The 57,671-nt window shown below is 42.5% G+C and carries 53 protein-coding genes and 2 pseudogenes; 33 read left to right on the forward strand and 22 right to left on the reverse strand.

The features are described 5' to 3' along the window. Positions 1-224, forward strand: a 224-nt coding sequence (locus CWO08_RS21310) for an integrase core domain-containing protein (RefSeq protein ID WP_146161772.1), incomplete at its 5' end; no start/stop codon positions are given. Between the two features lie 344 nt (positions 225-568). Here CWO08_RS21310 and CWO08_RS21315 read toward each other — a convergent pair. Further along, entirely contained in the window at positions 569-2,161 is a 1,593-nt protein-coding gene (locus tag CWO08_RS21315; protein ID WP_108021044.1) for a S8 family peptidase, read from the reverse strand. A 477-nt stretch (positions 2,162-2,638) separates the two neighbouring features. Here CWO08_RS21315 and CWO08_RS21320 point away from each other — a divergent pair, with 477 nt between their 5' ends. After that, entirely contained in the window at positions 2,639-3,040 is a 402-nt protein-coding gene (locus CWO08_RS21320; RefSeq protein ID WP_108021045.1) for an ACT domain-containing protein, read from the forward strand. 99 nt (positions 3,041-3,139) lie between these two features. On the opposite strand, the gene CWO08_RS21325 is transcribed toward CWO08_RS21320, so the two are convergent. Continuing rightward, a complete protein-coding gene (locus tag CWO08_RS21325) occupies positions 3,140-5,026 on the reverse strand; it encodes a methyl-accepting chemotaxis protein (RefSeq protein WP_108021046.1) in 1,887 nt (628 codons plus the stop codon). Positions 5,027-5,369: 343 nt separating this feature from the next. After that, complete coding sequence (locus CWO08_RS21330; protein WP_108021047.1) at positions 5,370-6,086, reverse strand: DUF1826 domain-containing protein; 717 nt, start codon at positions 6,084-6,086, stop codon at positions 5,370-5,372. A gap of 232 nt (positions 6,087-6,318) precedes the next feature. On the opposite strand from CWO08_RS21330, the gene CWO08_RS21335 reads away from it, so the two are divergent. The 7 genes from CWO08_RS21335 (at position 6,319) to CWO08_RS21360 (ending at position 12,088) form a co-directional block, all read left to right on the forward strand. Then, the gene (locus CWO08_RS21335; RefSeq protein WP_108021048.1) at positions 6,319-6,891 is read left to right on the forward strand and encodes a YceI family protein; all 573 of its coding nucleotides are present in this window, start codon (positions 6,319-6,321) and stop codon (positions 6,889-6,891) included. Between the two features lie 390 nt (positions 6,892-7,281). Next, on the forward strand, positions 7,282-8,478 hold the full coding sequence (locus tag CWO08_RS21340; protein WP_108021049.1) for a YbfB/YjiJ family MFS transporter: 1,197 nt from the start codon (positions 7,282-7,284) through the stop codon (positions 8,476-8,478). Positions 8,479-8,522: 44 nt separating this feature from the next. Further along, positions 8,523-9,179 (forward strand): glutathione S-transferase family protein, encoded by a 657-nt coding sequence (locus CWO08_RS21345; RefSeq protein ID WP_108021050.1) that lies wholly within the window; start codon positions 8,523-8,525, stop codon positions 9,177-9,179. Positions 9,180-9,350: 171 nt separating this feature from the next. Continuing rightward, on the forward strand, positions 9,351-10,046 hold the full coding sequence (locus CWO08_RS21350; protein ID WP_102431775.1) for a VC0807 family protein: 696 nt from the start codon (positions 9,351-9,353) through the stop codon (positions 10,044-10,046). Between the two features lie 356 nt (positions 10,047-10,402). Further along, on the forward strand, positions 10,403-10,678 hold the full coding sequence (locus CWO08_RS21355) for an HU family DNA-binding protein (protein WP_048658484.1): 276 nt from the start codon (positions 10,403-10,405) through the stop codon (positions 10,676-10,678). 26 nt (positions 10,679-10,704) lie between these two features. Beyond that, positions 10,705-10,848 carry a hypothetical protein gene (locus tag CWO08_RS24065; RefSeq protein ID WP_017059112.1) on the forward strand — a complete coding sequence of 48 codons (144 nt, stop codon included), beginning with the start codon at positions 10,705-10,707 and terminating at the stop codon, positions 10,846-10,848. Between the two features lie 325 nt (positions 10,849-11,173). Next, complete coding sequence (locus CWO08_RS21360; RefSeq protein WP_146161773.1) at positions 11,174-12,088, forward strand: VirK/YbjX family protein; 915 nt, start codon at positions 11,174-11,176, stop codon at positions 12,086-12,088. 53 nt (positions 12,089-12,141) lie between these two features. On the opposite strand, the gene CWO08_RS21365 is transcribed toward CWO08_RS21360, so the two are convergent. The 3 genes from CWO08_RS21365 to pnuC all read right to left on the reverse strand — a co-directional run bounded on the left by CWO08_RS21365 (position 12,142) and on the right by pnuC (position 14,420). Then, positions 12,142-12,822, reverse strand: a complete 681-nt coding sequence (locus CWO08_RS21365) for a Crp/Fnr family transcriptional regulator (protein ID WP_108021052.1) — start codon at positions 12,820-12,822, stop codon at positions 12,142-12,144. A 126-nt stretch (positions 12,823-12,948) separates the two neighbouring features. Further along, a complete protein-coding gene (locus CWO08_RS21370; protein WP_108021053.1) occupies positions 12,949-13,677 on the reverse strand; it encodes a nucleoside phosphorylase in 729 nt (242 codons plus the stop codon). Positions 13,678-13,685: 8 nt separating this feature from the next. Further along, entirely contained in the window at positions 13,686-14,420 is a 735-nt protein-coding gene (pnuC, locus tag CWO08_RS21375) for a nicotinamide riboside transporter PnuC (protein ID WP_017065475.1), read from the reverse strand. Positions 14,421-14,785: 365 nt separating this feature from the next. Between pnuC and CWO08_RS21380 the strand changes: the two genes are divergently transcribed. After that, positions 14,786-14,983 carry a hypothetical protein gene (locus CWO08_RS21380; RefSeq protein WP_108021054.1) on the forward strand — a complete coding sequence of 66 codons (198 nt, stop codon included), beginning with the start codon at positions 14,786-14,788 and terminating at the stop codon, positions 14,981-14,983. A gap of 49 nt (positions 14,984-15,032) precedes the next feature. On the opposite strand, the gene CWO08_RS21385 is transcribed toward CWO08_RS21380, so the two are convergent. Together CWO08_RS21385 and CWO08_RS21390 are read right to left on the reverse strand one after the other, a co-directional pair. After that, positions 15,033-16,124, reverse strand: coding sequence for a transporter substrate-binding domain-containing protein (locus CWO08_RS21385; RefSeq protein ID WP_102479453.1), 1,092 nt, complete (start codon positions 16,122-16,124; stop codon positions 15,033-15,035). A 184-nt stretch (positions 16,125-16,308) separates the two neighbouring features. Next, positions 16,309-16,776: a PaaI family thioesterase gene (locus tag CWO08_RS21390; protein WP_102479454.1), complete on the reverse strand. Its 468-nt coding sequence runs from the start codon at positions 16,774-16,776 to the stop codon at positions 16,309-16,311. A 44-nt stretch (positions 16,777-16,820) separates the two neighbouring features. Between CWO08_RS21390 and CWO08_RS21395 the strand changes: the two genes are divergently transcribed. Next, on the forward strand, positions 16,821-17,099 hold the full coding sequence (locus CWO08_RS21395; protein WP_102431413.1) for a DUF134 domain-containing protein: 279 nt from the start codon (positions 16,821-16,823) through the stop codon (positions 17,097-17,099). A gap of 52 nt (positions 17,100-17,151) precedes the next feature. On the opposite strand, the gene nqrM is transcribed toward CWO08_RS21395, so the two are convergent. Next, positions 17,152-17,349, reverse strand: a complete 198-nt coding sequence (nqrM, locus tag CWO08_RS21400; protein WP_017109749.1) for a (Na+)-NQR maturation NqrM — start codon at positions 17,347-17,349, stop codon at positions 17,152-17,154. Further along, entirely contained in the window at positions 17,346-17,792 is a 447-nt protein-coding gene (locus CWO08_RS21405) for a NifB/NifX family molybdenum-iron cluster-binding protein (protein WP_102431412.1), read from the reverse strand. Before CWO08_RS21405 ends, nqrM begins: the two co-directional genes overlap by 4 nt. 240 nt (positions 17,793-18,032) lie before the next feature. On the opposite strand from CWO08_RS21405, the pseudogene CWO08_RS21410 reads away from it, so the two are divergent. Continuing rightward, a pseudogene (locus CWO08_RS21410) lies at positions 18,033-18,455 on the forward strand (heme-binding protein); the annotation flags it as partial. An 88-nt stretch (positions 18,456-18,543) separates the two neighbouring features. Here CWO08_RS21410 and CWO08_RS21415 read toward each other — a convergent pair. Next, on the reverse strand, positions 18,544-19,833 hold the full coding sequence (locus CWO08_RS21415; RefSeq protein ID WP_108021056.1) for a sphingomyelin phosphodiesterase: 1,290 nt from the start codon (positions 19,831-19,833) through the stop codon (positions 18,544-18,546). Between the two features lie 370 nt (positions 19,834-20,203). On the opposite strand from CWO08_RS21415, the gene CWO08_RS21420 reads away from it, so the two are divergent. The 7 genes from CWO08_RS21420 to CWO08_RS21455 all read left to right on the forward strand — a co-directional run bounded on the left by CWO08_RS21420 (position 20,204) and on the right by CWO08_RS21455 (position 29,204). Then, complete coding sequence (locus CWO08_RS21420; protein WP_146161774.1) at positions 20,204-20,926, forward strand: DUF1007 family protein; 723 nt, start codon at positions 20,204-20,206, stop codon at positions 20,924-20,926. Between the two features lie 75 nt (positions 20,927-21,001). After that, positions 21,002-22,099, forward strand: coding sequence for a nickel/cobalt transporter (locus CWO08_RS21425; protein ID WP_102431409.1), 1,098 nt, complete (start codon positions 21,002-21,004; stop codon positions 22,097-22,099). Between the two features lie 293 nt (positions 22,100-22,392). Continuing rightward, entirely contained in the window at positions 22,393-22,887 is a 495-nt protein-coding gene (locus CWO08_RS21430) for a YcxB family protein (RefSeq protein ID WP_102431408.1), read from the forward strand. Positions 22,888-23,499: 612 nt separating this feature from the next. Beyond that, positions 23,500-25,020, forward strand: coding sequence for an EAL domain-containing protein (locus tag CWO08_RS21435; protein ID WP_102479456.1), 1,521 nt, complete (start codon positions 23,500-23,502; stop codon positions 25,018-25,020). 250 nt (positions 25,021-25,270) lie between these two features. Beyond that, a complete protein-coding gene (locus CWO08_RS21440) occupies positions 25,271-25,474 on the forward strand; it encodes a 3-methyl-2-oxobutanoate hydroxymethyltransferase (protein WP_219909164.1) in 204 nt (67 codons plus the stop codon). Positions 25,475-26,589: 1,115 nt separating this feature from the next. Further along, positions 26,590-28,161, forward strand: coding sequence for a hypothetical protein (locus CWO08_RS21445; RefSeq protein ID WP_258185411.1), 1,572 nt, complete (start codon positions 26,590-26,592; stop codon positions 28,159-28,161). Between the two features lie 320 nt (positions 28,162-28,481). Then, positions 28,482-29,204, forward strand: a complete 723-nt coding sequence (locus tag CWO08_RS21455) for a metallophosphoesterase (RefSeq protein WP_108021058.1) — start codon at positions 28,482-28,484, stop codon at positions 29,202-29,204. Between the two features lie 29 nt (positions 29,205-29,233). On the opposite strand, the gene CWO08_RS21460 is transcribed toward CWO08_RS21455, so the two are convergent. Beyond that, entirely contained in the window at positions 29,234-30,160 is a 927-nt protein-coding gene (locus CWO08_RS21460) for a hypothetical protein (RefSeq protein WP_108021075.1), read from the reverse strand. Positions 30,161-30,547: 387 nt separating this feature from the next. On the opposite strand from CWO08_RS21460, the gene CWO08_RS21465 reads away from it, so the two are divergent. Both CWO08_RS21465 and CWO08_RS21470 read left to right on the forward strand, forming a co-directional pair. After that, positions 30,548-30,985 carry a hypothetical protein gene (locus CWO08_RS21465; RefSeq protein ID WP_108021059.1) on the forward strand — a complete coding sequence of 146 codons (438 nt, stop codon included), beginning with the start codon at positions 30,548-30,550 and terminating at the stop codon, positions 30,983-30,985. Position 30,986: 1 nt separating this feature from the next. Further along, positions 30,987-31,163, forward strand: a complete 177-nt coding sequence (locus CWO08_RS21470) for a DUF1289 domain-containing protein (protein ID WP_020477243.1) — start codon at positions 30,987-30,989, stop codon at positions 31,161-31,163. Between the two features lie 8 nt (positions 31,164-31,171). Here CWO08_RS21470 and rcnR read toward each other — a convergent pair whose 3' ends face one another. Together rcnR and CWO08_RS21480 are read right to left on the reverse strand one after the other, a co-directional pair. Continuing rightward, positions 31,172-31,447, reverse strand: a complete 276-nt coding sequence (gene rcnR / locus CWO08_RS21475) for a Ni(II)/Co(II)-binding transcriptional repressor RcnR (protein WP_008223718.1) — start codon at positions 31,445-31,447, stop codon at positions 31,172-31,174. Positions 31,448-31,578: 131 nt separating this feature from the next. Beyond that, positions 31,579-32,469, reverse strand: a complete 891-nt coding sequence (locus CWO08_RS21480; RefSeq protein ID WP_108021060.1) for a LysR family transcriptional regulator — start codon at positions 32,467-32,469, stop codon at positions 31,579-31,581. A gap of 116 nt (positions 32,470-32,585) precedes the next feature. Here CWO08_RS21480 and accD point away from each other — a divergent pair, with 116 nt between their 5' ends. Next, positions 32,586-33,449, forward strand: a complete 864-nt coding sequence (accD, locus tag CWO08_RS21485; RefSeq protein ID WP_108021061.1) for an acetyl-CoA carboxylase, carboxyltransferase subunit beta — start codon at positions 32,586-32,588, stop codon at positions 33,447-33,449. A gap of 154 nt (positions 33,450-33,603) precedes the next feature. On the opposite strand, the gene CWO08_RS21490 is transcribed toward accD, so the two are convergent. Together CWO08_RS21490 and CWO08_RS21495 are read right to left on the reverse strand one after the other, a co-directional pair. Further along, positions 33,604-37,035, reverse strand: coding sequence for a hypothetical protein (locus CWO08_RS21490; RefSeq protein ID WP_108021062.1), 3,432 nt, complete (start codon positions 37,033-37,035; stop codon positions 33,604-33,606). A gap of 455 nt (positions 37,036-37,490) precedes the next feature. After that, positions 37,491-40,010, reverse strand: a complete 2,520-nt coding sequence (locus CWO08_RS21495; RefSeq protein WP_108021063.1) for an FG-GAP-like repeat-containing protein — start codon at positions 40,008-40,010, stop codon at positions 37,491-37,493. Between the two features lie 634 nt (positions 40,011-40,644). Here CWO08_RS21495 and CWO08_RS21500 point away from each other — a divergent pair. From CWO08_RS21500 to CWO08_RS21515, 4 genes are all read left to right on the forward strand, one after another. Beyond that, positions 40,645-41,739, forward strand: coding sequence for a methyl-accepting chemotaxis protein (locus CWO08_RS21500; RefSeq protein ID WP_102431294.1), 1,095 nt, complete (start codon positions 40,645-40,647; stop codon positions 41,737-41,739). 176 nt (positions 41,740-41,915) lie between these two features. Then, positions 41,916-43,958 (forward strand): FUSC family protein, encoded by a 2,043-nt coding sequence (locus tag CWO08_RS21505; RefSeq protein WP_108021064.1) that lies wholly within the window; start codon positions 41,916-41,918, stop codon positions 43,956-43,958. Between the two features lie 193 nt (positions 43,959-44,151). Then, the gene (locus CWO08_RS21510; RefSeq protein ID WP_108021065.1) at positions 44,152-45,228 is read left to right on the forward strand and encodes an acyltransferase; all 1,077 of its coding nucleotides are present in this window, start codon (positions 44,152-44,154) and stop codon (positions 45,226-45,228) included. A 239-nt stretch (positions 45,229-45,467) separates the two neighbouring features. Beyond that, positions 45,468-45,713 carry a hypothetical protein gene (locus tag CWO08_RS21515; RefSeq protein WP_108021066.1) on the forward strand — a complete coding sequence of 82 codons (246 nt, stop codon included), beginning with the start codon at positions 45,468-45,470 and terminating at the stop codon, positions 45,711-45,713. A gap of 58 nt (positions 45,714-45,771) precedes the next feature. On the opposite strand, the gene CWO08_RS21520 is transcribed toward CWO08_RS21515, so the two are convergent. Beyond that, positions 45,772-47,583, reverse strand: a complete 1,812-nt coding sequence (locus CWO08_RS21520) for a PLP-dependent transferase (RefSeq protein ID WP_102431296.1) — start codon at positions 47,581-47,583, stop codon at positions 45,772-45,774. A 142-nt stretch (positions 47,584-47,725) separates the two neighbouring features. Here CWO08_RS21520 and CWO08_RS21525 point away from each other — a divergent pair, with 142 nt between their 5' ends. Beyond that, positions 47,726-48,181: an Lrp/AsnC family transcriptional regulator gene (locus CWO08_RS21525; protein ID WP_017106082.1), complete on the forward strand. Its 456-nt coding sequence runs from the start codon at positions 47,726-47,728 to the stop codon at positions 48,179-48,181. A 33-nt stretch (positions 48,182-48,214) separates the two neighbouring features. Here CWO08_RS21525 and CWO08_RS21530 read toward each other — a convergent pair whose 3' ends face one another. Then, positions 48,215-48,685 (reverse strand): hypothetical protein, encoded by a 471-nt coding sequence (locus tag CWO08_RS21530; protein WP_102431297.1) that lies wholly within the window; start codon positions 48,683-48,685, stop codon positions 48,215-48,217. A 208-nt stretch (positions 48,686-48,893) separates the two neighbouring features. On the opposite strand from CWO08_RS21530, the gene CWO08_RS21535 reads away from it, so the two are divergent. Continuing rightward, positions 48,894-51,368: an ATP-binding protein gene (locus tag CWO08_RS21535; RefSeq protein WP_108021067.1), complete on the forward strand. Its 2,475-nt coding sequence runs from the start codon at positions 48,894-48,896 to the stop codon at positions 51,366-51,368. A 210-nt stretch (positions 51,369-51,578) separates the two neighbouring features. Then, positions 51,579-52,439, forward strand: a complete 861-nt coding sequence (locus CWO08_RS21540) for an endo alpha-1,4 polygalactosaminidase (protein WP_102431299.1) — start codon at positions 51,579-51,581, stop codon at positions 52,437-52,439. Positions 52,440-52,809: 370 nt separating this feature from the next. On the opposite strand, the pseudogene CWO08_RS21545 reads toward CWO08_RS21540, so the two are convergent. After that, positions 52,810-53,148, reverse strand: a pseudogene (locus CWO08_RS21545) (cytosolic protein). Between the two features lie 170 nt (positions 53,149-53,318). Here CWO08_RS21545 and folK point away from each other — a divergent pair. The 4 genes from folK (at position 53,319) to folM (ending at position 55,685) form a co-directional block, all read left to right on the forward strand. Continuing rightward, complete coding sequence (folK, locus tag CWO08_RS21550; protein WP_048668616.1) at positions 53,319-53,816, forward strand: 2-amino-4-hydroxy-6-hydroxymethyldihydropteridine diphosphokinase; 498 nt, start codon at positions 53,319-53,321, stop codon at positions 53,814-53,816. 127 nt (positions 53,817-53,943) lie between these two features. Beyond that, positions 53,944-54,315, forward strand: coding sequence for a dihydroneopterin triphosphate 2'-epimerase (gene folX / locus CWO08_RS21555; protein WP_108021068.1), 372 nt, complete (start codon positions 53,944-53,946; stop codon positions 54,313-54,315). A gap of 18 nt (positions 54,316-54,333) precedes the next feature. Next, the gene (gene folE, locus CWO08_RS21560) at positions 54,334-54,972 is read left to right on the forward strand and encodes a GTP cyclohydrolase I FolE (protein ID WP_102431301.1); all 639 of its coding nucleotides are present in this window, start codon (positions 54,334-54,336) and stop codon (positions 54,970-54,972) included. After that, a complete protein-coding gene (gene folM, locus CWO08_RS21565; RefSeq protein ID WP_108021069.1) occupies positions 54,969-55,685 on the forward strand; it encodes a dihydromonapterin reductase in 717 nt (238 codons plus the stop codon). Before folE ends, folM begins: the two co-directional genes overlap by 4 nt. A 71-nt stretch (positions 55,686-55,756) precedes the next feature. Here the strand turns inward: folM and CWO08_RS21570 are convergent, their stop codons facing one another. The 3 genes from CWO08_RS21570 to CWO08_RS21580 form a co-directional block, all read right to left on the reverse strand. Continuing rightward, positions 55,757-56,125, reverse strand: a complete 369-nt coding sequence (locus CWO08_RS21570) for a hypothetical protein (protein ID WP_108021070.1) — start codon at positions 56,123-56,125, stop codon at positions 55,757-55,759. A gap of 15 nt (positions 56,126-56,140) precedes the next feature. Beyond that, the gene (locus CWO08_RS21575) at positions 56,141-57,013 is read right to left on the reverse strand and encodes a patatin-like phospholipase family protein (RefSeq protein ID WP_102479177.1); all 873 of its coding nucleotides are present in this window, start codon (positions 57,011-57,013) and stop codon (positions 56,141-56,143) included. Positions 57,014-57,096: 83 nt separating this feature from the next. Beyond that, the gene (locus tag CWO08_RS21580) at positions 57,097-57,435 is read right to left on the reverse strand and encodes a hypothetical protein (protein WP_004734781.1); all 339 of its coding nucleotides are present in this window, start codon (positions 57,433-57,435) and stop codon (positions 57,097-57,099) included. Positions 57,436-57,671: the final 236 nt, after the last annotated feature.

The raw sequence follows: 57,671 nt of genomic DNA on the forward strand, positions 1-57,671 counted from the left end.
AGTATGATGTATCTTGCTCAATGACTGATGGTTATGACTGTTATCAGAATGCGTTGGCAGAGAGGATCAACGGAATACTGAAGATGGAGTATCTGTTGAATAAACCGAATGATTTAGATGAAGCAAAGAAAATGGTCGCCGAATCAGTAAAAATCTATAATGAATATAGGCCTCACACAGCTCTAAAATACAAAACGCCCGATGAAATACATCGAGCGTTTTAGTCAATCAAGTGTCAACCCATATCAGGACGGGTCATTGATACTTCCTGTATCCGTAGACAAGTCCAATCTGTAGTACTTTCACCGAAAGCCAGATCATCGATATCTCCAGTTGTGTATCACTATTAAATCTAGCATACACACTTCAAGCTTTTCTGAGACGTAATCGAAAGTTCGTCTAAGTAGCGTCAATTCCTACTTATCAGCCCAAGAAAGCAACGTCATATCTTTTTGTTGTCAGCTACAAGCCAAGAACAAAGCCCACAACAAGGTGGGCTTTGGCTATCTGGCTTCTGAACTGACTAAACTAGTGAGTAACTTTTTGAAACCATTGTTCAAACCTAAATTTAAAAGTTTGCTTGGAGCGTCAAGCCACTGTAAGCCGAGTAAGCGTTCAACATCACATGATATCTGCCGCTTTGGGTGACATTCACCGTACAAGTCTCACTGTTACCCGAACGATAAGGTCGACAGTCCCAAGTATTGAGCGTTGGTTTGTCTCCAAAACGTAGATACAGATCCGCGTCGCCTGTGCCACCAATGGTGACCACTGTTAGCTGCTGGCCCTGTTGTAAGTCCATGTAGAAGTAATCCTTTTGTCCTCGGCTGTCACTTAATCCATTAACCGGCACGCCAGAGACTAGCTTTCCATCTGGATCCGGTCCAGGTGTTGGACCACCGCAATCCGGTTCACAACCACTATCAGTCAAACTATACAGCAGTTTATTGGTGGTTCCTCTTGTGTCAGAAACCTTATTCTCCGAGGCTCTTGAGTTCAGTAACCCTGCGAGTTGAAGCGGTGTTAAGCCGTTGTTTTCTTGTAAGTACAAGGCAGCAACGCCGGCAACATGTGGCGTTGCCATGGAAGTTCCGCTAATCGTTTTATAGCCGCCATCATACCAAGCTGACTTAATTTGAGACCCAGGTGCGAATAGGTCAACACAACTGCCCCAGTTCGAGAAACTTGAACGCGAATCAGAGCTGGTCGTTGAGCCTACCGTTACACCACTTGGTACACGAGCTGGTGATGTATTACACGCATCGGCATTTGAATTACCTGCCGCCAACATAAAACTCACTCCAGATTGAATCGCGCCTTGCACCGCGCTATCTAATGCAGTGGATTGACCTCCACCTAAACTCATGTTGGCGACCGAAGGCCCTGATGCATTTTGTGCTACCCAATCCACACCAGAAATCACGCCGGATGTGGTTCCTGAACCCGAACAGCTAAGTACTCTTACCCCAACAATATTAACGTTTTTAGCCACACCATACTGGCTGCCACCAATCGTTCCTGCAACGTGGGTACCATGCCCATTACAATCGCTCGAATCAGCATCATTATCTACGAAGTCATAGCCAGAAACCGAGCGCCCGCCGAATTCCTCATGGTTGTTATTAACTCCCGTATCAATCACATATGCTGTGACGCCAGAGCCATCAAAGTTAGCATTGTAGTTTCGATCCAAAGGGAGGTTTCTCTGATCTATTCGGTCTAGCCCCCAAATCGCGTTGCTTTGAACGGCTTCATTTGAAACAACAGGATCGATACTGAGTATTTGGTCTTGTTCAATGTATTCCACCCGAGAATCACGTCTGAGTTGCTTTAATTGAAGTGCGTCTAGATTTGCCACAAAGCCAATAATGGAACTATCAAAAACATCGTCTGTTTTGATTGAAAACGAATTGGCCATGAGGCCTACCGTTTGTTGAGTGAACTGCTGTAATCCAGCCGCGTCATTCATTAGCATCTGCGGTTGTTTCAATACAACAATATAGCGATCAGTGATCGCATCATCTGATGAAGCCAACACCAGTGGAGCAATAGGTTGTTGTGAGTTTTCAGTCGAATTTATAACAGAACCTTGAGCCAGACTTGATGCGGAATAAATACCAAATGTGGCTGCAATACAACAACTTAATACTTTCTTTAACATAGCTTGTTCCTTGATATTTTAGGTTTGTTGGTTGTTACCTACGACAAACACGAAAATGCAGACAGCTAGCGTTATACGCTCAATACGTGAAGCAACAGTGTTACAAATTCAACCTAAGACAATACCAATGAGGTTGCTTATTAATTTATATTCATCTCACTAGGAACTTCGAGTTGGGACAAATTATTTTGAAAAGCTTATGCAAGCGCAATTTATATAATTTGATCAAAAGCTCTAATTTCAATAAAAGTTGAATGCATAGATAAAAATGGTGTATGGAAGCGGAATGATCTTCACTATTGACACATAACACACCAAAACGCTGCAAAAACCGAAAAATACAGAATTAAAATTACGGGCGATTAGTCGTGCTTATAGTGAATAAATATTATTAATTGTACTCGCCGACAGCTTACCTCTATCTTGACTGCACTATCCAACACCATAAACAAACGCGATTACGCAGGGAAAAAGACGATGACCGCCATTACCGATTTAAACATTCTGCTAAAGTCCATGTCACCAGAACTCATTGAAGGCAACTATGTTTTCTGTACGGTAGAGGGAGAATTAGCCGACTATGTCCACCTCAATCCGATGGCGACCTTTCGAGAAAAAGAAGGGTTAACTTTAGTACTAACAGAAGAAGTGGCGACTCAAGCGCAGTTAAGTTTCGATGGTGTGTTTAGCTTGATTACTTTGTCTGTACACTCAAGCCTTGAAGCGGTTGGGTTAACCGCTGCTTTCGCCACAAAGCTTGGTTCATACGGTATTAGCGCCAACGTGATTGCTGGCTATTACCATGACCATATCTTCGTTCAGAAAGACAAAGCATCCGAAGCAATGAGCGCACTTAGAGAGTTTTCAGAAGCGAGCTAACAAAGCGTTCACCAGACACAAAAAAAGCGACGTAATCTACGTCGCTTTGGCTTATTGCTTACTGTTCATTCACTGATCAGGCATCAGAGAACAAGACCGTTAAGCAAGCTTAAAAGTGGCCACTTTGTCACTTAAACCAGCGGCTTGGCTCTTAAGTTCGTTCGACTCAGTTAAGCTGTCCTGAGCGCCCACAACTAAGTGGTCAGTGACATCTTTTATGGTCGTCACGTTCTGGGTAATTTCACCCGTTACGTGTGTTTGCTCTTCAGCAGCCGTGGCGATTTGAGTCGCCATATCGCTGATCAAAGCTACTGCGGTATTGATCTCTTCAAGCGCGTGCGAAGCTCTGTCGGCATCTTCTACTGAATGTATTGCCAGTTTAGAACTGCTCTCCATCAGCTCAACGGCTTGGGTCGTTGTGCGCTGTAGGATATCAATCGTTGATTTGATCTCTTCTGTTGAAGAGTGAGTACGCTGCGAAAGCACACGTACTTCATCAGCAACCACAGCAAAGCCACGACCTTGTTCGCCAGCACGAGCCGCCTCAATTGCAGCATTCAAAGCAAGCAAGTTGGTTTGCTCTGCAATGCCTTGAATCGTTGCGAGTACAGTCGAGATCTCTTGAGCATGCTTGTTAAGTTCGCTAATCACACTACCCGCTTCGTTCACTTCATTGGCTAGATTATTGATTGAACCTTTGGTATCTACAACCAGTGCGTGACCGCTGTTAGTGCTTGTCGCTGAATCTTGCGCCGCTTTTGCTGTTTGCTCGGCATGCGATGCGATCTCTTGCGTTGCGCTCGCCATTTCAGTTACAGCCGTCGCGACCATAGTGATTTCTTGCTGCTGATGATTAAGCTCATCCACAGAACGGTTCGCACGCTGAGCACTTTGCTCTGACTGGCTGTTTAGCTGCTCTGACTGCCCACGGATATGGCCAATCAACTGCTGTAAACTTCCAACAAAGGTATTGAAGTTATGAGCCAACTCGCCCACTTCATCTTGGTTTTCAACATGAATGCGTTGAGTTAAATCACCACTACCATTCGCGATTTGCGCCAGTGCTTGAGATACGTGGTTCAACGGACGGAATAGAATCGTACACAACAGGTTAAACAGTATGGTACATACGATCACCACAAGTAGCGTCACCAACACTTGACCAATCACGGCATCAAATAACGGTGCTACCAAAGAGTCATGGTTAACAACGCTCACAGTAATTAGGCTCGTTCCATCAATCGCACGCGCATACAGAACATAATCGCTGCCGTTTAAGTCGATCGAAGTATCTTTACCACTAGCTAATGCCTTTTGTACATCCGTAAAATCTAACCCAAGTGAGCTGATGTTCTTATTCAGTAACTTGGTGTCAGGGTGCGTATAAACCGTGCCTTTATTGGTCGCGATGAACATGTAACCTTCACCCGGAAGAATCACTTGCTCTAGGCTATTAAGAATGTCGGTAATTTCAACATCCGCGCCTAACACAACCTGTTGACCATGTAATTGCATGGCAGTACCCAACGACACAACATTCGCCCCAGTTGCAGCTGCAACCGTTGGGTTGTCCATAAACACTTTACTTGGGTTTGCTACCGCATTGGTGTACCAACCCCATAAACGTGGGTCATCATTACCCGGCGGCAGTACCACTCCGTTCGCATTCTTTTGCGAACCGTCAGGAAACGCTAAGAAGACATTATCAAAAGACGCAGAATCACGAACCTGTTTTAGGTGAGTCACCAAGCTTTCTTGTTTGGATTCTTTCGAAAGAGAAGTAAGCGCACGCTCTTTGGATAAGATCCAATCCGATACATATTGATTGTAAGAAGCCGATGCGCCCTCTAAGCGCTGCTCAACTTCAGTATCCAACCTTTGCAGTGAAGCACGAAAAGACAATGCCTCGACCAAAATCCCCCCCAGGATAATGGCCATACTGGCTGAGATCGCCAGTTTATTTTTAAGCGAGAGTTTCTTGAACATAGGAAACCTATAATGTGGAAGTAAAGAACCGTGGCGAACAAATTGGTTGCCAAAGCGGTTTGCAAGCGCGATATATTTTACGCTTTAAAATAAATTAAGAAACCGATGAGGAACTGAAATATTGATATATGTGAGTAAGTGCACGCATCGTAACCCATTGATTTAGAGAATGGTAAACTCTAAATTTTGAATTAATGTGCTAAACAAGGTCAGCTGATGGGTGTCTTTGTTTGGCAGTAATAACGGCACAGCTCACGCTAGGCCGTTACCCCACTAGGAAGATATTTAAATGTGTTGAACGTCTGAAAAGAAACAGGTCGCAGACAAAATAGTCAAAAGTTGATCAACCAAAGTCCAACGTTAATAGCAATCGTGTCTCGTTAGATGAAGTGACTGGTGAACGATGCACAAGACCTGCATTTTCGTTGCCACTCCAGCGCTCACCTTTCAATAGCGCTACGTCACCACTCACCATTTGTTGAATATCAGATTCATGGTTGTACAAGCCAGAAGCAGAGTCTGGCTGTCCGTTGCTTCCACGACCTAACTTTGAACGATCGACCGAGTCGTTCTGTAGCCATTGAGTCGCGACACCGTGATAAGTGGTTACTAAGCGGCAAGGCACTTGGTCGAAATGAAAGCGAGGACACATTGCCTTATTCAACACCGCCAAACGCAGCCCTACTTCTTCAAGCTCAAACAAACAACAGAACATATCCACCAGCTCTGCCATGTTTTCTAATAGCGCTTTAGAAGCCGTTCCGTCCGTTGCAAATTCCAACTTATCGTAGGCGTTGCCCGGTGACACGCTAACAGACTTACTAAAATTTGGATTCGACGCGATAAACTCATCAATGTCACCTATTAAATCAGCATCAAACTTACGCTGCCAAATCGCGATGTTGATATCACTTTTGTAGATATCGGCTAATACCGTGGGCTGCTCCGAAGCACTAACGCATAGTTTGTGACTCACCTGATCTTTGATACTCACAGCCGAACTAATGTTAAGTGGCTGATTACTATCGGTTGCCAAAGGCTTCGTTAACACGGCATTCATTACGTCTTCTCCTTGATACATGCTTATCGCTTCACTCTTACTGCGACAATCGTTGTTCGCAGCAAGAATGAATTTAGTTATGTTATAACATAACTAAAAATACACAAGTAAGTTAACCGATCATGGTTCCAATTATGTGGAGCTGCCTTTCTAGCTTTGGGTAATTCTTAAGATACTGATCTAAGCTTCTATCTACACTTACCAAAGAAACCCATCTATATGGTAACCACTTATGAAAACGCTAATATCTGCACTCGGTCTGTTTTGTACCCTTATTTCTGCGCCCTCTTTTTCAGAAACAGGCTACACGTTAGATCCAAAGTTATCGAACATCACATTCGCTACCATTAAAAAGCAGTTTGTTGTAGAGCCCGCATCCATCAAACCCATGTCTGGAGGGCTTACCGAAGAGGGGCAGTTTTCAATAGTATTGGACTTGAAAAGCGTTAGCACTGGTGTCGCTATTCGCGATCAGAGGCTAAATGAGCTCTACTTTGAATCGATGACTTTCCCTGAAGTGAAGGTCTCTGGAAAAGTCGAATCGTCAATGCTATCCGGCGACCCAAAAAGAACAACCGTAGCGGCGGAAGTTACCTTACACGGCGTAAAAAAAACGATCGACTTCCCAGTTATGGTGGTTCCATCGTCAGGATTTGTCATGGTTAGCTCTGCCTCGACAATCGTCGTCAATGGCGCTGATTTTGGAATATCGACAGAGAATCTAAACAAACTTTCGGCAACCGTGGGGGGACTAGCGATTTCCGACAAAATCCCTTTAAGCTTTAACCTACTTTTCGACCAGTAAAGGAGTTATACCTCTTCTTTAAACCCACCTCATTTCACATTCATCCATCGTTTAAGAGCGGTGAATGTGAGTGAGAGCCCACAGAACATCAAACTTTTCTAAATACCTAATCATTTACGTTCATTTAGATCCAACTTTAGTCTAACCATTAATCACTCAATTCTACTGTGATTAAAACAATCGCTTATTGCCTTATCCTCGGCAGAGCAACACATCTACCTAAGTGTTTAAACACACTCGCTATTTACCTATCTCAAACCGGTTTTAAATGAGCAAATTATATGACTAAGCGCCTAGTGATATTGATGGTGAATGATGTCATTATACAAAATCGAACAAAATTTTTTCCTATTGCCAGAGCATCTAGTTAAATCCGAAAGAGCCCTTTTTATGTTGAATACACACATCATTAATCGAGATAGCCTTGCAGGAATGGGAGCGACGTTGATAGGCAACGGGATCGGTAGGTTTGCCTATATAGCATTAATGCCGGCGCTCATTCAAAGTGGTTGGTTTAGCGAAAGTGATGCATCTTATCTTGGTGTCGCGACCCTTCTTGGGTACATCTTAGGTGCACCTGCTACCAACATACTGCTGCGTTACTTTGGTGCTGGGCAGTTGATTCGTTTCGCTATGTTGGTGAGCAGCTTTAGCTACTTGGGCTGTGCGCTACAGGATGCGCCCTTAGCATGGTTTTATGTTTGGCGAACTTTGGCTGGAGTTACGGGGGCGATACTCATGGTTGTCGCCCCACCAGTGATTGTCCGAAAGTTTAACCCAGATGTGAAAGCTCGTGTCAGCGGTGTTGTATTTTCAGGCATTGGGCTTGGTGCAATGTTATCTGGCACCCTAATTCCTGTGCTCATTTTTTTTAGTGTGGTTTCGGCTTGGATTGGCATGGGAGTCATCGCGTTGGCCACCACTATACTCACCTGGAATGCTTGGCAAACCCAAGATAATAAGTCAAAAGCGCCTTATATAAAATCTTCCTTCTCACAGCTATCAAGGCCTAAGTTAATCAGCGTAACGCTTATTCTTGTGGCTTATACCTTCGATGCTATCGGCTACCTACCACACACCTTGTTTTGGGTTGATTACATCGTACGAGAACTGGGGATGTCGTTCACTAGCGGTGGTTTATTCTGGGCAACCTTTGGTATTGGTGCTGCCATTGGACCATTGATTACGGGCATGTTGGGAGACAAGCTAGGGCTTAAGAAGTCACTATGTATTGCATTTAGCTTCAAGGCTCTAGGCGTCGCACTCCCGCTTTTTAGCACCCACCCCATCGCGCTACTCATATCTTCATTACTGGTCGGTATTTTCACGCCGGGAACGGTAACTCTTGTGTCGACTTACACATTGGAGATTGTCGGTTATGAACTGCATACCAAAGCATGGGCAGGAATGACACTCTCTTTTGCTGTATCACAAGGTGTGGTTGGACTTTTGATGGCGTACTACTTAAATCATATGGATTCATACGACGTTTTGTTCAGCATTAGTACTGCTGCTTTGATTTTGTCTACGGTGTGTATATTAATGACCGCGACTCGCTCTAAGCCTGAACACTTGAACTCGATCTAAGCTAGCTTCTTCGGTTCATCTGACGAATACAATAAAGGATTATCATGCAACTCTACTTAAATGAAACCTCCCCGTTTTCACGCGTAGTCGCAGCTACAGCACTTCTATCGCGCTGCTCCCCACTGTCTTTTGTTTGGGTTGATCCATGGAGCTCTCCAGCCAATCTAAAAAGCGTCAATCCGTTTTGTTTAATTCCTGCACTTGAACTTGATGACGGAACAGCATTGACAGAAAGCTTATGCATTTGCCAATACCTAATTGAAACATATCAGCCTCAAACGCTCCGCCAAGTAATGTTAAATAGTGCCAATGACATGCATACACTAGGAACAGCTAAGACGTTAATGGAGATCGCTTTTCGAACCGTGGCATTGACTCGCTATGCAGACAGTGACAATGCGTTTATCCAGAGAGGGCAAGAAGGTATCGTTGCCGCCCTAGAGCGACTAGACCAAGAGATCAAAGAACAAGGACTAGAATCTCTTCTGAGTGACAACTTGGCCACGTTGTATCTCCATGTCGCTTTAGATTACGTTCAGTTTCGACATACTGAATTGTTTGATGAAGTGAACAGCTGCACCATCATCGATTTCTTACACCTTTCTCCGTTCGCAGAGGTACTGACACGTATAAACATTGAGAGTTTGGCAAACAAGCCTGATTATGAAACGTTGCTTGATTCGTTCGGTCTAGATACCTAAAAGCGTCCAGAACTAGAATGCGTAAAGTCTTGAATTCAACGTGAGATAGGCTAAGAGATGTCGTTGATGTCACATGTCGTTACACAGCATGGTGTCTTAAGGCTTTACATCTTGGGCAAGGTAAACAACAATCCCTGAGAATAAATCCATAACATAATGTATTTAGAAATTATGAGTAGCACAGAAAACAAAAAATCGAGTCCTCTTTTCGAAGTCGTATTTAACGTCCTTCTTCCTTCATTCATTTTAATGAAGTTCAGTGGAGATGAGCATCTCGGAACAGGCTTAGCATTACTTGTCGCCCTAGCCTTCCCTATTGCTTACGGTGGCATGGAGTTGATCCGCAACAAGAAGTTCAACTTCATAGCAGCGCTTGGCTTTGTCAGTGTACTTTTAACAGGTGGCATTGGTTTCTTTGAGCTAGACACTCGTTGGTTAGCACTAAAAGAGGCATTAATCCCAGGTCTAATTGGTTTAGCAGTTCTTGGCTCAACCTTCACCCGCTACCCGTTTATTCAGAAAGTTATCTTCACACCAGCTCTGTTAAATATCTCTCTTATCGAAGAGCGTTTAAGACAGTTCGGTAAGCAGGCGCAGTTCGACCGTTGCTTAATGACATCAAACTACCTATTCGCGAGTACTTTCGCATTTTCTTCTGCGATGAACTACTTCCTAGCGACTTGGATTGTGACAAGCCCTGCTGGCACCGCTGCCTTCAATGAAGAACTTGGCAAGCTGACACTTTACAGCTACCCAGCAATCGCCATCCCAAGCATGTTGATGATGTTGGGTATTTTCTACTACATTTGGCGTCAAGTTCGCTCTATGACTTCGCTAGAAACAGAACAAATTTTTATTACTAAATAGTTCTGAATTAACAAATCTCTCTGACAACACAACAAGAAGCCCAGCAATTAAGCTGGGCTTCTTTGTTTTTACTCTTTCGTTTGTCAACATGACATATGGCAGTTTCGACTTGGATTATGAACCTCGCGGACAATCCGAATGACTTTTCTCAAGTTAATTTGGGCGACATGTCTATAAACCAATAATAATCAATGAATTGCATTGATTGAACCGACAGATGCTTTTATAGTCAATCCTGTTGGTTACTTTACAAAGCTCTACCCAACCACTGACAATATTTCAGTTGCCGTTGATAAGATCGCATAAGCTAGGTGCTAAAGGTAGACGCCAGCCGTACTCAATAAGGAATATAGATTATGAACAAATCTCAATTAGTTGAACACATCGCGACTTCTGCAGACATCTCAAAAGACCAAGCTGGCACAGCGCTCAATGCGCTAGTTGAAGGTATATCTTCTTCGCTTGCTAACGGTGATGACGTATCGATCCTTGGATTTGGTAGCTTTAAAGTTAACTCTCGTGCCGCTCGAACTGGTCGCAACCCGCGTACCGGAGAAGAGATTCAGATTGCAGCATCAAAGACGCCAGCATTTAAAGCAGGCAAAGCACTAAAAGAGACGTGCAACCTGTAACACAGAAAAACACAAGGAAGATTACGATGACGACTAAGGAAAAAGCGAAAACGAGCCGAAGCAAAAAAGCTGGCAAGTCGACTAAAGCACAAGCCGAAACACCTAAGACTCGTCAACGCATTGAAGAGCTTCTTGAAGAGCGTGAATTGGCCAAACTGTTAGAACTATAGTTTATGTAAGAACTAAAGTTTAAGTTTAAGCAAAGTGATAGTTTGTTATCGTTCTAATGCCACTTCAGATTTGTAGTGGCATTTTTGGTTTTAGAAACACGTTCCTATAGCAAACAATCGCTTCCTAGCTCTTCTACCCACTAAAACACGACCCCAACCGTCCAAAATATGAACACTAAGTAACTGGCTTAGTTACATTGTCATACATACCCATACATACCCAAATCGCATTTTTCACTATCATCATTTTCTTGTTATTGGTGAGATTATTGGAAGGGTTCGTAACACAACTGTGTTCGAACAATACTTCTTCTTTGAGGTGATTATGAATGTCGTTCGCATGGGGATTGAAGCCAATACCCATAAAAATAAGGGTAAATACAAAGCCATAATTAAGTTTACGATTCGAGCTCTGTTTTATTATTCAGCCACTCGAAAAATGAGTGATAACTTCAACTCTGAAGAGAGAAAGTTGTTATTTATCAAGCAGCCCAACTTCTTGTCTAAATTTGTGACTCCCTACCTATGTACTGGCTTTAGCAATAAAGAAAAGATCGACATCTTGTCCAAGCACTACGACTGGTTTGAAAACACCTTCGTAACAGAAGCACGTCAACAAATCTACAATGAAAGACTCAATCTTCTAAAACTAGACATCGATGACCGCATCTATCTAGTTAATCTCAGCTTTGAAAGAAACGCGAGAAAAGAAGGTGAACTCACAGTTTCATTGACCAATTCTCAACTCGAAAAAATGTATACCATTTCATTTACTGTTTTCGACAACAACATCTACATCGGCGGTATTCAGGGTGGGGCCAATGACAATGGATTTAGCCGCACATTCACCAAAGCTTTTTACGGTTTAAGACCTAAATCCTTCATGGTAGAAACACTACGATTGCTCGCTATTAACTTGGGTATCGACAATATCTATGCGGTAAAAGAGTCTGGCCATGTGTCGAACTCATTGCGCTACGGTAAGAAAAACAAAGATATCAGCCTTAAATACGACAGTCTGTGGGAAGAGCACGATGGACAGGTGCATGATGACTATTTTTATCGTCTACCGACCAACCCGAACAGAAAAGATCTTGAAGCTCTAAAACGTCAGAAACGAAAACTATATCGTGAGCGCTATGCTTGGTTAGATCAGTATGAGCAAGATCTGCATAACGTAATCAGTCAGCACACCCACGGTACTGACATGACACCAATTCAACTAGCAAAAGCGAGCTGATTTAATTCTGTTGAATAGAACACTAGGCCTCGCAATCGCGGGGCCTTTGAGTTTCACTCATACGAGTCAATAAAGGCTTGAAGTGCTTGTTGGTCGATAATTTCCAACCCTTGCTGGCCTTTCTTGATGAAGCCTTTATCGAGTAAGTCTTTGACTGCTCTGCGATATACTCTGCTCGATGTGCCGAAACGTTCGGCCTCTTGATTCACTTTATCGAAGCCGCCTAACACGGTATTGGTGTGGCTTTGCACCAACAAATCGTAAGCGATATTGTAGGTAATCGAGTGTAAAAGGCGATTGGTGTAAATGCCCATCGAGTCTTGATAATCTTCCGCTAGTGCTGAGGCGAAAAAGAACATCATCTCCGGATTTTCATGTAGCGCCTCTGATAGTTTTTGGATACAGATAACATCAACCTGCATGTGTTCATCTGCGACGACATTCCACTGACAAGGCGTTTGAGTGAAGAACTCCATCTCGCCAAAGATATGATAGTCGCAATTCACTTCCCCCAGTTGAAAGCGTCGCCCATTAGCCGCAGAGATACTCATAGAAACTCGCCCTGCCGGTACAACATAGAGATACTGAAGCTGCTCTCCTTGACGCAAAATTTCGTCATTCTTATAAAAATAACGCGAACTCACTTGGTGTTGGTAGATGAGAGCTTTAAACTCAGAACTTTTGTGTTCTAGGTAGTTTTTAAAACGTCCGCTTGAGTATGGTTCGATCTTCATACTAACTGTCTCTCATTGCATGAACTGCTGTTGATGTTATTGCGATTGTAGCGGCTTAAACCAATGGAGAGAACAATAAAAAAGCGACGGTCTCCCATCGCTTTTATCTTCAGTTTATTGCTGCTCTTACTGAGCGATTAACGCTTCCAACGCCGCTAATGATGCAAGTCGTTCACCTTCCATCATCACTTTTGCTTCATCGACATACTGTCCAACACCGTCTTTTACATCTTGTTCGTACAAAACCACATTGTTCAGGATGGAAGCGACGTTAACCCCTCTCAAGCGTCCAACCGTAAACAGTGCCGATGTTTCCATGTCTGCCCCCAAAATGCCTTTACCATTCCAGTACTGACAAATCGCCTGTTCATCATCGGTATAAAAGCTGTCGTGTGAGCGCACCGTTCCTAAATAGTAAGGTGTTGATTGCTGCTGCAAGAACCCATCTAACTCTTTCAGCAGAGAGAAGCTCGTATAAGCCGGATACGACGGTTTAACGTAAGCCGCAGAACCTCCCTCATCACGAACTGCACCTTCTGCAACAATCAACTCACCAAGTCCAATATGGGACTGCATCGCGCCCGAAGAGCCGACTCTTACGATATGAGTGACACCACAAAACTTAAGCTCTTCGACCGCAATGATCATTGAAGGCGCACCGATCCCCGTACTACAAACCGATATCGCTTTGCCTTGATAAGTACCAGTGAAAATTCGATATTCACGGTTTTCGGCGACTAGCTCAGCGTGCTCAAGCAGACTCGCGATACGGTTTGCTCTATCAGGCTCGCCACAAACAATGACCAACGGAGCAATTTGCGTTTCATCAACGCCAATATGAGGTTGCTTTGCCATCTTAACTCCTAAGAAGCCGTTGCTTGAGTCAGTGACTTATCACTATTTCGCTTAGCTGTGCGTGCCCACTCACGAGTACCATTCGCCGCAATAAACATCAAAATAGCGTATTGAACGGACATTGCGTAAACGCCCTGCGTAGCATAAATACCAACACTGATAATGTTAATCACAATCCACAGTATCCAGTTTTCAACATACTTACGAGTCATGAGAACTTGGGCAACAATCGATAGAATGGTCATGGTCGCATCCCAGAATGGGAACGCATCAGGTTCAAGAACAGGTTCCGCTAAGTCCGCACCAAATAGATTCAGGCTATCAACCGCGATGTTTGCCAGCGCAAAAAAGAATGGGTCGATGTACATAGTAAGCAGTGCAATCGAAATCGCACACGCTGCGGCTGTTGCCACCAGCTTATTTTGGCTCAACCAGCGAACTTCTAGCGTTTCACCTTGCTCATTAGGGCGTGTCCATGCGTACCAGCCGTAAATGTTAGCGCAGAAGAAAAAGAGTTGAAGAAGTAACAGTCCGTATAACTGAATTTGGAAAAAGATAACCGCAAATAAGGTGACATTCAGTAATCCGAACAAATAGTTAATGGTTTTCTCTTGGCTCGCAAACCAAATGCAAAGCAGGCCAAACACAGTGCCAAATGCTTCGATCCAGCTCATTGCATAGCCATCCCCTATTGGGATATTGACTAGAGTATTGTTGATATCAAGTAGGGCGAATAGGTCCATAGGGATGTCCTTTATTATTTGTTTTTAGTAGCACCTATCTTATTGTGCCGATAGAAACAAAAAGGAGGACATTTGTCCCCCTAAAATTGCATGCGATCATAAATCAGAATAATAAATGGGAAAATAAAATTCACCATAGAGTCTGTGGTTCTCCGTCCTTAGTTCAAAAATCGAGTTTCCACTACAGAACAATCCACTTCCAAAAACGAAATTTTAGCTTACTGGCTTTAGACCGATATCGCGTTGACGGTGACGCTTGAGAAGCGCATGCTTTTATTTCCGAGCAGAATAGTTTTGGCCGAATTAATAGCCTAACCCGTCCATAACTTGTTCTGTGCAACGTATCTGATTGAATGGTAGGTCACATGAATAAAGTTATTATGTTAGTTATGGGGCTGCTTTTAACCAGTCGATTATTTGCCAGTATTGGGCCGCACGTTAGTCAACTTGAGCATGATGCCCCTATTCTGCTTCGCTCAGCATTGATTGTCGGAGTTTCGGCTTATGCCGTTTGGACAGCGTTCAAATATTTCAAAAAGAACAAAGCTTCTAGTTCAGACTAACTGTAGCGGAAAGAACCCAGAAAACGTCGAAGTAAGCAGCAGATGTCGGTTATTGATCCGCAAAATAATCGACCAAGATTTTACGCCACTTACGCGACTCACGAATTTTCAGCAGCGCACGGTTTATCTCTTCTTCGTGTGAGTTATTTTCAGTAATGATAAATCCATAATTCTGCTTTTCTAACTGATACGGTAACACCTCTAGATCATCGAACTGTCCACTTGTTCTGCCATTACCGATCATATATTTGAGTACCACATCATCGGCTACGATGGCTTCAACTTCACCTTCCTCTAAAGCCGCCAACAGTCTCGGCATATCCACATAACTTTTGTGTCGAATACCAAAGCTAGTGAGCATCAAAGAAGAAGTCGTCGCGACTTTTGCCCCTACTTCAACATCCGCAAGATCATTAACGCCTTTAATATGGGAAGAACCTTGGCTAAGCGTAAGCTTGCTGGCTAATACCGCAGTAATACTGGCGATGAACAGCATACTCAATACACCAATGAATACTGTGGCAATTCGTCCGGTTAAGCTTTTGAACTCAAAGTAATTGAATGGGCCTCGAGTGATGAACAGTAAGCCAAGTATGAAGCTTTCTAACCAACGACCAGTACGGCTTTTCATCGAATAGAGCTTTTCATTCTCACCGTGCTCCAACACGTAAAAAAATGCGCCAATGACCCCAGAGATAAAAACGATAACACCAATGATCACCCACAATGCAGGGTTTAAGAAAATGGCGCGCAAGGTATGAAGGTAGCCCTGTTTCTTCACTGCGATAGCAAGGTGAGTTTCGTAAAAGGAATGGGAAAAGTCAGCAAACAGCTCACGCTCTGGGGTGATTGAAATACAAGAGACTCCGATATCGATTTGCTCGGTTTCAATCGCATTGAGTAGTTCATCCAAACGGTGATTCTCTATCGTGTATTCAACGTCCATTTCTTTGGCGATCTGTTCCCAAAGCTCGACACTTAGGCCATTCCATTCACTTTCCATCGAACTAATCACAAAAGGCGGACAAGGGTAAACACCAACTTTAAGCGGAGCAGACGAAGCAAAAGTGCTGAAGAATGGAAAAAGTAAAACAATTGAAAGAGCACAGTATCGAGGTATCGATTTGAAGAATTTTTGCATCAGCAGCCCTCCAGAAAAAGGCAGCGATGAATTGAATCGAGTGCAAAGGCTCGCCTAACGAACACACCTTAGCGTCCTCAAAAGTGAAAAGAGTTTATGACAAATTCAATGTTGCCCTAGCTTTAATAGTTATAACTTTAACTATAGAGAACCCTACTTATTCTGCAAAATATTGGGCTTAAACCTAAGACATAAACTGGCTCTGTGCTGACGAACACAAGGTTCCGTTCTGAGTGATTTGGCTCTCTAAGAAGTGAATATTGCGTCTGCTTTTAACCCATTGAGCGCGAATTTCTAACTCTTTATCAATGGCTATTGGATGATGAAAACGAGACGTTAAACTCACCGTCATCGCATTGATACTGTTTTGGAACAAACAATGCAGCATAGCGCTGTCGTGTAATGTGGTAACAATACCGCCCTGCATGATGCCATCGTAGCCCTCGACTTTATCTGTTGGTACAATCTTGGCTCTTGTTTCATATTTAACTAAAGCTTCACTCTTAATTGAAGCTTCATGATTGGCCAAGGCTTTATGATTGACTAAAGTCTCGCGTTCGCCAACGGCTTCAAAACAAATGGGGCTGTCTGCGAAAAAACCTTGGCTGCATACTTGGCAGTGCCGATGGTTGTGAGGAATGAAAACCTTCATACTTACCCTTATTCCTTTTTACCCTTAGATTCCTAGAGATTGATATGGCTCGACCAAAAAAACATCGCCAGTTATGTACCCGTGCGGCTTACTCTTGTTTTAAGCCTAATGGCGTTCCTATGGACGAGCTTCATAAAGAAGAACTGCTATTAGAAGAGTTAGAAGCCTTACGCTTGGCTGATCAAGAAGGATTGAGCCAGCTTGAAGCCGCCGAGCAAATGCAGGTATCTCGCCAAACGTTCGGCAATATCATTAAGCGTGCACGAGCCAAAGTCGCCAAATGCATCGTCAACGGCCATGCTTTGGTCATTCAAGGCACTTAACTCGCGTCCTAGCCAGGAATGATTTAACGCAAAGGCCACTCATTCCCAAGACTTAGCTTGATGGCTCAGTGATCTGATACAACGTTCGGCTATGCTCTTCGCACACATCCTTGCAATTGCATTCGCGCTCAATGTCTAACTGCGCGAGCCCTCCACAACTGCCTTTGATTGGCTTACGTGAAAAAATCACGCCTATCGCCATCAGAAAGACGATTCCAACAAAACCCAGTAGCGTGAGTAAGAAAGTCATTTACGGACACCTCGAATAACACTGAACCTATTCGACCGTGGTGTGTGAATCGACGTTTCTTTCTTGTGTCCTTTGTCACCGCACGTTTTCTCGCGACACCCGCTATTTCTGGGCTCTCGACCATAATCGAGGTCAGTGACTTCTTGCAGATTGCTGAAATCCAGCGAGGCAACTTCCGCCTTTCCTGTCGATGCAAAAACTCTAATATCGTTGTTGAACAAGTGTGCCAACATCTTCTTCCCTATGTGACGGACAACTACAGCCTTCACATCGTAAGATTTAACGACAGACATCCATTGTTTCTTCTTATTGCACGGGCTGTCCGACTCAACCAAAGGAATAAGCTGCTTTATTTGTTGTTGCTCATCGACAATAGCTATCTCCGGAGAACGAGCAAAGTGGTTGCCGACATGAAGGTCGCGGCAAGGTATTGCGTATAACATGATAACTTCCTGTTATTGATGATCAGGAGTTCAGAATACGCCCCATTATTAGCATATGCCAATAACTATCGTGTGAAAAATAAGATTTACTGAATCGATAAGTACGATCAAAAACAACAATCAGCCAATATGGTTAGCGCAGATTAGTTTACCTCCCGCATCTAGTCATGGAAAAGCCCCTTACCCAGAAACAAGAATGCCCCCGCTATTGCTGGGCATTCTTTATATGGAAGAGTTGAAGAAACACAAACGGTCTCTTTTACTCAAATCTCGTCACAAGCGGCATTCAAGCTCGCACATGAAGCGGTCAATCAATGTGAGGCAGATGGCTACAAGGTTTCTGCGACTGTCGTTGATTTGTCGGGTAATGTGATTGCTCAACTGCGTTCTGATGGCGCTGGCATCCACACACTTGATAGCTCACGCAAAAAAGCGTTCACCGTGGCGAGCATGAAACAACCATCAGCTAACCTAATGAAGCTCATTGCCGATAAGCCGATCATGCAACCCCTTCAGAATATGGACGAAAACTTGCTGTTCTTAGCCGGTGGTGTTCCAGTACAGGCGAACAATGCGATGATTGGTGCGATTGGTGTGGATGGTGCGCCAGGCGGTCACCTAGATGTGGCGTGTGCTGAAAAAGCGATTAAGAAGTTCTTCTAGAAACCTGATGCGATTTGTCCAAATGAAAAGTGCCCCGCAATTGCGGAGCACTTTCCAAAAGGTCAGACATAAATAAGAACCGCTCACCCTAAGGCACTTCAAAGCGGCCACTCATAGCAAGGTGATCAGATAAATCCCACACACCCCACATTTCCTCATCAAAGCTACGTAACACTTCTATCTTGCTGGTACTAGCCACCACACTGCCATTATCTGAATACAATAGATAATCCAGCCGTTCTTGATCAAATTCATCACTGTTTGATAAGTTTTGGTTCACAAGCGGGTCATAACTATAGATTAATGAGCCTTCTAAAGGCGGTTCTCGCAAATTCAGTATTCTTAGCATTTGAGTAAAGTCGATGGGAAACTTATGTTTGGCGATATTGAAATCACCACCGAAAATCACGGGTTCATCTTGCGGTAAATCGAGCTGTTCGACAAAAGCGAGAATTTCCCCGACCTGAAGCATTCTTATATTCCTGTGCTCACGAGAATTCCATGAACCAAGGTGCAAATTAAACAAGTGATAAGGACGGCTATCTTTTATTATCTTGGTATAAAGTACGCCTTTATCTGCAGCGCAATCTGTGCCCTTGCAGTTATCAAAAACGTGCTGCGCCTGTTCAACTATAGGGTACTTACTATAGGTAATAACGCCGCCATCATAAGTATTGCTACCACCGCCATCGAGCTTGTTACTCACGAACTGAAAGTGGCTTTGCATCGCAGCATTCAAGCGTACTTCATTTTCCCGCCTAAACACCTCTTGCATAAAAACCACGTCGTTATTGCTGACCGCATCAGCGATTCGCCTATCTCGATGGTTCATGTGCTCTCCCACAAAAGGGAGCAACCAAACGTTATAGGTCAGAATATTGATGCTATTTTCATTAGATGACAGAGTGGTTGGCTCTTCACTGATAACGAACGTAATGTCATCGTAGCCGCCTGTATATTCGGCTTTATAATGATACTGATAATCTCCTTTGTAATTCCCGTGAATCTCTCGGTCATCATCTAGCTCGCCCATATGCGTAGTTTCCGGGTCAACAAGCGTAAAAGACATGTTTGACCCCCATGCCGTCCCTTTTAGCTTTACAACCGGTGTGAGGTGTTCATACCCTAAAAAGATAAAAAAGTAGTAATCTTTGCCATACTCTATGCCACTGTATCGACTCAAGTTGGCAATTTCAGCGTAACTATAAGGCTTAATACGGTTAATTCCCGTTGAAGTGATAACTTGCTCATCACCAGATATAAGGAAGTTAATTTCCTCATCGGTGTTGTTCAATATGTGTATATTGGTATCTGCTTTAATAGCACTCGAGAAAAACAGAAAGCATAAAAATGTCGCACGCATTAATTTAATCGTCATCACTTCAGGCTACTCTTTTCGTGTACCACACCCCATCAAACGTCAAAATTATTAGAGCTTAGTTTCATAACAAATACAAAAAGAGATGGCAGTAAAACAGGGTAATTTGATGAGTTTGGGTATGGGAGGCTCATAAAAATAGTACCTCGACTTGCTTCGTCACTCGTCGGCATTGCGGTAATACTTACCTGTCTGGTAAACATCAACAGTTCCAGTTCCAGTTCCAGTTCCAGTTCCAGTTCCAGTTCCACAGCTTGACTGGTTTGAAGTGCTATCGTCTAGTACTCAAACAAAACATGACACAAATTTGATGTAAACCAAACTACAAGTTGTTATATTATAACATTACGTCAAATAACTATTATGTCTCATGAAACAGCTATTTATTCTAACCAAGGTACTCAGCTGCCTCTCTTCACGATATGTACGTCGCTTCTCAACACACCTACGCTCCATTAAGCGTTTACCATTTTGGTTAGCAATACTGATTTTTGCTCCGAACCTACAAGCACACCCCCATTCTTGGATCGAAATGAAAACTCATATCGAGGGACAAAATGGCATGATCACCGGCTTGTCAATGGAGTGGTCTTTTGACGCCATGACGTCCATGTACATGCTGGATGGTGAAGACGTTTCTCCAGAGAAAGAAAAGGAGACGTTCAAGGACTTGGCAGCATCTGTAATTGAAAACATGATGTACGAACACTACTTCACTTATTTCTACGACGGTAAAGAACCAATCAAATATCAGGTTGCTGAACATGCGAAGTTCGAACGTGATAAAGCCAAAATGGTCCTCACATTCGACCTTCCACTTTCAAAACCTAAACCTGTCACACGCGACTCCCTTCGCATGTTGATTTTTGATCCTAGCTACTTCGTTGATATGTCGTGGATCTCAAATAATGATGTCACCTTATCTAATTCGCTCGCTAGGCAATGCCAACTAGAGATCGTTGAGCCAAATCCTACTCCTGAGCAAATGAGCTATGCGATGTCTTTGCCTGCCGATGCTGACCCAGACAACAACTTAGGTCAGCTATTCACTCAGTCGGTTGAGCTTCATTGTGCCGCAATTCCCGCGTCTTAACTACAACCGCACGTTTCTACTCATTAAGGCTCTCTATGCAAAATGAGAGTGAACTCTGATATAGGTTTTTGTTACATGCTGAAAAATCAAATTCAAACAAAATACTACCTGATAGGTGCCACTGCCTTAATACTCGTTGCTATAGGCGCATACCAACTGTGGGTAATGTGGCCATCATTGGTGATATCCAGTATTCAATGGCAAAGAGAAATCAATTCCGAGCTCGCAGACCTACTCTATGAAGCTAAATCCAATCCTTGGGGGGCAGGCAGTTACCTTATCGGATTCAGCTTTATCTACGGCATGCTTCATTCACTTGGCCCGGGCCACGGCAAGGTCATCGTTTCGACCTACTTAGCCACTCACCCAACCAAAGCGAAAGCCAGCTTAGTGCTTACAATCGTATCTGCATTCCTACAAGCATTGGTCGCGATCTTATTAGTTAGCGTTTTGCTGTGGGGCTTTAGCGCTTCTATGCGAATGGTGAATGACAAAGCAAATATGTTTGTTTCATTAAGTTTTGCTTTAGTTGCAGTGGTCGGTGCGTTGATCTGCTGGAAAGCACTCAGAAACATCTACCGTTCAATCCGTAAACCAAAACTGAAAGTGAAAGCCATCACCACATTAGCTGCCGGTACGTCTTCGCCAATTTCAGTCCAATCACCAATGGCGCTTCGCTCATCAGTACCAGCTGGTTCAATGATGTTGACCCCATCTAACGCATTACAACCGGCAGAACACGCTCACGCAGATCATTCACATGCAGACTGTGGATGCGGCCACCAGCATGTTGCCGATGCAGACGCTATAAACAAAGCTTCAACACTTCGTGAATATGCGGGAATCATCGTGACGATAGGCGTGAGACCATGTACTGGCGCGATTATGGTTCTGCTTTTCGCAAACATGGTTGGTTTATATTGGATGGGTGTTGTCAGTGCTTTTGCCATGGCGATTGGTACTGCTTTCACAACCTCGACGATTGCTATAATGACACTAACAGGCAAGAACTTGGTAAAACGCTATTTGGCTGCAGGTAATAAGAGTAACAGTGCGACACTGAAAGCCGCAGGTCATTATTTACAACTATTTGGTGGGGTTTTGCTTGTCTTAATTGGCTTGTTGCTAATGAGTGGGCAAGACAGCGGTATGTCCCCAGTGTTTACGATGTAACGGTTATAGATGCGCTCTATTACGATTAGAAGTTAATCACCATTACCGTAAACTAAAGACCTCTCAACAAGGGGGCTTTTTATTTTAGTGACATAAACACCCGTTAACCTTATTCAAACAATGCATGACTGTTAGTCTAAATAGACCTTGTCAGTATCATCGACTTACAAAACAAAACCAAAATAGCTAAAGATAAGCCATAAGAAGCGATACAATACCCAAGTTGCGAGATCGCAGCATGAAATACCAATTCAAAGAAAACCCATTAACAAGAAGCATTAAAGTAGCCTCACATGTCTAAAGAACCCGGTTTCACAACAGAATACAAACTCGACAAGACGTTTTTCGCGGAGTGTTATGATCAAACTAGCCTTCCGACTCAATTTCCAAAAGCCTACTTAAAAGGAATACTGTTTCTTATTTTTGGCGTGGTTCTACTGGAGTTTGAACTGTTACCTAACGGTTATGTTGGTTGGTTCTTTATTGTTTTGAGTGTGATTGAAGCATTCAGTGTGTACTGCAAAAGAACCTGGTGGTTATGGCGACAAAGAATCAGCTCAGGCGCAGGCAGCAAAATTGTCTTTCAAGGTGATGCTAGCGGGGTGAGTTACAAAAACCACAAAGCCACCAATACTATCGCTTGGAGTGACATCGACCAACTTGAACAGACCGATCTCGGCTTTATCCTTCATATTGGAAAACAGCGCCAATATGTCAGTAAATCTTGTTTAAGCGATGAAGCAATCGCGTTCATGATTGAACAGCACGAAGCTTCTAAAGCGAATTAACAAAATGTACTAAGGCCTCACAAATTTGAGGCCTTAGTATTACCTGGCTTTGAGAAGCTGACTCCCATCGCACTACGCTTACCCCATTGACCTAAATCACACCAAAATAGCCCGATCTCTTTCTTACTCCTCAACGAATACTCATCAAAAGATATCATTGCCGCCTCTTATCCACTGAACACAAAAATATAATGGGTTTATTTGTACAGCAAAGTCTATTAAATGGACATTTACCATTGAATAATGTGTCCCTGGCAATTAATTAACCCTTAAGATTAAAAGGATTAATTTCAAATGTATTGTTCCATTATCCGAAGGGAAAAGAATCTAACCTAATACTGATGATTTGATGAAGAGACGCTAACGTAAACAACTTACCGCGCCAGTTAAAATAAAGCTGTGCGTACTTAAACCTTATGCACACACTTGAGCAATGTTTTCGTCAAATTGAGAATGACAAGCGAAAAAAGAAGCAATCATCAGTGAATTTGGTAAATACTACCTTATACTGACAATTATATATTGATCCTCTATGTAACATTGGAGTTACTAGCATCTAATTCCATACCCTACTCGTTCAATAATAAGATGATTAACTAAACTAGGTTCTCTATGTTTGCAAACAAAAAAACTAGCCCAACATATCTAATATGTCTTTCTTTTATTCCCAGTGTCTTGGCGCTCACTTTTTTGTATCTCAGTTTTGGCCGTTCACTGGATGAGCAAGCAAACCAGAAAGCAATGAATATTGTTCAAGAAGTAGATGAGATTCTTGAGTTTGGTAAGGAGACCAACACGAGTGCTTTAAAGCTATTGCAAAGCTCTAATACCTGTGAAGACGAGGCCCTCGCCCTTAGACATCTTGTAGCAACCATACCTTACGTACGAAGTGCCAATCTAGCGAAAGACAATGTAATCTTCTGCACCTCTATCTGGGGTGAAAGCAATTACAAGTATGATCCTACCGCATACACTTCAGGACAATTACTGCTGCTTAATGGAAGTAACGTTGATACTTCTCACCCTCTTATCGTGGTGAGGTCAACGTTGGATGATCACGCGGCATTAAGTGGAATTGATAGCCTTTACCTGAGAGAGTCGCTCACTTCAGACAGCAAGTTACGGTCATTTATTGCAGTCGGTGATAAGTGGCTTGATAGTAAAGAGTTGACCGTAAAAACAAACCCGGTAGAAAAACTCATCTCTTGGCATCAAGTATCATCAAAACAGTTTCCTTATAGCGCACACGCAGGTTTTGCTTACCCTAATATGCTAACGGCATTCTGGGTCAAGGATAAGCAACACATTGTAGCCATCATACTGCTGCAAACTCTGTTTGCCCTTTATCTTGTGTGGCTATCAAGGCGTCCCTCTAATCTATACCTCGAAATCGAACGAGCAATGGAGAGGAAAGAGTTTGTCCCGTACGCTCAGCCGATTGTGAATAGTAAAACTCATGCAATACAAGGCATAGAGATTCTATTGAGGTGGAAACACCCAGTACAAGGTATCGTGAGACCAGATCTGTTCATTCCTAAGGCTGAAACCTCTGGTCTTATTGTACCTATGACACACCAATTGATGCGGCTCACAGCTATGCAAATTAAGCCTTTCATAGACAAGCTACCTAACGGTTTCCATGTGGGTATAAACATCTCACCCCAGCACTGTTCGAAAGGCACATTGCTGAAGGCGTGTCAGGAATTTATCGATATTATTGACTGTGACGACGTTACTCTAGTTCTAGAACTCACAGAAAGAGAAGCACTAAACTACTGCGATTTAACGGATGATATTTTCGGGAAAATCAAGGCGCTCGGATGCAAGATAGCAATAGATGATTTTGGTACGGGCCACTCCTCTTTGGTTAACTTACAAAAAGTAGACCTCGACTACCTAAAGATTGACCAAACCTTTGTCCGAGACATTGGCGTTGACACAATAACAGGCCACCTGCTTCAAAACATGATCACCTTGTCGCACGACTTATCACTAGATGTTATCGCGGAAGGCGTTGAAACAGTGCAACAAGCCGATTATTTAAAAGAACGAGGCGTCAACTACCTACAGGGCTTCTTGTTCGCTAAACCAATTCCACTTGAAGAGTTTTTGAATAACCAAATAAGCCATTGAGAATAGCTAAACAAAGCAAGCTGAGAGTATTTGTCTATTGCTCTCAGCTTGTAAAAGATGCATCAACCTTTAAGTAACTCAATAAATCTCGCCGGGCTTCCTCCTGTCATCATCTTAAACATATAAATAAATGATGATGGGGAGTCATAACCAAGCTCGGAAGAAGTCCCGCTAACACTTTTCCCTTTTATCATTACAGCACGAAAACTCGAAAAAATTGGAGCATTTTCATTACTTGTTGAAGGCGTCGATGCGCTCACAGCTCGAGAAATCACCCGAATGTGATTGTCAGGTGTTAGTGACCGAAGACATGCTTGGTTTATTCACTGAATACACACCTAAGTTTGTCAAAAAGTACATCGACCTAAGCCAGCTAATCAAAACATCATTTAGTGAATATGAACAAGAAGTGAGAAATGGGGCATTCCCTACTCGTGAGCATTGCTTCGATTAATTTGCCTGTTCATTGACACTCTGGGTGCGGAAAATATCAGCGCTAGATCAAACAAAATGTGCATATATCGGGTATTTCCCGTTCAAATATCACACTTTCCCAATTACAAATTTGCAACATCTACAACATAATGTTCATATTCAACCGTCTGCATAACCTTGTAGAATATCTTTACTATGAAATAAGGGCTTTTCATTTGTAATGATTCTTCTCGTTTGTATTTGCCACCCTTCGGGGTGGCCTTTTTTTATTAAAGCCTCAGGTCGTTATTATGTGTTCTCAAGTGCTCACACCGAACTAACTCTACGAAACTATCAATAAAAACTCTTATCTATTAATGCTTTACACACCTTTAGGCTATCTAATATCCTATTCATCTAACTAAAAGTGAGGACTTATCATGTTAAAGTGGACCATATTATTTTTACTACTCAGCACCACAACTTACGCAGCGGCTTCACTAGATCCATTAGGCAATGGAAATATTCTTTAGTATTTAAGGACTCACTTAACTAATTAAGTCTATTACACTAAAACATACAACTTTCGAATAAATAAAAACAAAGTAACAAATTATACTTATGGTATTCCTAGCAGTTTTACTTAAATAACAATGTTTCAGAGGCGCTCTGCTGCCTACTCGTTGTATATCCAGCTAATAAACTCGCAGGCTATTTATGTATCATACTTTAAATATGTATCAGAGAATTTATAGCGCGAAGATACAGCTTACTCTCCCACTCTCATATACCGCCACTAGAAAATACCCATAGATTTCGTAGCTTATTAAAAATTACGTAAATATGCAGCGTCAAAGAAATGATAAGCGACAATTGGCTGACTAAATATCTTCAAATAATTAATCCACGCTATAACCATACACTCAATATATGTCGCTAGTTCCTTATAAATAGTCATTCAACTAATCATTTATAAAATATTAGTTTGCACAGCTGTCAACACAATAAAAATAACTATAATCGCGCAACTCTTTAACAAGTCGACAAAGGTATTTAAACAAAGCGTCCTAACTTACTCGTATTCATCCCAAGATTTGAATACACAATTATTCTGCTCAGAATCATTGACCGCTCGCAACAAAACACCTGATTCCAATGTTGGTTTCAGATAAAAATAAAGTGACGGTTGAGTTAGAAAGAAATATCAATCACACAATCAAGAACACAGGTCAGCTCATGCAAAACAAGAACATTAAGAAACACACTATTTCAATCGCAGCAATGCTTGCTATAGCCCTTACTGGGTGCGGTGGTGGCTCAAGCGGCGGTGGCTCGAATGGAGGAGGCTCAAACGGTAATGGCTCAATTGATCCGGCACCGCTCGTTAAGCTTCCGGCCCTCAAATCACTGAGTATTCCCCAAACCAACTTTCAGACAATTGAGCCTTCTAATTTTTACATTGAGCCCGCAAGCAATACGGCATTAAATATGATGGCATACAAAAATTCACAAGGTGACGACCACATATTCGAAGTTGCCTTCCAGCCATGCGAACAATGTGATCCCCCCGTAATGCCCACGGTTACACGTGTCTTCGATATCAACCAAAAGTACACCATGTTCAATATGAACAACTCAACGGTTGCTTGGAATGGTCAAACGTATCATGGCAATTACCCTGTCATCATGGACAAACAAAGTGGTCAGCTCTATCCCATCGTGATTGATGGTAATGTATCGGAATTTGACGCCCAGTTAGCCAACGAGAGTCCATTTCTTAGCCAACAGAAACAAGGTGATTTAATACCAAATACTACACTATATAGCTTTGACATTACAGACGACGTTCATTGGCATACATATGGAATCTTCAAAGCGGTACTAGAAAACAATGCCTTTGTCTTCAAGACGTTAAAGAGTCATGCGCGTGCCGATGAGCGAGACATGCAGATAGATGCACAAGGTAACATTCTTGTCAACTATCAAGATCCACATACATCTACAAATCATGCAATAAATTTTAATCACTATGCCTATATTAAAAATTCAGATGAATATCAGGAACTAGACTATCACGATACTCATTCGCGTTATGATTCCTTCAGAGTGGTTGATGGCAAGCTAGCAGGGATCGACCATGCAGAGCGAAACTACTTTTCATTTGTTAAACCAGAGGGAGACAAGTTAGTCTCGACGATAAGCCAATACGATATTACGAGTTCTATAGGCAACACAGTTAACACTAGCAAACGCAGCCCACAAATTAATGGTTACGATATGAATATTGGTTGTGTCGTTAATAAGCTCAATGAGAATAGCTACGATTACGTTGGGGAAAGTGAGCTTATAGAGAGAAGTCGCCCCTACTCTTCATTCGATGCGTTGAGAGCCTCGCAACATACCCTGTTTTGCGTCGATTACAATGAATCTTGGGTTAAGGAAGGGGTAACAGTCAAAGTATCGGCATTTGATACTGAGACTGAAACATTCTACGACTTTGATACCGGTATAGAGCTTAACAAGGATTTTTACGCACCAGACGTTGATAAATTAACCGCTATCGATGGCGCTGTCGTACAATCTGATCAAACGGTCATGCTGTACATGAATCGAGTCCACAGTGACGAGATCGTAGAGTTTTACATCAACCCAATTTTAAAGACGGTTGAGCAAAGAACTAATCATGGCTTTATATCTCCTACTGGGTTCGCTTCTTTAAGCCACTAAGGTTGAATGCTTTCCTCCACTAGTTTATGGGAGCCGTTCTCTTAAACCTACCTCACATCATGCCTGCTCATACAGCAGGCATTTTTGTACTAATCAAAACTAACGGACGCATGGCGATTCAGGAGCTTAGGAGGAAAGAGTTACCGGATAACATAGCTGAACAATTTGTGGAAAATGGTAAGCTAATTAGTATCTTGTATGACTGGGCATTTAAACCCGTAGAGCGATATACGCTCTGGCTGAACCATAAAGGTGAACACCTAAAATAAAAGCGCTGCTTGATTATCTCACTCAAGAATTGAAATGACCGGACGCCAATAATGAACACCATTTACCAAATCAGTGATTGCCACCTTTCAGATGAATCCAGCTATGAAAACCTGCGAAAAGCACTGGAATACGTCAATAACGATCAAGAATGCGAAGCTATTTTCCTAACAGGTGACATTTGCTGTAACCCCAAACCCGGTAACTATGTTCACTTAGAAACGTTCATTCGACACCTTACCAACAAATCTATTTATGCGATTGCAGGCAACCATGATGACTCTCGCTTAATGCGTGCAGAACTTAAAGGTTCGACGATCTGCGTGACCGATAGAGCCAACGTTTGTGGGCGTGAATTTCTATTTCTCGATTCGAGTTTCAAACCCAAAGACAGCGTTCACCCGCTCGGTTCAGGACGTATCAATAATCGTGGCCTGGCCCAGTTAAAGAAGCAACTGAGAAAAGCCAGCCACCCTATCCTTGTTATTCACCACCCTATCATCCCTGTCGGTGCCGATTGGATGAAAGCAATCCGTCTTGAGAACGATTTTTACATGATGAAGGTGCTTCAGAAATATGGAGTACGAGAGGTGATTTGTGGTCATGGGCATGATCAAATAACAACGACACAACAAGGCATGACCCAGTATATGGCACCTTCTACAGCTTATGGGTTCGACCACTCGATTGAGGAGTACAATCGCAATGATAAGATTGGATTAAGCAAGCTCTCCGTATCACAGTACTCATTTGATTATCTGGCTATCTACCTTTGAATATGTGCGTTTGAACTTACGCGCTACAACTAACTTGTAAGCCATTCATCTAACACGGAGATGAATTTTGGGTTTATGAGATAACCAATAGAAGCGTGCGGGTTACTTTGCCCGTCACACACATTGAGATTGTAAATTGGATAAATGTCTTTCATTCCACCAGCAATCAAACCCAGTTTGAGCATCTCTTGAAAGTCATTTTTGATTTTGCTGTCATGAGAAATAAAGTCATCTTCAGCCGACAAGTTCACCCACCTATGAATATTTAAAGGGTACTTTTTCATGCCCTCTAAACGGCTCCCTTTCAAGCGCTCTTTTACACTCTCGTCGCCTAATGGTGAACCTAACGTAACCAGAAGATCGATCTTCTTTTTGGCGCCGTAAGCGTTTCGGTACTCACTGTAATGGGAGAGTTTCCATAACACGTCATAACTGATCATTGTGCCAAGGCTATGTGCGACGATCATCACCTCATCTTGGTTATCTAACGCCTCTCTCAGCTCCACCATTAATCGATACCTTACGTCGCTACCAAAGTAAGAGTCTTCATACCAATAATGAGTCATGTCGGGCGCAACTAATGCTATAAGTGGCTCTGCCATTTTCAAACGACTAAGCACTGAAGAAAAAGTATCCGCGAGCGCCTCTTGCAGGAACCCTGCCTTTGAAACTTCACCATATGTTTTCTTATTAAACTGATGGGACGTGTACCCTTTGAGATCGATCAAAGCCTGTTGTCGGACGAGCGGCTCTTCAGTTGGCTTGTTCAATAATGCGTTTGATAAGTCGCCAAAATACACGAAACGCTTCTCGATATTCTGGAAAGCTTGGAGTGAATCAGAACCTTTACAGTCACGCTGTAATCCATGTTCGATAGCATCGTACCACAATGATTGAAGCGACTCCCTGTCAGGCTTTTGCCCCCGACCGTGGATAAATATAATTTTCTTTGCCATACCTGAAACCTCGTGTTCACTACCGACATTAATCATCGGGCGGCTATTTTCCTGAAAATTAACGAGGATAGAACCGATTAATCTCGCCTCCCTTGTTTTATGCGGCCTACATAACTGAAATGAACCCTCGTTAAACATCAACTTGTCAGTTTTACCGCGTAAATACCCCATACATAAGGGCCTAGAATCACATCGGGAATACAGCTAGATCAGGCTTATCGGTGTCCTTTCCAAACACGCTAATTCCGATTCTGGCACGCTAAGATAAGCTCTAAGATTCGATGATGTACAATAACCACATATACTAGGGGGTAGTATTTTATACTCAGGGGGAGTATAGTTTTTTTTCACGCACTATCTCACAAACCACGGAAGAAGAGTTTCCATATGAAAGATGTTAAAGGTGTTTTCCGCAACCTAGAGAAGATGCTAAGAAAAACAAACTGGTTCGAGGATGGTTGGGAGATCTATAACCGTGGAGAGTACCTTCAGTTATATAAAGAGACTTGGTTCAACCAAAAACAGGGCGGTATCCACTTTGAGACCTTTATCGAAGGGCCTCAAATTAAGCAAAAGGCCTTTCCTGTTTGCATGCATGCGGAAGAAGACTGCCCTTCCCAAGCAGAATTTATACGCCAGTTTAAAGCACTAGAGAAAGCTCGCATTGAAAGTTGGAAAGGCTATAAAACCCAAGATAACAGTTACGGGATTTGCCAGAGAACCCTCCCCCTAAACTTTAAAAACCTAGAACAGCGTTTGTTCGAGGAATTCAACCGGCTGCGCTCACTTGAAGCCAGTGTAGAGAAAGTACTAGATAGGCTCTAATATGAAAAAACAGAAAAGCCCTTGTATTGATATGTGCGATTTTTCACACGACAAAGGGTGGTGTTTAGGCTGTGGTAGAACACGAGAAGAGTGTAAGGCCTGGAAATCAATGAAGCCTTACGCTGTTAATGTTCTCAAGAAAGAACTAGTAAAAAGAAAGGCTCAAATGAACCGCTAAAGCAAGCGCTATTTGATGTATGAATCCAATACTTTCAGTACCACTTCCATATCTTCTTCACGCTGAACTTTGTCATCTTCTAGTACCACATGCTCTAGAAGGTGACCTTTAATGACCTCTCTCATCAAGCCATTCACTGCGCCACGAATCGCTGCTATTTGCTGCAGTACGTCTTGGCACTGTTGCTCGTCGTTATCGAGCATCTTTTTTAAACCATTGACCTGACCTTGTATTTTGCTAACTCGGGCCTTTAGTTTTTTCTGATCTTTGGCTGTATGTGACATAACGTAGGTACTCAAGGTAATTAAAAACAAGCGGTTAACTTGTAATGTAGCACTTTAGCGATACTGGGGGGTAGCTTTTCAGTACCCGTTATTACGCCCCCTAGACAAGGGGGGGTAAATAACCTACTGATTTAATTTGCATGGTGCTGCAAGTGCTCGATAAAAGCAGGAACCCTCTTCGCAATATGTTTTCTTGAGGCATAAAACGCATACAGGACTAAGTCTGCGGGCTGATATTCGAGCTCCACGATTTCTAATTCACCAGCTTCAACCTCTTCACGACAGAACTCAACTGGTAATATCGCAAAGCCCAAGCCAGCCAATGACCCCGCCTGAGCAAGCTGGCCACTGTTGACCTTAAATGATGATTTGACTCGCTGCGTCACCGGTTCACCATGATCGTCTATAAATACCCAAGGCGTACCGTTCAATGCGGTAAAGCTACTGATACAAGGCACATGTTTTAGATCTGTAATCTGAAACGGTTTTGAGCAGGTTTGAAGAAGTTTAGGTGAAGCAACGACAACACTCGGCCAACGTTGGATTTCTTTAGCGATCCAGCTGTTGTCTTCTAACTTTCCTCGCTGAAAACTGACAATAACGTCAAAGCCATCAATCAAGTTCTCTTTTGGGCTAATGCTGGTATCACAACACAGTGATATCGAAGGGTACTGGTTGCAAAAGGAAATGACAGCTTGTGCTAATTCGACAGAGTCCGGCATTAAGATGTTTAATTGTCCCTGCACCTCTTGAGAGTGTTGTGTGACCTCTTCTATCGCCTGATTGAGCTTATCCAACAAGGGCTGCGTACGCTGATAAAGATGCTCTCCAGCTTCCGTTGGAGCAATACGACGCGTAGTTCTCACAAACAGTCTTACGTCTAGTTGCTGCTCTAACAACGCAATATGGCGACTGATATTTGAAGTCGGTAAACACAGAAACTCTGCCGCTCTTTTGAAGCTATTGTTCTCATAAACACAATGAAAACTCTTTAGCCATTGCTGATCAATTTTATCCAGCATATACCCTCACTAATAATCCCACATTGTTGGATTATAAAGCCAAATATTGACACTTTATTACCAAAATCAGGCTTATACAATATTCATCATTCGAACGATGGGAATAAAGGTTATCCATGAGCTGGCTAGAAAAACTATTGAATAAAAATAACTTACAAAGTAATCGTAAAGCGTCGATCCCAGAAGGTGTCTGGATCAACTGCCCTTCTTGTACCCAAACCTTGTACCATATTGCACTCAAAGAAAACCTACAGGTGTGTCTAAAATGTGGGCATCACATGCGCATGACAGCACGTCTTCGTTTAGACACATTTCTCGATAACAGCGAGCGAACGGAGTTAGGTGATCAACATCAACCAAAAGATCTACTCAGCTTTAAAGACAACAAACGCTATACCGATCGACTAACCTCTGCACAAAAAAATACAGGTGAGAAAGATGCACTGGTCGTGATGAAGGGCGAGCTACTTGGAATCCCAGTTGTCGCATGTGCTTTCGAATTTGCTTTTATGGCGGGATCAATGGGCTCCGTTGTGGGCGCTCGATTTGTAGATGCAGTGAATAAAACAATTGAATCAAACTGTGCCCTGGTATGTTTTTCTGCGTGTGGTGGTGCGCGCATGCAAGAATCACTCATGGCGTTGATGCAAATGGCGAAAACCAGCGCTGCCCTAAAACGATTGTCTGAAGCCAAACTGCCCTATGTTTCGGTACTCACCGACCAGACCTTTGGCGGTGTCTCAGCCAGTTTAGCCATGCTGGGTGACATCAATATCGGTGAACCTAAAGCGAGAATCGGTTTCGCGGGCCGAAGAGTCATTGAACAAACGGTACGGGAAAAACTACCCGATGGTTTCCAACAGAGTGAATTCTTACTCGAACATGGTGCTTTAGACATGATTGTAAATAGGCGTGACATGCGTAAAAAAGTGGCAAGACTTATAGCTATGATGACCAATACCACTCATCAAAAAGCATGAGCTGTAAGAGCGAAGGCGCTTAATATAGAGCAGCTCTCAGCTCTATTTATATTTACCAGAATTGATTTAACCACTGCCCCACTCGATTACTTGTTCAGAGGGGGCAGTGTAACCTAACAGCTCAGCATCACTGCGGACACGAGTACAAGGTCAATTATACCGTGGCACTCTTATTTTGAAGATATTCAAGGTATTGATTTAAAACCTCTATATCATCAGACCGCTCGAGTGCTTTTGGATGAGTTTTACGAATCGTATCAATGCTATTTTTCACATCTAAATATGATAAAACGGCTTGTTCGGATTCGATGGACGGTTTGACGTAAGCCTTAGTCCCCTCGAGCACATTGCTTAAATCTAAACGGCTCTCGTTGAACATTTGTTTCATTATCACTGCAGACTTAACCATACCAGAGCGACCATCACCTAACGCACAATGGACTAACACATTCCCTTCGCGTGTACTCAATAAGTCCAGAACCCGATTCGCTAGACCATCGATATCTTCACTTGAAGGCTGTGTAAGGGCTTTGATAGAAAAGAAGTCCTTGATATACGTCGTCTTGTTAGAGATATACTCGATATTGTGACTCGCTAATTGCTTGGTTAGCGATACGATCTCTCTTGCCGACATGCCAGAATCAAGGGAGATCAATGCCGCGACATTGTTACGTTTCAGGTTCTCACAAAACGTCATCAGCTGCGCGCCAGTAGAATAGTTTTTATTAGGTCGGCCAATCGAACCAATTCTAAGCTCGGGGTGAATGTGGATGTTCTCAACTTTCCCCTTGGTGTTAGTAGCCTTTTGAACGACAGTTTTTTTGAATATCGGCTTCTGAACACCTTTTATCTTGTGCTTTGCAGGGGTAGATTGGCTAAACTTCGTGCCACTCCAGTCTACCTGGGTTGGTACAGTACCGAACTTTTTGATTTTTACTTCAACGGGAATCCCCAGCTTCGCCGCGGCAATAAACCTGTGCTGTCCATCCAGAATATGAATGCGGCCAGTTTGTGGGGAACGCCAACCAGAAATCAAAATCGGTTCATCCGCCTGCCTTACTATAGAAACCTTTTCATCGATGATAGATTGAAAAACTTCAGGCTGAGCTGGCAATGGAATCTTATTGTCCGATACAACTTTCCCAACGGGTCCTTTTCCATTAAAACACCAGTCAAACGTTTCAAGTACAACGTTTCCAGAAGAGGCACCGTAAGCACTATTCACTTTAAAGCTGCCCGCCCCACCACTTAAGCCCATCGTTTTGATGGTTTCTAAACGTTCACTGGTTTCTTTCATGAACTTGTACTTTTTAATCGCTCTTATCTTATTTTTTAGATCGCCGATGGCATCGCTCGATATAAATTTAGAACGACGTATAAATTCGTCAGAGATATCGTTAACAACGCTTCTCATGAAGGCCGTTTTAGATAAACGAATCACTCTGATATTTTTCACTACACAAGCATTTACAATAACAGAGAGATTAACATCCAACGCCTTAGCGATCGGGGAAAAAATGGGAATGATGTCTGCTAGAAGTACAATTGAATCAAGCAAAATCGATTCAACATCTTGAATATCTACCTCATAATCAGGATCATTTATCATCTTCTGCGCGACTTGTAAGAACGGAACCTTGTTGTTTAATGCGGCTTCCATTGAGCTTTCAGTAAACAGAACTTCCTTCATTTCGACCAATTTGTCGCTCAGAGATAACTTAAATTCATTCGCAACCAGATCTTTCAAAAGATAATTCTCTTGGAACTGTTTTTTGGTGCCAACCTTTTTAAACGACTGAGCAATCAGGTTAAACTTAAGGAGCGTCGTCTCTTGTACTGCGTCCCACATAAAGTTATCAAATCTATGATTGCGCAATAAGAAAGGTTTAGGTTGCTCCTGAGTGTCGTCAAAACCTGTTGGAATGTTCAATTTTAAAAAGATAGCGTTTAACGCTTCGTAAGATACATCTTTCCAGTTCTCATCCGGTTTAGGTAACACTTCAATCAACTGAGTAACAAGCTCGTTATCGGCCCCACCTAGGTAAGTCACTCGGTGATGGAATGCAAATGTGCTGACTAAGAAGTGGCGATGGTTACTATCTTTCACGAGAACCACTCTGCCACTCATGCCTAGATGAGTTTGTAGCATCAGCACCGCTGGTTTTATCGCTAAAGTGATAGCCTCTGTCGTCGGTGCAGACATAAACAAATTAGCAAATAGAGCAATAAAAACCTTCACTGAATCATCACAGTTAGGAAATTTCTCTTCTACCAATCGATACGCTTCAGCAATACCCTCTGCTTTGCCGACCACATAGTCATCAAGAATATTTTTGATCGCATTCTTACTGTAGAAAGGCAATATGATATCTGCGGATGAAATGATGCTGACATTGCTATTCAAGTCACTTTGATAGATTGATTGATCACGAATCAGAGTGTTCAAATCTTGCTCGATATCAGAGTTTTTATAATCGACAAACTGCGCATAATATTGACTGTCCGAGTCGAAATTTTCTCTGCCTACTATCTTTTCAATAGCTAGAGTCGATTGACTATCATCCCCTTCCAGATCCATGACTTCAGAAAGTACACTGATTAAATTAATAACATCATTAAATCGTTCTATTACTGTAGGCTTTTCATAAACAATAATATCTTCTAGCGTAATAGCGTCACTGTAAAATAACGCCATGGTATCCATTACCTGAAACTCTAGACCATTCCTAGACTTATCTCGGATCAGTACCTTCTTAGGAATATTATTCTTTAATAAAATTTGGTCGAAGGTTTCGTCAAAATAATCCAACGAAGTGTTCATCTCATCAGATATTGCTGCCATTTTCGCCAAAGCTAAACGGAAAGCAGCTTTATCATCACCTTGAGAGAAAGCATGATAAATCTCTATTTCTCTCGTAGCATCATTAAGCACTTTAGTTATATTAAATTCATCTAAACTATCGTGAATATTTCCGCTTAACGCTCTTTGTACGATGCCGTTTACTTTTTTCTCTGAGATTTTAGCACCCGATTCCGGAATGAGCTTTATCTCCTCTTTGAAGCCAGTGCTGCTAATAGCGAACAGTACTTGCGACTTTTCTGCTTTAAGAAACGTGTAGATCAAAGCGCTTTCTAGCCTAAAATACAAACTGTTCTCATCGTACTTTAAACTTGTGATTGCACTGTTCAATGACTCCCCTAACAAGCCATCATTACGACGCTCGATAAGATCTTCGATATAAATCATTGTTCTCGCAATACTTGATTTCACAGCGAGGTTTCTAGATTTTTCATCACTTTTATAACGATAGCTGATCGTGTTCATCACACTTATTTTCAAGTTCTGTATGAAAATCAAGCTGTTTAGGTCGTTGATCTTACTGACTATATAGTGCCTTACGTAGTACTTATCATCGATAGCCTTGTAATCCTTTAAAGAAAGAGTTTCATACTCAGCAAGTTCCTTGTTAACAACCTCTAGAATTTGAGACATTTTTTGTATTTTTTCTAGGTTGCTATCACTATTTGAGCATATACCTTCAATTTCTTTAATATCCACATCTCTATGTGAACTACTTAATAACACAAGCTATTTCCTTATTGATATTTTAATTGGGATATTGATGATAACTTACATTATATGTTTTTTTAAATAACTTTAATTATTTAAGGTTTTGGTAAATTAGGAATAGTAAAATTAGAATACAACTAATTTAGAGATCAACTTAATTAGAAACTAGTTTATTAGAAGAATATAAAAAGGGATTACACATTAAATGTCTATAAATTTTCTAATTATCTTCAAACATGCATTTTAGGAGTTTTATATAAAAAATCAGGTAAGATTATGTCGTCATTCCATGGCCAAATAAAATAAAAAGAATATGGTTATAGGGGCTGAATTGTAGGTGCTAAAACACATCGCATAGAGAAGTCGTTCTATTAGTCATAGAATGACCTCCAACATTTATGCAGGCCCTCCTATTGAAAGGAGGGCCTTCGTAGCTATAGCGTCCCTTGTAACTATACCGTCCCTTGTAACTATCGCGTCCCTTGTCTAACTTCTTGCTCTCTACCGTTTAAGTCTCTATCAGAGTCGCCGTATAACACATGAACGGTACCGTCATTGTTGTTACCGCCGCTGCCTAGGTCTTCAAATGGAACACCTATGACGAGATCGTCCTTGTCATCACCATCAAAATCTCCAGCCATCAAGCTGTAGCCAAACTTGTCGTCCTTTTCGACGCTACCAGTGATATTGTTTTTGTTTTGATTATATTCACGGCTTCCACTTAATCGTAAACCGTTACCAGAACCAAAGAACACATCCACTTTGCCTCCATTGTCCTTACCCGCCAAGTCTTCCGTTGGTGAACCAATAGCTAAGTCTTGATAACCATCACCATCAAAGTCTCCGGTCGTTAATGCGAAACCAAACTTATCATCTTTTTCAGCGGAGCCATGCACACCAGACTTGTCTTGGTGAATCTCACGAATGCTATTTCTTGAAGGGCCATTGCTTGTGCCTCTGAGCACGAAAACATTTCCGTCATTATTGTTTCCGCCAGAGCCCAAATCCTCGTATGGAACACCAATAACGAGCTCATCAAGGCCGTCATTATTAAAATCACCAGCTGCTAGCGTGTAGCCAAAATGGTCGTTCTTTTCAGCACTGCCAGCAAAACCACTTCTATCACCATGGTAAAAACGATACTCCATCGTACCAAGACCTTGGGTGGTGCCAAAGAGCACAACAACCATCCCTTCATCATCACCATCACCTAAATCTTCATATGGCGCGCCAACCGCTAAATCGCCTAGCCCATCGCCGTTAAAGTCTCCAGCCGCTAACTCATGTCCAAAACGGTCATCTTTCTCTGCTGCCATGCGCTCTAAGCCGGAGTTATTTTGGTGGAACCTACTAATACGCTTCTTACTTAGCCCATTGCTGGTGCCATAGCTCACATAGACTACGCCTGCATTATCTTTAGAGCCGATATCTTCATATGGAGAACCGATGGCTAGATCATCATAACCATCCCCATCGAAGTCATGGCTCGCTAATGCGAAGCCAAACTTGTCTTCTTTTTCTTGCTTGCCCTTACTAATATTGGCTTCTTTTAATAATTGATAGCCTGAAGTAGTGAGTCCTTTGTTACCTCCATACAGCACAGTGACCATACCAACATTAGATTTCCCATCGATATCTTCATTTGGGGACCCAATGGCAACATCATCAAAACCATCATTGTTAAAATCACCGCTCGCTAACGCAGAACCAAACAGGTCACCGCCTTCAGTAAACATGCCAGACAATCCGCTAGAGTCTTGGTGAAAACCTCGGGAACTCAACATACTCAAGCCTTTTGAAGGAAGTGAATCACCTCCGTAAACCACCGTCACTGCGCCGGCATCATTATCACCATTGATATCCTCAGTCGGGTAACCAACAAGCAAATCAGCCACGCCATCTCCGTTGTAATCACCACTAGAGAATACCTTGCCAAATGAATCGTCCTTTTCAGCTCGACCACGAACCATGACATCTCGGTTATTCAAATTAAAATCAATAATTTTCCTGTTTTTACCTTCAGAAACGAAATCTCGTAAAACAATGTTCGAACGGCTTCCCTTGTGGTAATGGTTGTAAAGCCAACCGATGGAGTTATGTTTCGCAGTTTTAGCATCATACTCTTTCAAGTTTGTCGAAAAGCCCGTCACGTTTTTGCAAAATAGATTAATACTTAAGGTACATAATGCTGTACTGGCCAGGGTTTCAGCCACACCTTTGAGAATTACCTCCGCAGTGGGAGTAACAATGTGCTGCTCCGTATATAGTCGATTGTTGTTTGCGCTTCGACTCTTAGCTAACTCCGACGAAATCCAATTTCCTATTTTATTAGGGTTTTGATAGATGTCCTCTTTGTAATAGCTATTTAGACGTTGGCGCGGCCAAAAACTGGCCCCACATCCAGACACACCTTTATCAGGTATAATAATTAAGTTTCCGGCTTTAATGAGATCTTTGTATTTAGATGTTGGTTTTAACTCATTTGTTATTAGATGCTTTGAGATGGAGTTGTTAGTACACAAGGATTGATAAAAATTATCAGTGTTAGTTACATTACGGACAAATGTAGACTTTATGATGACGATTTCGCCTCGGTTTTCATCTAAGAACTGGCTTACCTCATTTAAAATGTTGTCGATTTTTCCGTAAATAAGCGAGTGAGCAAAGTAATACTCCCCTCGGTCTTCATATATTCTCAAATCTAAAAAGCGTGTACCGGCATTCAACTGCTTTCTTACACTCAAATCTTGTGTCTCAGACCAGTCTCTTAGTTTCGAAAGTGGGAAATTAACGCCGGCTGCCTTTTTACTATAGTTTTGCGCGTCGTAAGCACCGCTATCGTGGCTCCCCGGAATAATAATATTGTTAAGCGGAGTATCTCGCCTTGTGTTACTGAAAAGATCCTCCATCCACCTCTCGGTGCTATAACTCAAGGCAGGTTGAGAATTCAAAGCGAGTATAGCCGCTAAAGCCAATGTCTTTATTTTCATTTTTTTAATCCATTAAAGTTCGATATGAGATATTTTTAGCTATGGCCATATCTACTATTGAGTGCATGACGTCCCATATACGAAGTATTTCCCGTCACTATAGAATGCTTATATCCACAATAATTAAATGGTTCTAACATTTAATTATTGATAAATAAAATATTATACAAGCGAGTGATAACAAATGTGAATGTTAAGGTTTTATTTATTCATTAGCAAGCCTATTGCAATCTGAATATTAGAAAAATTAATAATGACAACCAACTTAATAAGAATTCATTCTAAAGAGTATTAAGTGAAAATTTGTTCAAAAAACAACCCTACCTCTTGCATTAGTGCGTTCTAATTTAAACGATAATTAAGACTTAACATTAATAATGTTAATCAACATAAAACCACCTATTAAACAGTATTATGAAAGCTGGTAAAATATAGATAAAAAACTAAATACCCAAACAAAAAAGTGATTTACTAGTCATTAATCAACCTAGCCAAGATAATAAGGCTAACAACCTAATAATATTTTGTTACAATCCAACCGGTAATTATTACCTTTAAAACCAATACGTTATCAACCCCGAGCTTCATTATCAGCCCCTTGAATAGCTTTTCGCTCTATACATATAGGTATTTTATGTTTGGAATAAAACAAATAAAACTAGAAAACCAATTACTAAAAAAACAACTAGCCGAACTAAAAAAGAAGCATCAATCTGATATTAATGCTCTCGAAATGGAATTAAATAAGTCGCAAAACCTTGCTCAATCGACACATCAACAACATCGTAACAGCAGTGAAATGATGTCTAATTGCTTGAAAGGTGGAGATATGCTCAAAACTATTCAAAAAGAGATGGTTGAAAGTGCTAAATCTATGGCTCATGAAAACCAAGAGCTTCAACAGCTAGATGATATGTTTAAACAAACACATCAAGCATTGGTTCGCCTAGACAACCGAGCAATCAAGATCAGCGATCAGGCGTCTCAAAGCATTCAATCTGTGGATATATTGGATCATACGGCTGGTGCTATTTCTAACCTTGTATCAACTATTCAAGAGATTTCTGACCAAACGAACTTACTGGCACTAAATGCTGCTATCGAGGCCGCTCGCGCGGGTGAGGCTGGACGCGGGTTCGCTGTCGTCGCCGATGAAGTAAGAACCCTTGCAGGTAAAGCCAGCGAAGCCAGTGAAAAAATTGATTCATTGGTGAAACAAGTTTTGACTCAAGTAAATGCGATTAAAACCTCTATCGGTGAAAACCAAGTTTGTGCAGAAGAAGTTTCAGCATCTTCTGCACAAATTAGCTCAATTGTTAATGAAGTCGTCGTGAAGTCGGAAAACATGAAGCAAGTTATTCATATTGCTTCCACTCGCGCTTTCTTGGATTCGGTGAAGCTCGATCACGCCATTTGGAAAAATAACACCTATCGTTTACTCCAAAGCGGTGCCTTTAGTGAAACGATCAACACTCACTCAGAGTGTCGTTTAGGTCAGTGGTATTATCGTGGTGATGGCAAGGCTTACAACCACCTGAGAAGTTATCAATTGCTTGAAGAACCTCATAAACAGGTGCATGACAATGGTCGTAAAGCAATGAATCAAGCAGCATCTGAGGACATTGAAGGAACAATTAAATCAGTTAAAGCTATGGAAGACGCAAGTATCCAAGTCGTGTTCCAAATTGATCGTTTAATGAATGAAATTATAGAAACTGAATCAATGTAGTTTTTGTCGAGCTCATAGATACCGTTCAGACCAGAGATCCAACGAGTAGGTCAATCCCAAGCATCTTGATATCTTCAAATTTTATTCGTGGCACTCTATAGTTACAGAGTGCCACTAAATGATTGGATTCTTTTCTAAAGTTGGTCCATCTAACAAGTAAAAAACAAGGTATCCACATGACGTTTTCCCCTGCCATTCTACGTAAGATCTGGTACGACCCAGCCATCAATTTGGGGCTTCGTGCCACCAGCGCCATTGTACTATTTCTCGGTTTAGGCGTGTTGTTCAACCAACCCGCTATCGCCATAACTGCGCTGATGACAATGCCAGCCGCCTTAATTAGCGGGCTTGACGCTGCAGGCCCTAGGCGGTGGACGCGCTTTGCTATTACCGCCACCACTTGGGGAGCCACTCAAGCCATAAGTTACCTACTACTTATTAGTGGACTGCCTTTATGGATAACCTTTGGGGTACTTGGTGCCGTACTTGCTAGCGCTGCAGTCAATGGGCCATTTTGGGGGCGACTAGGCATGTCGAGCCTATTAATAGCCGTCGTCACCCTCTCACTTCATAATTCCAATTCAGTACTAAGCTTGTACCCTATGTTGGTACTCGGGCCTCTTACTTTTGCGCTGTTTAGTTGGCTTTGGTTTGCGTTATGGAAGCACTATGCGCTGCGTGTGTGTCTATCCGCAATTTACGAAACGTTGGCAGATTACATCCAATATCGCCAAGCATTCCTGCTAGGTAGCGAAAATGATGCACCGAAAAGACGCATCAAATACCAACTCATCGAGTTGTTCCAACAGGCTCTTCAATCCGAATCTTTTCGATCTAAGCAAGCAGATGCTAGTTCACTCCGACAAGCTTTGTATCTCGCTCTCGATACGTTTGAAGTGATACTCAGCAGCCACACAACGAATCCCGATCTAATGAACCAATTTCAGTCCAGCAAATACAAGCGAGACTTGCTATTGGTTTGGAGCCAACATTGTCAGCAAAGACTAAGACACAAAGCCAAACAGCTTCTACACAACACTAACGAAGAGATGAGGCACTTAAGCTCATTAGAACAAGAAGCCAATGACTTGATTGAAGCGGTCAAGCTCGAAGACCAACCCCGTTTTCGTTATTGGGCATACGCAGTGAAGCACATTTCCCGTCGTATTGAGCTTAATGAACCCGCTTATGAACGCTCTTTTGAAGTTCAGCCGTTCGAATTGTCTTTTCGCCTACCAAGCCGAGGCAACCCTATTTGGCGTCATGTTACCCGTGTCGGTTTGATGTTTTCCCTTGGTGCAGGAATTGCGGAATATTTTGAATTGATTCGCCCGGACTGGGTGCTGATTTCAATGCTAATGGTGATTCAACCTAGCTTCTTAGCAACACGAAGTAAAACATGGCAGCGCTGTTTAGGTACGGCGCTTGGCGTGCTATTCGCCACATCTTTGATTCACATTGGTGTGCCAACGACCGCGATGTATACGCTAATTGTCATTCTCTTGCCCGTCGCGATGCTTAATATCATGCGCCATTACTCACTAGCCATTGGTTGTATTACCGCGCTATTGATTTTGGTTTATCAGGCAATGGCACACCAAGGGCTCGACTTCGCAGCGCCACGTTTGATCGACAACATAGTTGGGGGCGCGATTGTCCTACTCGGTTATAGTTTGTTATGGCCTCAATGGCGAGGCAAAGAGATCCACAATCAAGCGTTAAAAGCGCTTAATAGTTCCAAAAACTTGTTTGTGTATTGCTACGAACAGCTACAAATTGACACCGAACAACATGACCATCTTGCATTAACTAAGCAACGTGCTGCCATGTTAACAGCAGAAAGCGACCTTGAACTGATTTACAATGAGATGCAGCAAGAGCCTAAGCACACTCGCACCAATCCTCACTATTACGAAGACATGCTGAGTCACTATCGATTATTGAGCCATTACCTCTGCTTGCTGATTCCACTTGTAAGAAAAGGCACCCAATACCAAGGCTCGCAACAAGTCGAAAGCTTGATTCATAATGCGATGGATGCGTTGATCAATACCATTCGTGATAACCGCATCCATGAACTGCCAGCGCTAACCAATCAAACCGATGCCGAGCACCCCACTTCTACAACAGGTCAACGCTCAGTCGAAGAAATCATCTGGTTGGCACTGATGACAATAAAGCAAATGCACGATTTAGTTAGGCGTAACTTAAAGCAATAACTTCGGTTTGTATCTGCAGATACGATTTCCATCTAGTTCGCCTAATTAGCCGACCTAACTGACTTAACCGTTTTCGTCAGTGGTTGAGAAAGGTTAAGTCGTATTTATGAATAAAATCAGAAAAGGTAACGTTTAATCAGGTCTATAGTTTAATAAGGGGTAATTCGACGCCAACACAAAAAGAGAAATTTATATGTTTCTACAATCAATAAGTAATTTTAGAGGGATTACCATCATTCTAATCGTCATGGGACATTCGTACACTTACGGGTTATCAAGTACAGGTGAGATTGGAAATGTTCTAAAAAACATAATAACAGGAGGCACGTCGCTCTTTGTTTTTATATCAGGTTATATGTTTTACCACGTATTCTACCCTCGCTATGGTTACAGTAAGTTCATTAAGGGAAAGTTTAAAAATGTAGGTGTGCCTTACTTGCTTCTTGGGAGCATCGCTGTTCTCGCTTACTATTTACTTAATTGGGGCTACTTTAATCCTGTTGAGTACATGGTTGATCCGGAAAGTGCGTATCGCAATGGCGTACTGTTTCAGCCATCAGATTCAGATGCCACCACCGCATTAAAGTACATGTTAACGGGGCATTTCCTCACTGCTTATTGGTATATCCCCTTTGTTCTTCTGTGCTTTTTAACTGCTCCTATGCACATGCTTTTTATCAAATCCACCCCAAAATTCCAGCTTATTATTATTTGTTCCCTTTCGATACTCTCTCTGTTTATACATCGTGCTGTTGAAGGGACTAATCCACTCCAGTCTCTAGTGTATTTTACGCCTATATATTTGATCGGAATTAGTGTGTGTATGAATAAAGATAAAGTAAGTCAGTACCTAGATAATAAAACGTTACTTTTATTGTTATTCGTTGTTGTAATACTCTCTTTTTATCAAAGTTACACTGGCATCAATGGCAACTCACATAAGCCCTTTTTTGAGTATGATGGGATAGATGTGGTTTTTATTCAAAAGATTGCCCTCATCTTTTTACTTTACGGCGCGCTTGAAAAATTGAGTTTTAAATCCAAATGGTTAGATACAAGCTTTGCGATATTTTTCATCCACCCTTGGTTGCTACTGATCCTCGAAATCGCAGACGCTAAATACTTCGGCGGCACCGTGAAAAGCGACTTTAACATTACTCTCTACATAGGAATCTGCAGCGGAATTGTAGTCACATCCGTTTTCTGTGCGAAAATAATGAAGATGGTATTTAGAGGCAGCAAAAAAACAAGATACTTAATCGGCTATTAGGCTAAAACGCTCTCTATTGCTCAATCTACACTGCACTTTAAAGGTCGCATTCAGTTACCCCCTTTTTCTAGAATCAATAAGAGATTCAAGAAAGTAAGACGTGCCCGACTGTATTCCATTGGATTACTGTATTTACACTAGCTTCTTATAGTTAAAATGCCGTATGGTACAAACCATAGAATTATAAAGACTTGCGGCCTTTGCCACAGAGACTCTCCATTTAAACGAAAAGACTGACTATGAATTTTGATATCAATGCACTGAAACACCACCAACTGGTCGAAGATGGTCAACTAGAAGGGTGCTACATTCATCAGCCTGTACAGGGTAGTCTGCCAGACGATAAAACGGTTTTAGCAGAGCGCCAAGCACTGGAAAAACTAGGTTATAAAGTCGTTCAAGTTAAAGCGAAGGGCGGAACAACAACCTTTGCTGAGGCTATGCAAAAATTCGCCAAGAAGACTGGTCATCAGACCAAGGACTAAGAAATTGGTTAGAGATAAGCACCCTGCCGATTAATAAGTCAGCAGGGTGTTTTTTTATTTACTGAGTGAGCTGACTAAACTTCGGCAAGTTCTTCACAAACCTCTGGTGTACATCCATATAAGTTTGCATATAGATTTCATCGATACGGTCGTTACTCGGGAAGCTCGATGAGAAATCAGCGTGTTTGCGGTCAATCGATAACTTCGCTGCTTCGATAATATGAGCAATGAACATGCGAGGATCTTCTAAGCCAATAGAGATACGCATTGTGGTTGGTCTGATGCCGGCTTCATTGAGAGCCTCATCGCTCAGCTCTGAGTGCGTGGTCAGTGCCGGACATAACGCGACTGTATTGGTTTGCCCTAGGCTCACTTGCATACCGATTGCGGGCTCAAGCATATCGAAGAACTGTTTAAACCCATCTCGATTGATTGGTGCGCGATGGCCGTTCCCTTCCATATCGATAGTAAACAGCGCCGCGGGTAATCCTAAGTACATGTTGTTCTGGCAATGCTCATAGTTATCACTGTCTGGCAAAGCAGGACACGACACATTGATGTCTGGGTGAGCATCAAAGATCTTTGCGAGAGTCAGTGTATTAATGGTTTTTTGCACCACACGCATCTCATAGGTTTTCATGCCATTGAGCACTTCAAACGCTTTGTCTGCATCTAAGAATGCGCCTTTAATGTAGTACACATTCCAAAACAACGTTTCGTTCCATGGAATAGTGACCTCATCGCCGTTAGGCTTAGTGCAAGTGACCTCTTCTCCTTTTGGAACAAACATGGTCTCGTTGCGGCCAATCACAACCCCAGCGGTTGTGGTGCCAGAACCCGCCAGTTCTTTGGTGTAGGAGTGAATCACATAGTCTGGCCTTTCCATCACATCATCGCGTTTTAGTACTGGGTGCAACAATGGAGTGCCGACTGTCGAGTCAACAATCACATCCCAACCACGAACGTGACCAGCTTTGCTTATACTCGCAACATCCAACACGTATCCATGCGGGTTACACGGTGACTCAAGGTAAACGTAGATCTTCTTACCCGCGGCGAGGCGACCTGCGTATTTTTCGGCAACCTCATCAAGGCGAGTCGCAAACTCATCTCCTGAGTAACCATCCACCCACTCTACCGCGATATTCAGATTCGACGGCTTGCCAAACCAATCTTCCAACAGCTGGTAAGAACCGCCATAGATGTTACGTGAAGCTAATACAATGTCCTCATACCCAAGCAAGTGACTCAACAACCCATCAATGGCCGCCATCCCAGAATTAAAGTTCCACGCGAGGTATTCGTTGGCTCGAGAGCCGGCCTCAATATCAACCATGTGGTTAGCCAGTGAAATCGATGTTGGGTTAAGCAGTCGAGAATAGATATCGTGCAGCGGCTCTTTACCGTTGAACGCATCTTCAATCCATTCTGTGCACGCAAACAAATACGTGGCAGTGCGCGTAATAACCGGGCTTGCCGAGAAGATAGCAGCCACATTATCGAAAATTGGATACGCACCTTTAGACGCAAAATTACCATTATTGGTGGCAATGGATTGGTAAGTGGCACGCATTGGGTTTTGCAGGTTGTCGAGGATCTTAGCGATCTGGAATGACAAGAAACGTTTCGCGTTAAACCAAGCAATTCGGTCACTCTTGTCGAGCTCTGAAAGGCCGTCGACGGTCAGTGCCCAAAGGTCGTGTGTTTTGGTATTGGCTTGGTACAGTGTCGTAGCCAGTTCAATCAGCGTGACGCCGTAATCACTGTTTGGGTCGATACCAAAGTGCTTTGCTTGCTCAATGGCTAGGGCTTCTGCTTGTTCATGTTTGGTTGTTTTACGCAGCGGGCTAAGTTGAGTTGAAGTATTCATAGTTCCTAAGTCATTCCATGCTTGTTGTTCCTCCTTTAATTTTAGTTTTGTGCAGATGTTAAAAATTGCTATTTGCGAAGTAAGACATACACTTTGAGCAATAATATTGCCAAACTGAATTCAATATTGATGGATTATGCCAATGGATGAGATCGACAAGAAAATACTGGCTGAACTGCAAAACAACGCTCGGCTGACGAATCAAGAGTTGGCCGATCGAGTGGCACTTTCTCCCTCCCCTTGTTTGCGCCGAGTTCGCTCATTAGAGAAGCAAGGGATTATTCGCGGTTATCACGCCTGTATCGATCAAGAAGCGTGCGGCCTGCCCGTGAATGTGTTTGTGTTGGTGAAGCTTGAAAAGCCTACCGAAGAGAACATGCGAGACTTTGAACAGCACATTGAAGCAATTGATGAAGTGTTAGAGTGTTTTTTAATGACAGGTAATCACGACTACCTATTGCATGTGGTGAGCGAGTCTCTCAAAAGCTACGAGCAATTCATCCGCAAGCAGTTAACTCGCCTACCCAATATTGCTTCAATTGAATCTAGCTTCGCGTTTGGGCAGGTAAAGACAAAAACAAAATTACCTGTAAGGTGAGTAAATCCGCGTTAAACCAAACTCAGAGACCATTTAGCCGTTTATTTGTGCTATTGCCACAAGTTGCGCCACTTTAAGATCTATTTGTTCTACAACCCCTCTTACAAACTGGGTCCTTTCGCTCCCTGACAGCTCTAGGGCGGCCGCCAGATTTGGGATAGCCCAATGGAGCCTATGGGGTACGTGAGAGCAAACCACGTTGACGCATCCGACAAATAAGTTGCACTGCTCGTTGCTCGATTGGTCACAAAGCGTAATCACGTAATCGAATCTTTCATTGGTCTTTTTGAATTCAAATACTGTCTTACTCTCGCCAATTATTGCAACGTCAAGCATGTTAGACAACTCATCTAAGAGAACTTGGGGGGTTGGTCCTGACTCAAAACCACAGCAGCTAGCGTGTATCATCCCATTAGATTGCAGCTCAACCATCGCTTTAGCGATAGCCGCTCTTACACCTTTCTTCACGCACACAAACAGAACTTTGACGGGAGTGGCATCCATACTTTAATGACCCTTTTTGTATTGGTTTTCTATATTAAACATAGATATTTAAGGAAGTTTTGCAATAACTCGGCTAATCAAAGGCAATAAGAATGAGGCCAGTCATCGCCCAGTCTATTCGACAAAAAGGATAAACAAGATCGTAAACAAGATATCTATCCTATATTTTTTATATAACTCCGAAAAATAACATGGAAGTCATTTAAGCATGACCAAGCTATCTTCAATTAGCCCCAAAGTGTTGCTTGTACTCTTTCTCTTGCTTACGTCTTTGACCTACGGCGGCATTTCACTTTATGTAATCTCTAATCACAGCCAATCGACAGTCAAACAACTGCAAAGCGGTAACAGTAGCTTTGAGCTTGAGTCTGCCAAAATTTTTATGGAAAAGTATCTCGAGGTTGCAGAAGACCGCATTGTTTTAGCTTCGCAATACCAAGGGGTCATCGACGCAGTGTCTGTCTCAAATATAGAACGGCTCTCATTTCACCTTGAGCGATTCAAAGGGCAGAACCAATCAATGCAATTTGCCGTGCGAGACCGCACCGGTCAGCTGTTGTTTGAAGATACATTTCGTCATCCCGCATCAAAGCAAGAGCAAGCTATCTTTGGCGCGATAGCGAATCAGGAAGTCGATGATCGTATCCTTTACCTTTTGCATGATGATACCAACCACATTTGTCTCAAGCTATTTATGCCGTTACTTCAAGGCAGTGATTTCGTAGGCGTTCTATATGGTGAAACCGCTGTCGATTATGATGATTTCTTTGGCTCGTTTGTCACGAAACGAGAGCGTTGGTACGAGCTTAGTCAAATAAGCTCACCGATCGCATCTCTTATTGAAGAAGATGACTCACATGGCCATCATTCACACATACCAATTAAAAATAAATACAGTGAAGAAGACTGGCTATTGACTAAAACGGCTTTAACGAAAGGTGATTTAGTATTAACTCAAGGGGTAAGCCGCTCTTTTGTCACCAATCAGCTGTTAAGCTTACAGAAGGAACTGTTAAATGGGCTTTTGATTGTCTTAGCACTCAGTTCAATTTTAGTGTTTTTTATCGGGCAAAAATTATTCGTTAATCCCCACAAAGAATTGGCAGGCTCCAAAAAGCTCCTTGAGGAATCCAACAAACGATTAGCAGAGCAAGAACGTGAAAGTCATCTTCTTGCCACCGTAGTCAAGACAGCCAGAGATGGCGTTGTGATAACCGATAATAAGGGGCGTATAGAGTGGGTAAACAGTGCTTTTGAACGAATGACAGGTTATCGCTTAGACTCCATCAAAGGGTTAAGGCCAGGCTCATTTCTACAAGGTGAAGAGACTTCTGTTAGCACAGCAAATCGAATAGGTTCTGCGATTCAACAGGGGAACCAAGTTAAAGCGGAAATATTGAATTACGCGATCGACAAAACGCCCTATTGGATTGATATTGATATTGTACCTTTACGCAACGTTAAAGGTGAAGTTGAACGCTTCATTGCCATTGAACGTGATATCACAGAATTTAAGCAGCTTGAAAAAGAATTAGAAGAACAGGCAAACAATGCACGCCAGGCAAATGATGCAAAATCACTATTCTTGGCGACAATGAGCCATGAAATTAGAACTCCAATGAATGGCTTACTGGGTATTCTACAGATGTTGGTTGAAGACTTGGAAAAAGCTGAGCAAAGGGAAGTTCTTCAGTTAGCACTCGACTCAGGCGAGCACTTAATTGCCATCCTTAACGATATTTTAGACTTAGCCAAAATTGAGAATGACAGTTTAGAAATTGATCCACATTCATTCAAAATGTGCGACATCACTAACCCCGTATTAAACACTTATCAAACCTTATGTTCAGAAAAAGGGATTGAGTTTTCTTTGCTAGATAACAGCAATACCTCCTCTGTCTACAACGGTGATTCAGTTCGGATCCGACAAGTCATTCTAAATTTAGTTGGGAACGCATTGAAGTTTACAGCAAGTGGTTCGATTACTGTCAGTATCACCCCCCTAGAATACTCTGCGGTGGAGTTTACGGTCGAAGACACAGGCATCGGCATCCCAGCAGAAAGACTGAGCTCAATCTTTAATGAATTTGAGCAAGCAGATGTCTCAACAACTCGGCATTATGGTGGGACCGGACTTGGGTTGGCAATTTGCCATAAACTTGTGACCTTGATGAACGGCAAACTTACTGTACAAAGCGAACTTGGTACAGGAAGCAAGTTCAGCTTTGTCATAAACCTACCATCAATTAAGGCCGAAGATGATAAGCATCCAATAACAGAGCAAGTCGATCTGTCTCCATTTAAGATTCTTGTGACGGATGACAATAAAATGAACCTTATTATCGCCAAAGGATTCTTGGATAAATTAAACGTAGAGTGCGTTACCTGTAATAGTGGTTTTGAGGCTTTAACACACTTAGAATCAGGTGGTTTCAACCTATTCATTATTGATAACCATATGCCGGAAATGAATGGTTTGGAAACAGTTCGAAAAATACGACAAGCTGGACATGATGACCTTGTTATCTTTGGCTGGACTGCCGATATCATGCAAACATCAACTCTAGCTTTTATTGAGGCAGGTGCAAATGAAGTGTTAACGAAACCACTGATTAAGTCAGACTTAGTGGAGGCACTTTCTCGTTACCTCAACCAAATAAAACCCATAGATAGAGCAAGCTAGCCGTCGTTTGCTCTGTATTATTGATGTAATATAAACAGCACTACCTTTTATCTAAATTTCATAGTCGCTAACTCTCTAACCCACCAACCTCTTTCTCGTGGAGGTTTATCAATAATCTTTCTTGGTAACAAATCACCCAATAGAAAAACAATTATTGATGCAGATTGATTTGTAAAATACATTCATCAAATCAATCAAATGGAGATAATCGTGAAATACTTATTAAGTACTCTTCTTTGTGCTGTCATTCTTTCTGGCTGTAATTCGAGTGATGGTGGAGAACAGTCTAATCATACAAACTCTCGAGTTATTCTTGAACCGAATGTAGCCCCTATTACAACCGGTTCTTGGTACCGCCCGCCTGTTTCAGTCACGTGGCAATGGCAGCTAGAAGGCAATTTAAACACCTCTTACTCTGTCGCTCTCTATGATGTAGACCTTTTTGATACGAGAAATACGACAATACAAAATTTACAACAATCAGGAATAAAAGTGGTGTGTTATTTTTCAGCAGGCTCTTATGAGGATTATCGAGATGATAGAGAACTCTTCTTGCCAAACACGCTTGGAAACACACTTGATGGCTGGGACAACGAACGCTGGCTTGATATTCGTTCGGCTAACGTTCATTCAATCATGAAAAAACGTCTGGATATTGCCAAGAACAAAGGTTGTGATGGTGTTGAACCTGATAATATGGATGGGTACACCAACAACTCTGGGTTCAATCTGACTTCTCAAGATCAGCTCGCGTACAATCGATTTATTGCAAACGAGGCGCATAAAAGAGGCCTTGCGGTCGGATTAAAGAATGACCTTGACCAAATAAGTGAACTGGTCGAGTACTTTGACTTTGCTGTTAACGAACAATGTTTTGAGTACAACGAATGTGATGCACTGCTGCCCTTTATTAATCAAGGCAAACCCGTTTTAACAGCAGAGTACTTAGATAAGTATGTGAACAACCCCAATGAGAGAGCAGCAATATGCCAAGAATCTAGGGACAACCTATTTAGCACCCTAATCTTACCTTTGGATTTAAACGACAGTTTTAGGTTTAGCTGTTTGTAAAGCGCGCGTAATCCTAAAAATAACTGTACCGAAACTATCTAGAGCGGTTTAACTATCATATATAGCGACTAGAGAAAAAATGTGTGCATTATAGAGTTTGCTATTGTCCAAAATCTTGAGCCCAGAACCAAAAGGTATTGCCTTATTTCTTACTCGCCACAAGAACAAGGGCATCGAGAGTGCGAGGCTTAAGTTTTATTCATCGAATAATTACAGATCCCCTACTTCACCGCTTCCATTGATGCTGTTTTGTACAGTTTAGCATTGGTACATAGCCTCATTCCTCAAGGTAGTAAACAATTAATTACCTTGGCAAAGGTTGGTAGGTTGAAAAGGAAAGTAAGGTAACTCATAACTCACTGAATCACTCTCAGTCCATACGGGTAATGAAGGTTTGTTCGTCATCGACAAATGCCACATAGTCGCCGTGATAAATAAACACCCGACCTCGCCCTTCAACGATACACGCAAGCTGTGGGTTCAAATCTTCTTCAAGATCTTTACTTTGATACGTACCGGTATCGGTGATCACACCGCGGAGTGTAGGTAAAAATCCATAGCTGCGCTTGGCTTGATCAATCAGGCTCAATTCACTAGCGGTCGAGAATCAAGAGGGGATTGGACCAGCATCTTCGATAAACATAGTTTTCAGTTCTTCAAAAGCTGTAATTACCAGCCAGTCGATGCCGTTAACATGATGGATAAACATTGTTTATAAATACCTAGATTCTCGATAATTCTAATGCGGAGATTCTATCACTATCAGAGGCGATTTACGGCAGAACCCTATTTTCTTTTATCTTCCTGTTTTTAAGAGGATGCAAAGCTGATCTTCATCGCGAGTTGGACGTATAGACTCCTTAACAAGAAGGAAATACTATGGCCAACGTCTATGTCAGCATCGGAAGCAACATTAACCGCGAACACCACATCACAGAGTCTCTCAAAGCATTGAATGAACGCTTTGCACCGCTGCACATTTCTAATTTTTACGACTGCGAGCCTGTCGGCTTCGAAGGGGATAACTTCCTAAATTTGGTCGTTGGATTCGAATGTGACCTCCCTGTCGCAGAGCTAGTTAAGGTTCTACATCAAATAGAATCAGAGAATGATCGCAAGCGTCAGACCAAAGCCTATGCTTCACGGACGATGGATATCGACATCCTGCTTTATGGCAATCAAGTAGGCGTTATCGATGGCGTTGAGCTGCCTAGAGGCGAGATCACTGAGTACGCATTTGTGCTCAGGCCGTTAGTCGATATTGCCGCGAAAAAATCCCACCCCACGCTAGACATCTCCTTTGAGCAACTCTGGAACAACTTCGATCAGTTAAGCCAGAAAACCGAACCCATCCCGTTCGAGCTAAGTTTCACTTAGCCCGCACATGACTGGAAAAAGAATGACTGCAACAGGAACGACTTAACTCTTAATCGCGTGAGCTTTACTGATCTTTTCTTAAAACAAGCACGTAACTGACTTCACTTTCTAAGGATTGGACACTGTTATGAATCACAACGCCATTATCACCATTACAAACCTGAGACTCAGAACCTTCATCGGTTTCAACGAAGAAGAAAAATCTAAGCAGCAAGACATCGTCATCAATGCAGAAATCCATTATCCCGCCAACAATCTATGTCTTTCTGATGACGTGGACAATGCGCTTAACTACAAAAACATCTGCAAGAAGATTATCCAACACGTCGAATCAGGAAGGTTTCTGCTTTTAGAAAAGTTAACCAGCGACGTACTCGGTATTTGTATCGATCATACATGGGTACGATACGCCCAAGTGAGAATTGACAAGCCTCATGCTCTTCGCTTCGCTGATTCCGTTTCGCTCACCCTGAGCTATGAAGCAGAACTCGAAAACTAATCAATAAGGAGCGACTCAATGCTAAACACAGAAGCCGAAAAAGTAAGAGAAGCTTTACTCGCTAAAGGACTTGAAACCCCAATGACAGCGAGCGAAATGAACCCCGACCAAAAGTACAACCGCATTAAAGGACTGTTAACCGAAGTGGTCAGTACGCTTGGACTGGATTTAACTGATGATAGCCTTGCTGAAACGCCCCATCGTATTGCAAAGATGTACGTACATGAGATCTTCTCAGGGCTCGATTACAATAACTTCCCAAAAATCAGCGTTATAGATAACAAAATGTCCGTTGATGAAATGGTTAAGGTGTCGGACATAGATCTAACTTCGACGTGCGAACATCACTTCATTACCATCGATGGTTTAGCGGAAGTGGCCTACATCCCTGAAAACAAGATTCTGGGGCTGTCTAAAATCAACCGTATTGTTCGATTCTTCGCCCAGCGCCCTCAAGTGCAAGAACGCCTTACTCAGCAAATCCTAGTCGCGATACAGACTCTAGTCGAAACAGAAAATGTGGCCGTGACGATTAAAGCCACTCACTATTGCGTTAAATCCAGAGGCGTCATGGATGCAAACTCTGAAACCTCAACGACCGCTCTCGGTGGTATTTTCAAAACTAACCCTCAAACCAGAGCTGAGTTTTTACGATGAGTGAAACGATACTAATAACCGGCGTGGGAAAGCGACTCGGATTCGCATTGGCGCAGCAACTTTTAGCGGATGGATACAACGTGGTTGGCACTTACCGCAGCGACTATCCTCAACTGCAATTGTTGCGCGATAGTGGAGCCGACTTGCAGCAAGTAGACTTTTATCAACAAAGCAGCCTAGAAGAATTTCTTCATTATGTTGGTCAAGAATATAAGACACTCAGAGCCGTCATACACAACGCTTCCGACTGGAAGCCTGAGAACAAGACAAACCCCAGTGACAATGCATCACAAATCATGCACCAAATGATGACGATCCACGCTACCGTGCCTTATCTGTTCAATTTAACACTCAAAGACCAACTGATGTCTGGCGATAAAACTTCAGACATCATCCACATCAGTGATTACGTTGCAGAAAAAGGCAGTAAAAAACACATCGCTTACGCGGCCAGCAAAGCGGCACTCAACAACCTGACGCTGTCTTTTTCAGCAATGCTGGCTCCCAAGGTCAAAGTAAATACTCTCTCTCCAGCCATGATTAAGTTCAATGAACATGACGATGAGGCATACAAAACCAAAGCTCTGAAGAAAGCTCTGATTCCCACAGAAGCTGGCTTTGAGGAAATAATAGATGGCATCAAGTTTGTGTTGGCTAGCCACTACATGACAGGAAGAACTTTGCACCTTGATGGCGGCAGACATTTGAAGTGATGCTCTTACATTGTCTGCTACCTAAAACGGCTGCAATATAGAGAATGCTGTTAACTAGAAACCGCTATAACCTAGAAACTGCTATAAGAATGAGGAAGGCGATTTTCTTCATCCCAGCCGGACAACTCAATATTGATCAATGAGTTGCGCTTCTCATTACAAAGTGAAGCAATATTGATGATAGGCAACTGGCTACGAAACTGTGCGGTAAGGATAACCTTTTTACTTTCACTCAGGCTGTCTCGGCATTGCGCCAAAACCGCTTCAGTATCTAGCTGATGTGCGTTCTCGATAACCTGAATATCAGCGTTCTCTTGATAGCACTCTATCAGCCAAGATACGGCAGCTTCTTCTGAGCTAGTGAGTACGATGACATCTTTTGTTGCCATAAGCTCGTGGAGTTCAAGCTCTTTTAGTTCAGTTTCCATAAATACTCTCATTCAGCAGCAAATACATTAAAGTCGATTGCCCAATTTAGCCTGTGCCAAATGGTAGCCTCTATCTATCATCTCTTGTGAGCGATCAAACTCTAAGGTGCCACAGGCATTACGAGGGATCTCAAGCGTAATATCGGCGGGATAAGCGGCCAGTTTTTGGCGAGCAATGGTCGATTGCATCGCATCAAACGCTTGGTTGGCAATGTCGTAGGCAGCAAAATTAAAGCTCATTTTGCTTTTTACACTGCTACCAAGATTATCGATAAAGTGAACGACCTTTTCATGCAGGTTACTCTCTTTTGTTGGCAGGGAAACCGGTGTCACTTCTTGCTGAAGCGTTTCAGGTTCACCGCCTAAATTCACAGCCAGAGTAAAGTCTGTCTTATCACCAAAGGTAGGCGCAATCGGTACAGGGTTAAGTACACCGCCATCAATCAGCGCTTCGCCATTAATAACATGAGGAGTGAAGAACAATGGCAAAGAGATAGAAGCGCGAATGGCATCAAACAGAGAGCCTGATTGCAGCCAAACCTCTTTTTCATCGGCGACGTTGGCAGCGACAGCGGTATAAGGGATGGGCAGATCTTCAATTGAAATCTCGCCGATCAATTCACGTAGTGTGTCGATGATCTTGTCCCCTTTGAACATCCCGCTCGATTGCCATGAAAAGTCCAACATCATCGCCATATCCGATTGGTCGATACTGGTGACCCACTCTTCAAATTCATCCAACTTGCCCGCAGCGTAGACACCACCGATAAGTGCACCAATTGAACAGCCAGAGATGGATTTTATCTGATAGCCATGCTCGATTAACCAACGGATGATTCCAACGTGAACCAAGCCTCTTGCGCCACCACTGCCAAGTACCAATGAGACCGTTTTTGCCATCGTATTAATCCTTTAGTTTTTAATTCTAGGGGAGCTAACTCGCCGATTTACCAATTCGCAGATCTCAACTCACTGAGTCACTCTCAGTCCATACGGGTAATGAAGGTTTGCTCGTCATCCACAAAAGCCACATAGTCGCCGTGATAGATAAACACCCGACCACGCCCTTCCACTATACACGCTAGCTGTGGGTTCAAATCTTCTTCAAGATTTTCACTTTGATACGTGCCGGTATCAGTGATCACACCGCGGAGTTTAGGCAAAAATCCATAGCTACGCTTGGCTTGATCAATCAGGCTCAATTCACTGGTGGTAGAGAAGTAAGCTGGGATGGGACCAGCATCTTCGATAAACATCGGTTTCAGTTCTTCAAAAGCTGTAATCACCAGCCAGTCGATGCCGTTTACGTGATGGATAAACATTGTTTATAAATACCTAGTTTCTCGATAATTCTGATGCGGAGATTCTAACACTATCAGGGGCCAAACGTAGGAGAAATTGAGCTACTAGAGGCAATCCCTACCCCTGCTTATTACCCAATATATCCAACATAAAACCGGACCAGATGTCACTATCAAATCACACCAGAACGTAACCAAGCATGCAGCCAAACGTAAGTCGTTGGACTTTTTTCTGGGCCTTTAAAGTCGAACCATTT

The sequence above is a fragment of the Vibrio sp. 10N.286.48.B8 genome, from assembly GCF_003050085.1.
Lineage (GTDB): Bacteria > Pseudomonadota > Gammaproteobacteria > Enterobacterales > Vibrionaceae > Vibrio > Vibrio crassostreae.

What these genes read in the sequence shown, in the direction of transcription:
- CWO08_RS21355 (WP_048658484.1), top strand. Translation starts at nt 10,403, where the DNA reads ATGAACAAATCTCAATTAGTTGAACACATCGCGACTTCTGCAGACATC.
- CWO08_RS21530 (WP_102431297.1), bottom strand. Translation starts at nt 48,685, where the DNA reads ATGGATGCCACTCCCGTCAAAGTTCTGTTTGTGTGCGTGAAGAAAGGT.
- CWO08_RS24065 (WP_017059112.1), top strand. Translation starts at nt 10,705, where the DNA reads ATGACGACTAAGGAAAAAGCGAAAACGAGCCGAAGCAAAAAAGCTGGC.
- CWO08_RS21520 (WP_102431296.1), bottom strand. Translation starts at nt 47,583, where the DNA reads ATGAATACTTCAACTCAACTTAGCCCGCTGCGTAAAACAACCAAACAT.
- CWO08_RS21420 (WP_146161774.1), top strand. Translation starts at nt 20,204, where the DNA reads ATGAAACAGCTATTTATTCTAACCAAGGTACTCAGCTGCCTCTCTTCA.
- rcnR (WP_008223718.1), bottom strand. Translation starts at nt 31,447, where the DNA reads ATGTCACATACAGCCAAAGATCAGAAAAAACTAAAGGCCCGAGTTAGC.
- folE (WP_102431301.1), top strand. Translation starts at nt 54,334, where the DNA reads ATGCTAAACACAGAAGCCGAAAAAGTAAGAGAAGCTTTACTCGCTAAA.
- CWO08_RS21365 (WP_108021052.1), bottom strand. Translation starts at nt 12,822, where the DNA reads ATGAAGATCGAACCATACTCAAGCGGACGTTTTAAAAACTACCTAGAA.
- CWO08_RS21415 (WP_108021056.1), bottom strand. Translation starts at nt 19,833, where the DNA reads ATGACGATTAAATTAATGCGTGCGACATTTTTATGCTTTCTGTTTTTC.
- CWO08_RS21325 (WP_108021046.1), bottom strand. Translation starts at nt 5,026, where the DNA reads ATGTTCAAGAAACTCTCGCTTAAAAATAAACTGGCGATCTCAGCCAGT.
- CWO08_RS21505 (WP_108021064.1), top strand. Translation starts at nt 41,916, where the DNA reads ATGACGTTTTCCCCTGCCATTCTACGTAAGATCTGGTACGACCCAGCC.
- accD (WP_108021061.1), top strand. Translation starts at nt 32,586, where the DNA reads ATGAGCTGGCTAGAAAAACTATTGAATAAAAATAACTTACAAAGTAAT.
- CWO08_RS21435 (WP_102479456.1), top strand. Translation starts at nt 23,500, where the DNA reads ATGTTTGCAAACAAAAAAACTAGCCCAACATATCTAATATGTCTTTCT.
- CWO08_RS21440 (WP_219909164.1), top strand. Translation starts at nt 25,271, where the DNA reads ATGCGCTCACAGCTCGAGAAATCACCCGAATGTGATTGTCAGGTGTTA.
- CWO08_RS21575 (WP_102479177.1), bottom strand. Translation starts at nt 57,013, where the DNA reads ATGGCAAAAACGGTCTCATTGGTACTTGGCAGTGGTGGCGCAAGAGGC.
- CWO08_RS21470 (WP_020477243.1), top strand. Translation starts at nt 30,987, where the DNA reads ATGAAAAAACAGAAAAGCCCTTGTATTGATATGTGCGATTTTTCACAC.
- CWO08_RS21320 (WP_108021045.1), top strand. Translation starts at nt 2,639, where the DNA reads ATGACCGCCATTACCGATTTAAACATTCTGCTAAAGTCCATGTCACCA.
- nqrM (WP_017109749.1), bottom strand. Translation starts at nt 17,349, where the DNA reads ATGACTTTCTTACTCACGCTACTGGGTTTTGTTGGAATCGTCTTTCTG.
- CWO08_RS21495 (WP_108021063.1), bottom strand. Translation starts at nt 40,010, where the DNA reads ATGAAAATAAAGACATTGGCTTTAGCGGCTATACTCGCTTTGAATTCT.
- CWO08_RS21390 (WP_102479454.1), bottom strand. Translation starts at nt 16,776, where the DNA reads ATGAAGGTTTTCATTCCTCACAACCATCGGCACTGCCAAGTATGCAGC.
- CWO08_RS21395 (WP_102431413.1), top strand. Translation starts at nt 16,821, where the DNA reads ATGGCTCGACCAAAAAAACATCGCCAGTTATGTACCCGTGCGGCTTAC.
- CWO08_RS21335 (WP_108021048.1), top strand. Translation starts at nt 6,319, where the DNA reads ATGAAAACGCTAATATCTGCACTCGGTCTGTTTTGTACCCTTATTTCT.
- CWO08_RS21515 (WP_108021066.1), top strand. Translation starts at nt 45,468, where the DNA reads ATGAATTTTGATATCAATGCACTGAAACACCACCAACTGGTCGAAGAT.
- CWO08_RS21350 (WP_102431775.1), top strand. Translation starts at nt 9,351, where the DNA reads ATGAGTAGCACAGAAAACAAAAAATCGAGTCCTCTTTTCGAAGTCGTA.
- CWO08_RS21385 (WP_102479453.1), bottom strand. Translation starts at nt 16,124, where the DNA reads ATGCAAAAATTCTTCAAATCGATACCTCGATACTGTGCTCTTTCAATT.
- CWO08_RS21455 (WP_108021058.1), top strand. Translation starts at nt 28,482, where the DNA reads ATGAACACCATTTACCAAATCAGTGATTGCCACCTTTCAGATGAATCC.
- CWO08_RS21425 (WP_102431409.1), top strand. Translation starts at nt 21,002, where the DNA reads ATGCTGAAAAATCAAATTCAAACAAAATACTACCTGATAGGTGCCACT.
- CWO08_RS21460 (WP_108021075.1), bottom strand. Translation starts at nt 30,160, where the DNA reads ATGGCAAAGAAAATTATATTTATCCACGGTCGGGGGCAAAAGCCTGAC.
- CWO08_RS21405 (WP_102431412.1), bottom strand. Translation starts at nt 17,792, where the DNA reads ATGTTATACGCAATACCTTGCCGCGACCTTCATGTCGGCAACCACTTT.
- CWO08_RS21580 (WP_004734781.1), bottom strand. Translation starts at nt 57,435, where the DNA reads ATGTTTATCCATCACGTAAACGGCATCGACTGGCTGGTGATTACAGCT.
- CWO08_RS21315 (WP_108021044.1), bottom strand. Translation starts at nt 2,161, where the DNA reads ATGTTAAAGAAAGTATTAAGTTGTTGTATTGCAGCCACATTTGGTATT.
- CWO08_RS21370 (WP_108021053.1), bottom strand. Translation starts at nt 13,677, where the DNA reads ATGGCAAAGCAACCTCATATTGGCGTTGATGAAACGCAAATTGCTCCG.
- CWO08_RS21480 (WP_108021060.1), bottom strand. Translation starts at nt 32,469, where the DNA reads ATGCTGGATAAAATTGATCAGCAATGGCTAAAGAGTTTTCATTGTGTT.
- CWO08_RS21380 (WP_108021054.1), top strand. Translation starts at nt 14,786, where the DNA reads ATGAATAAAGTTATTATGTTAGTTATGGGGCTGCTTTTAACCAGTCGA.
- CWO08_RS21500 (WP_102431294.1), top strand. Translation starts at nt 40,645, where the DNA reads ATGTTTGGAATAAAACAAATAAAACTAGAAAACCAATTACTAAAAAAA.
- CWO08_RS21465 (WP_108021059.1), top strand. Translation starts at nt 30,548, where the DNA reads ATGAAAGATGTTAAAGGTGTTTTCCGCAACCTAGAGAAGATGCTAAGA.
- CWO08_RS21535 (WP_108021067.1), top strand. Translation starts at nt 48,894, where the DNA reads ATGACCAAGCTATCTTCAATTAGCCCCAAAGTGTTGCTTGTACTCTTT.
- CWO08_RS21345 (WP_108021050.1), top strand. Translation starts at nt 8,523, where the DNA reads ATGCAACTCTACTTAAATGAAACCTCCCCGTTTTCACGCGTAGTCGCA.
- CWO08_RS21340 (WP_108021049.1), top strand. Translation starts at nt 7,282, where the DNA reads ATGTTGAATACACACATCATTAATCGAGATAGCCTTGCAGGAATGGGA.
- CWO08_RS21525 (WP_017106082.1), top strand. Translation starts at nt 47,726, where the DNA reads ATGGATGAGATCGACAAGAAAATACTGGCTGAACTGCAAAACAACGCT.
- CWO08_RS21330 (WP_108021047.1), bottom strand. Translation starts at nt 6,086, where the DNA reads ATGAATGCCGTGTTAACGAAGCCTTTGGCAACCGATAGTAATCAGCCA.
- CWO08_RS21570 (WP_108021070.1), bottom strand. Translation starts at nt 56,125, where the DNA reads ATGAGAGTATTTATGGAAACTGAACTAAAAGAGCTTGAACTCCACGAG.
- folK (WP_048668616.1), top strand. Translation starts at nt 53,319, where the DNA reads ATGGCCAACGTCTATGTCAGCATCGGAAGCAACATTAACCGCGAACAC.
- folM (WP_108021069.1), top strand. Translation starts at nt 54,969, where the DNA reads ATGAGTGAAACGATACTAATAACCGGCGTGGGAAAGCGACTCGGATTC.
- CWO08_RS21445 (WP_258185411.1), top strand. Translation starts at nt 26,590, where the DNA reads ATGTTGGTTTCAGATAAAAATAAAGTGACGGTTGAGTTAGAAAGAAAT.
- pnuC (WP_017065475.1), bottom strand. Translation starts at nt 14,420, where the DNA reads ATGGACCTATTCGCCCTACTTGATATCAACAATACTCTAGTCAATATC.
- CWO08_RS21360 (WP_146161773.1), top strand. Translation starts at nt 11,174, where the DNA reads ATGAATGTCGTTCGCATGGGGATTGAAGCCAATACCCATAAAAATAAG.
- CWO08_RS21510 (WP_108021065.1), top strand. Translation starts at nt 44,152, where the DNA reads ATGTTTCTACAATCAATAAGTAATTTTAGAGGGATTACCATCATTCTA.
- CWO08_RS21430 (WP_102431408.1), top strand. Translation starts at nt 22,393, where the DNA reads ATGTCTAAAGAACCCGGTTTCACAACAGAATACAAACTCGACAAGACG.
- folX (WP_108021068.1), top strand. Translation starts at nt 53,944, where the DNA reads ATGAATCACAACGCCATTATCACCATTACAAACCTGAGACTCAGAACC.